The sequence below is a fragment of the Flavobacterium sp. HJJ genome (genome assembly GCF_015351475.1).
GTDB lineage: Bacteria > Bacteroidota > Bacteroidia > Flavobacteriales > Flavobacteriaceae > Flavobacterium > Flavobacterium marginilacus.
Map to the genome: position 1 here is coordinate 57,672 of NZ_JADKPR010000021.1, position 42,091 is coordinate 99,762.

Here is a 42,091-nt window from a genome sequence, read left to right on the forward strand (position 1 = left end):
AGTAATTCGGCAAAAAACGAAATTATATTCCCTATTGTTTCGGATGGTAAAGTAACGCAAAACTATGGCCCTACTACGGTAATGGTTAATGCTCAGGTGGGATCATTGGAACAAAACGGTGCTAGTTTTGGTGTTGCAGGATGGGCTGGAGGATTGAGAGTTACTAAACAATTCTCAGAAACTATGTTAAATGGAAACTATGCCAAAGATGACAGAAATACCATTATCAGCAAAGACAGAACCATAGAAATGACAGACATGAACAACTATGGAACCGGATATATTACTGCAAAATGGTCTAATAAAACATCATTAGGAGTAAATGGCTCTGCAACTGAAATGGTTGATACTGATTTCCCAATGTTTAGATTAGCCGATGTGTATTTAATGTATGCCGAAGCCGTTCTTAGAGGAGCAGCCGGCGGTTCATTGACTACAGCAAGAGACTATTTCAATCTATTGCGTGCCAGAGCTCACAATACAAAAAAAATATTGACCAGCGATCTTAATTTGGACTTGATTCTAAATGAGAGAATGGTTGAACTATATTGTGAAGCCCACAGAAGACAAGATTTAATCCGTTTTGGAAAATTCACCGGAGGAAGCTACAACTGGTCTTGGAAAGGAAACGTGATGAGCGGTATTGCCATCAGTAATATCTACAATGTATTTCCAATTCCTAAAGCGAGTATAGCGGCAAATCCAAATCTTATACAAAACACTGGTTACTAAAAAAGATAAAAAAATCAAAAATATAGATACAATGAAAAAACTAATCTTACTGTTTATAGCACTTACAAGTTTAAATGCTTGTTCTGATGATAATTCACCCATTTTTACTGCAAAACCAGATGCTGATGGTATAGCATTTACCAATACTTTTGCTGCCAATTATTTAATATCACAGGCTACAAAAGACAACGTAGCCGATCGATTTATGTGGGAATCTGCAGACTTTGGTGTACCTACGAATATTACATATGAACTGCAGGGTGCTACTAAAGCTGATTTTACAGGCTTTAAAGTTGTGGGTACTACCAGCGAAAAGAATTTAGCAGTTACTGTTGCTAAATTATTGGATTTTGCCAAAGATTTAGGACTTGATGATAATCCGGCAACAACTAATGCAGATGGTACTCCAAACAATACCGGACAGGTATACTTCAGATTAAGAGCAACAGCAGGTACAGCTGGAGCTAATGAAACATTATCCGAAATAAAAGTTATTACTATTAAATGGATTGAAACTGTGGCTGCAGGAAACAGCTGCCCTTCACTTTATGCTGTTGGGGAAGCTTTAGCAGATATTGGCTGGAATTTTAAACCGGCCGGAGAAATGAAATGTACTAACAATGTTGTACAGATAAAAGCAAAATTAACGAATGGAAACTTTAGATTTTTCCAAGAATCAGGAAACTGGTCATCAGCTTTGGGGTATTCCTATTATAAAGGTGAAGGTTATACTATCGATGCAAGTTTAGAAAATTCTTTAGACAATGACAGCAACTTTAAATTCGTTGGAACTCCTGGAATTTACACTATCACGATAGATAATACTAAAAAGACAATTGTATTAACAGCTTCCAGCTCGCTTTGGGCAGTAGGAGGAGCAGTACCGGGCGGATGGAACTTTGACGCAGCTAAAACCATCCAATTTACTGAAGCTACTCCAGATATTTGGTCAGCATCTATTACATTATCAAATGATGTTTTCCGATTCTTCCACGTGTTTGGCACTTGGGATACCAAAAATAATTTTGCTTCTTACTCAGATGCGGGTTACAAAATCAACGCAAATTTAGTAAGCGACGGAAGTGGAGATGCTAATTTTAAATTTGTTGGAACACCTGGTACCTATAAATTAACAATTAACGCTGCTGCTAAAACAATTACCCTAGAGTAAACTTAATAATATTATGAAATGAGCATAACAGCAGGCTGTTTAAAAACACCAATTGCGGTTATGCTCATTACATAAAAACAGTAAACAACACATGAAAAGAATCATAACCTTATTATCACTTTCTGCTATATTAAGTATTCAATTTGCTTGCTCAAGCAGCGATTCTCCAGAAACTCCCGTTGTAGATCCACCAGCTGTAACTGACGATTTTATTAGAGCAGCTGATATTTCTTCCCTTCCTCAAATTGAAGCTGCAGGAACTGTTTTTACCAATAATGGAAAAGCTGAAAATATGCTTACAACTTTAAAAAATGCAGGCTGTAATACTATCCGAATCCGTTTATGGAAAAATCCAGCTGGAGGTTATTCAGGATTAACCGAAGTAAAAGCTTTGGCAGCTCGTGTGAAACAAGCAGGTTTAAAAGTTTGGATTACGGTTCATTACTCAGATTCCTGGGCGGATCCGGGAACACAAACTATTCCGGCAGAATGGAAAAACTTGTCTTTTGCAGATTTGAAAACAGCAGTAGCTAACTACACATCGACAATAATCACAGAAATTAATCCTGATATTATTCAAATTGGGAATGAAATTAACATTGGATTATTATGGCCACAAGGACATTTGATTAATAATGAAGCCCAATGTATTGATTTGTTAAAAACCGCTAGTGCAGCTGTTCGCAGTAAAGCACCAAAAACTAAAATCATGATTCATTATGCAGGAGTAAAAGCTTCTGACACGGATTGGTTTTTTAATAAAGTAAAATCCGTTGACTATGATTATATAGGACTTTCTTATTATCCTGTTTGGCATGGTACAGATTTGGCAGTTGTAAAAAGTACTATTAATAATCTAGGAACTAAGTTCAATAAAAAAGTACTTATAGCCGAAACAGCTTATCCTTTTACATTAGAATATAATGACTGGACAAATAATATTGTGGGCCTGGCCAATCAATTAGTTCCTGGTTATCCAGCAACTCCTGAGGGGCAAAAAAGTTTTATATTAGCCATTAAAGATATTGTAAAAACTTCTAATTCTGGTATAGGATTCGCTTACTGGGGAGGAGAATGGGTTTCGTTCAAAGGAAACCAAGCAACCGATGGTTCAACATTTGAAAATCAGGCATTATATGATTTTACAAATAAAGCATTACCTGTTTTTCAGGTTTTCAGCTTAAATTAAAAGAGTATGAAGAAGTTTATGGCTTCAGTAATAATTCTGGCTGATTACCACAAATGGAAGTCACAGAAAATCAATTTTATGATGCCGATGGGAGTAAAAAATTTACCTGCTCTTTTTCCATCATACTATTAAATAATTAGACAGACTGATAATGAATAAATTGATAAATATTCTAATTGTATTTTTAACAATTACACAAATTTCCTTTTCTCAGGTACGTACCGTAAGAGAATTGGACAACAATTGGAAATTTCAAAAAGGAGATTTCGAAAATGCTTTTCAAAACAATTTTAATGATTCAAAATGGCAGACAGTAACGGTCCCGCATGATTGGGCAATTTACGGTCCTTTTGATAAAGAAATAGACAAACAGAGCGTTGCAATTGTTCAAAACGGAGAAAAAACAGCTTCTGAAAAAACAGGAAGAACCGGTGCTTTACCTCATGTAGGATCTGCTTGGTATCGAAATAAATTTACAATCTCAGCTGCAGAAAAAAGTAAAAAAGTGATTTTGCTTTTCGAAGGTGCCATGAGTGAACCGCAGATTTACCTAAACGGAAAAAAAGTAGGCGAATGGGCGTATGGTTACAGCTATTTTTATTTTGACATAACTGATTTTATCACGGCTGGCGAGAATATTTTGGCAGTAAAGCTAACCAATAAAGAATTTGCTTCACGCTGGTATCCAGGAGCAGGTCTGTACAGAAAAGTAAGCCTTATTATAAAAAACAAGGAAAGCATCGACCAGTGGGGAACTTCTGTCACGACACCGTTTATCAGTAAAGAAGAAGCCAAAGTAAATATAAAAACTAAGGCTTCTGGGGATAATGGCTATCTGGTTACCACTATTTTTGATGCCAATGGTCAAAAAGTAAGTTCAGATAAAGCTGTGACTCCTTTTGGAACTGAATTTGACCAAAACATCAAGGTCGAAAATCCGAAGCTATGGAGTCCGGAAACACCTTATCTATACAAAGCCGTTTCGCAATGGTTTGTAGACGGTGAATTGAAAGATGAAGTTACAACCCGTTTCGGAATCCGTGACATAAAATATGAGCCTAATAAAGGATTTAGCCTAAACGGCGAGATCAGAAAGTTTAAAGGCGTTTGTCTGCACCATGATTTAGGACCTTTAGGAACAGCAGTAAACGTGGCTGCTCTGCGCCGCCAGTTAACGATACTGAAAGATATGGGCTGTAATGCAATCCGCAGTTCTCATAATATGCCTTCATTGGAACAATTAGAATTATGTGATGAAATGGGCTTTATGTTTTTAGCTGAAAGTTTTGACGAATGGGCAAAGCCAAAAGTTGAGAATGGCTACAACCGCTTTTTTGAACATTATGCTGAAAAAGATATTGTCAATTTAGTTCATGCTACAAGAAATCATCCATCTATTGTAATGTGGAGTTCTGGAAATGAAGTTCCCGATCAATGGGGAGACGAAGGAGTAAAACGTGCCAAATGGCTGCAGGACATTTTCCACCGTGAAGATCCTACAAGACCCGTGACTGTTGGTATGGATCAGGTAAAAGCAACTATGGAATCAGGTTTTGGAGCGTTGCTGGATATACCAGGACTAAATTACCGCGTTCATTTATATGAAGAAGCATTTAAAAAATTTCCGCAGGGATTTATTTTAGGTTCTGAAACAGCATCTACTGTTAGTTCAAGAGGAATTTATAAATTTCCTGTAGTGCAGGCCAAAGACAAACAATATCCAGATTTTCAATGTTCGTCTTATGATTTAGAAGCCTGCAGCTGGTCCAATGTTCCTGATGAAGATTTTGTTTTGCAGGACGACAAACCTTGGGTTATTGGTGAATTTGTCTGGACAGGTTTTGATTATTTGGGAGAACCAACTCCTTATGATGAAAAATGGCCTTCCCGCAGTTCCTATTTTGGAATCAACGATTTAGCAGGATTACCAAAGGACAGATTTTATTTGTACAAAAGCCGCTGGAACAAAAGCGAGAAAACCTTACACATTTTACCGCATTGGAACTGGGAAGGACGCGAAGGCCAGATAACACCTGTATTTGTATACACCAATTATGACAGTGCAGAGCTTTTTGTAAACGGAAAAAGTATGGGTATTCAAAAAAAGAACAATACAACTCCGCAAAACAGATACCGTTTAATGTGGATGGATGTTAAGTACGAACCTGGAACTGTAAAAGTTGTTGCTTTTGATAAAGATGGAAAAGCAGCCGCAGAAGAAGAAATTCATACTGCCGGAAAAGCCTACAAAATAGTACTTGATCCTGACAGAAAAACAATCAAAGCTGACGGAAAGGATTTATCGTATGTTACCGTTTCAATAGTGGACGAAAAAGGAATTCCATGTCCAACAGCAACGAATCAATTGCAATTTAAGGTAAAAGGAAAAGGAACTTACAGAGCCGCATGCAATGGAGATGCAACTTCGTTAGAATTATTTCATCTGCCTACAATGAAAACCTTTAGCGGAAAGGCGGTAGTACTTGTCCAGTCGCTGAAAGAAGCTGGAAACATAGAACTTACAGTTAGCAACAAAGGTTTAAAAACCGCTACAGTAACTCTTAATTCTTCGAACTAAAAATAGCATTAAATTCAAAATCCCTCTTTCCAGAAACTGAAAAGAGGGATTTTTGTTTTGTCTTAATCTGTATTTCTTACTTCAATTCAAAACCGCTTTCTAATCCTTTGTCAGAGCTTCCTCCAACCATGATTTTGAAAGTTCCCGGTTCAACTAAATAGTTCCCGTCATTGTCATAAAACCCAAGTGCTGCATCTGTTAAAGTGAAAGATACTGTTTTGGTCTCCCCTTTTTTCAAACTAACCAATTCAAAACCTTTCAGTTCTTTTATCGGGCGGATAATGCTTGCATAATCATCATGAATATACAGCTGCACAACTTCTTTTCCGTCATAATTTCCTGAATTAGTAACCTCAACAGAAACCTGAACAGGCTCTCCTTTTGCGAAAGCAGTCTTATTTAATTTCAGATTTTTATAATCGAATGTTGTATAACTCAAACCAAAACCAAACGGAAATTGAGGTGTTTTTTCGACATCGGTATAATGTGACCAAAACACATTTTTGTCTGTATTTGCTGGTCTTCCTGTACTGTATTTATTATAGTAAATTGGAACCTGTCCCACGTTTCTTGGGAACGACATTGGCAGTTTGCCGCTTGGATTATAATCTCCGTATAGAACCTGAGCAACAGCATTTCCTGTCTGAGTTCCCAGATGCCAAGCCTCAACAATAGCAGGAACATGTTCTGCAGCCCACGGAATACTCAACGGACGCCCATTATTTAAAACCAAAACAATATTTGGATTTACTTTATAAATTTCTTCGAGCAGTTCCTGCTGTAAACCAGGCAGATTAAGATCGGTTCTGCTGCGTCCTTCTCCACTCTGGAAACCATGCTCTCCCAAAACCATTACAACTACATCTGCTTCTTTAGCTGCTTTTTTAGCTGCATCAAAACCGCTTTTATCCGTAGTATTGAAAACAACCTCATCTAAAAAGGAAGTTTTCCCAACAGTTAAATCTGCTCCTTTTTCAAAAGTCAGTTTATTGTCTTTATACTGCTGCATTCCTTCTAAAACTGATACTGCAGTATTATCATCCGATGCAATTCTCCAGCTTCCCAAAGGACTGTTTTTATCATTTGCCAAAGCACCAATCAAAGCAATTTTCTGTCCTGATTTTTTCAAAGGCAGCAAATTTTTATCATTCTTAAGCAACACAATAGACTTTTTGGCCATATCCAAAACGCCTTCAACATGAGCCTTGTTTCCAATGGATTCTTTTTCGCGTTTTTCGTCACAATATCTGTACGGATCATCAAATAATCCCAATTCAAATTTCACACGTAAAATTCTGCGGACAGCATCATCAACCAATGCTTCCTTAACTTTTCCTTCCTTAACCAAACCGACAAGTTTTGCTACATATAAATACGATTCCATATCCATATCCGATCCTGCAACAACTCCTTTCAAAGTGGCATCTTCCTCATCTTTGGCATAACCATGCGCAATCATCTCACGGATAGAAGCATAATCTGAAATTACAAAACCATCAAACTTCCACTTTCCTTTCAGAATATCTCTTTGCAAAAACACATTTCCTGTAGCCGGAATTCCATTCAGTGTATTAAAGGAATTCATAAACGTACGGACACCTGCATCAACAGTCGCCTTAAACGGCGGCAAAACCGAATTGTACAATTTAGAATTACTGATATCCACAATATTATATTCCAATCCTGCCTCAACATAACCGTAGGCAGCAAAATGTTTCGCACAAGCGGCAATTGTATTTACTTTTGCCAAATCGGCGATTGTTTCACCTTGAAAACCTTTTACTCTCGCAGCTGCAATTTTACTTCCCAAATACGGATCCTCGCCTGCCCCTTCCATCACACGCCCCCATCGGGCATCATTGGCAACATCTACATTAGGGCCAAAAGTCCAGTTAATTCCAGATGCCGAAGCCTCATCTGCCGCAATAACCGCCGATTTTTTAATCGCTTCCAAATCCCAGCTCGCCGACTCTGCCAGCGGAATAGGACTCAACGTTTTATACCCGTGAATCACATCAAAACCAATGATCAGCGGAATCCCCAATCGGGTTTCTTCGACAGCAATTTTCTGAACAGCACGAACATTTTTTACTCCGCGAACCGTCAGCATCGATCCAACTAATCCTTTGCGCAGATGCTCATATTTCAGCTCGGCAGTCCCGCCTTTTGGTGCTGGTCCTGTTACTTCCCAAAATCCATTATACTGATTCATCTGCCCCGCTTTCTCTTCCAGTGTCATTTGCTTCAGCAGCAGATCAACACGTTCTTCAACAGGTTTAGTTTTATCCAAATGAGGTAATTTTTGTGCATTCATAGTTCCAATTGTAATCAGGGTAAAAATCCCTGCAGTAATTTTTTTTTTCATTTTAAGAGTTAAGGATTATTTTTTGCAACATCATATTTAAAAAAGACCAGCTGTTCTGCCTTAATTATCTGGGCGTGACCACGCAGCTTCACGGATTTCAAGACATTTTTTTCTTACCCAATTAAAATGAGGATTAAAAAAATATCATAAAAAAACAGGGAGCAATTTACTTTTCTAATTCTCTTTTGACTAAAACAGATGTTGCAAAAACTAAAACAAATGGGGCTTTTATACGTCCATAATTTGAAATTATTCCGTTATAAAAGACGAAGCAGGCAAATTGGCCTTATTAAAAAGTGCTGCCTGATCGGTATTTTTCCAAGCATAACGAGCTTTCACCGGTTTTTTTACCTGATCAGAATGCAGTACTACAGCATTATTTTTTATAACTGCATTTGCCTTATAAAACACATTATCAGCTCCTGCAACTTCAAACATATCGGCTTTTTTATCTTTAAAATATAATCCATCGGTATAATCAAAAGTGACCGTCACTTTATTTTTATCAATTGTGATTCCTTTATAAAGCGGTCCGTTTACTAATGCTGTGTTCGTTTTATAAGTATTCGCCAAAGCCAGATTCGCCAAACGGATTCCAACTGATTTTTTATCTTTTGGATGGATATCATCAGTAGGTGAAATATCACTGGTTACAGCCATTCCTGTATTTGGAACTTCCTGTAAAACTTTTCGCTGTGAATTGCGGACAATCGTTCCGCTGAAATGATTTTCTCCATATTTATAAGGCGCAATCTGAACATAGTAAAATGGGAAATCATAATTCCATAGTTTTCTCCAAGACGTGATTAAAGCAGAAAGCGTTTTATCATAAACCTCAGATCCCACATTGCTTTCTCCCTGATACCACAATGCTCCAGCGATTTTAAATTTTGTCAATGGATAAATCATTGCATTAAAAGCACGTCCGGGCTGGTTTGGACCATAACTTTCTTCTTTGCGTGTCTTAGCAGATTCTAATAAAACAGCATCATTCTGAATAACCTCTTCCGGCATCCAGATTTCTGCTGGCGTTCCTCCCCAGTTCGATGAAATTAAACCAATTGGTACGTTCTTCAATTCTTCCTGCAGTCGTTTTCCAAAAAAATAGGCTACCGCGCTAAAATATTTCATAGTCTCAGGTGAGCATTCAGTCCAGTTTCCTGATATATTATTCTGTGGAGAGGTGGCAGTTAATTTTGGAACCAAAAAAAATCGGATATTTGGATTTGCAGCATTTTTTACAGCTTCATCGCCATTCTCGATTCCCCAGCTGGCATTCATTTCCATATTAGATTGTCCGGAACAAATCCAGACTTCACCAATCAGAATGTTTTTCAGAACGATTTCGTTATATCCTTTTATCGTAATAGTATAAGGTCCTCCTTCTTTTGGAGTCGGAATTAGAATCTCCCATTTTGCCTGATTGCTGGCTTTTATTTTATAGCTTTCATTGTTCCAGCTTGGCGTAATCACAACTTCTTCCTGCGGATTAGCAAATCCCCAAAACAGCACTTCGCTATTGCGCTGCAAAACCATATTATCCGAAAAAATATTCGGAAGCGTAACATTTGCGGAAGCGGTATTTGAAAGTATCAGGAAAAGGACAAAGACAATAAGCTTATTTTTCATTTAGCAGTTTTTTAAAATAAGGAATCAATTGGTCAGCCATTACTTTATCATCAGTAATATCTGGATGATAGCCACAGCCTTTTGGAGACATTGGCTGAAATTCGAATAATGTAATTGGCTTGTGTGCTTTATCATTTTCAAAAGCCTGAATTACTTTTTTCAGACATTTTACCAAAGTCACATTTTTATCACCCGAAACCATCGGACTTGTCAACAATACAATTCGGGTATTAGGAGCATGTTTGTAAACCGTTTTAATAAATTCGATATAATTGGAAACATATTTTTCTTCATTAAACGGCAGTCTTGCTTTTTTTCCGTCTCCATCAGAAAGGTCATTAGTCCCTAAACAAATACTAACCAAATCAGGCTGAAAAGCAAAATTATAGGGCTTCGAACTGTCTTTATTCAGGTATAAATTTTCGTAAACATCTGGGATATTTGGTTCATTCTCATGCTCGTCATTCCAGTTGCGGTACATCCCGTAACCCGAAACAGAACTCAATACAAAATCGATATTCAAAGCTCTGGAAAGCACCGGACCATAAGCCCAATACGCATTGTGCTGATCGTACCAGTCACCGCTCCCGCAGGGAATTGCCGAAGCATCGTTTCCAAAACCGCATGTAATGGAATCTCCAATCAGTTCAATTTTTTTCTTCTTTTTGGATGCTGTGCTTTTTACTAATTTAGCTGTTGTCCCTGCAAATAAAACCCCTCCGTTCGCTGCTTCGGTAGCTTTGTAAATCGAAAGATGGTGCGTTTTTTTACCATTAGAAACTTTAACAGGATAGCTTTTTATTTCCCCTTTCTCAATTCGAACTCTCCCGATATAGTTTCCGTCAAGTTCTATCGAAACATAGTTTTGATGATCCACCATGCTCTGCAGAGAAACTGAACAGGAATCTCCGATAAAATCAAAAGAAACAGCAGCTGCAGCACCTATCAGCACCGCTTTATTGTCTGCTAATTTTTCGATTCTTCCGCTATACTCAAAATATAACTGATTTTCAGCGTTTTTTTGCGCAATAGAAATTGACGAACCGCAGACCAATAAAAATAAAAGGTATATTTTTTTATAATTCATAATCTTTTAGGACTTTCTTTGTAATATAGGCAACAAATATAAAGCGATTGCTATTCAAGAACAGATACTATTTTTTCAAATTATAATCAAAAATCTACATGCCGCTTATTTGTAAACAAAAAAACCACCCTGATTAGGTGGTTTCACATACATAATTGTTTTTTAGATTAACTTTTTACCCCAGCTGATGCTGTAACAACAGTTCCTTTTATAGTCAAAACTTTAGGTGCCGTTTCAACATTAGTTGTTACTGATACCGTTTTGGTAAATGTCCCTGGATTAACAGCATTATACGTAGCTGTAACTGTTCCTGATTTTCCTGGAGCAACCGGCGTTTTAATATAATCTGTTGCTGTACAGCCGCAGGAACCTTGAACATTTGTAATTATAACAGCTGTTTTTCCTGTGTTTTTAAATTCAAAAACAATAGGTTTTGGTGTGTTCTGTGGAATTGTCCCCACATCAATAGTCTCGCTTTTCCATACAATTGAAGAAGCTGTGATTGTTTTTGAAATTAATACTTTTACCGGAGCGACAGCCGAAAAAGACATTAAGCTTAACGTTAATGCCAGCATTGAAATTTTGATCATTTTCATATTTTTATAATTTTATTGGTTACTGTTTTGAATAGCCCAAAAATAAATTAGAAAAACAGGCTGCTTTGTTAAGCGGTTTCAAATGTTTGTTAATGACTTGTTAATGCAGAAAACACAGCCGAATTTTGATTAATATTACATCATGAAACTGACTAAACTCAATGGCAGCATCCTGATTGGCTTAATTGCAATTATAGGAATCCTGATAGCCCAGCTGCTTTGGACAAGGGAAGCCTTTAATAGTGAAGATAAAAAGTTCAGTCAGAAAGCACATATTGCCTTACTGGAAGCTGCCAAAAAATTGTACCGCGGGACTAATCTGGAGCTTCCCGGCAAAAACCCTGTGCAAAAAATTTCTAACGATTATTATATTGTAAATGTTGATAACGATTTTGAACCGGAGATTTTAGAATTTTATCTCATTTCCGAATTCAGAAAAATGAATATCACCACGGATTTTGAATATGCGATGTACAACTGTCAAAGCGAGGAAATGGTGTATGGAAACTACATTTCACTATCTGAAAAAAAGCAGACCAAACATTCTGTACATTTCCCCAAACATAAAAATTTTGTTTATTATTTTGCTGTCCGATTTCCCAACCAAACCGGTTATCTCTTCAGTTCACTGCGTTTCTGGTTTGTACTTTCGATTGCATTAATCATTATTTTATTGGTCTATGTGTATTCTATTTTTACGCTTTTACAGCAAAAAAAATACTCTGATCTGCAGCGTGATTTCATTAATAATATGACACACGAATTCAAAACTCCATTATCTTCCATACTGATTGCATCTAATTATCTCTACAAACAGGATCCAATCAGGCAGGATGAAAAACTGGAAAAATACACTCATATTATTATTGATCAAAGCAACAAACTAAATCAGCATATTGAGAAGATTCTAAGCATTGCAAAATCTGATAACAGTCCATTAATTTTAAACAAAAAAACTCTGGATGCTCTGCCAATTTTAGAATCAGTAATTGAAAACATACAACTGAAACATCCCGAATCTCAAATAAAAATTAAAACCGATTTAGAAGCTGCCAGCATCGAAGCTGATGAATTTCATTTTACCAATCTGGCTTACAATCTGCTGGATAACGCCATAAAATACAGCGATAACAAACCCGAAATCACTATCGCTATTTCAAAATCAGGAAAGAATTTACAGGTCAATTTTATAGATAACGGCATTGGAATTTCGTCCAAAAACATTGTCTTTGTCTTTGATAAATTCTACAGAATTCCAAGCCAAAAAAGTAATGAAGTAACTGGTTTTGGATTAGGTTTGTATTATTCAAAAAAAGTTTGTGATTTACACAATTGGAAAATTTCAGTAAAATGCAATCCCGAAAAAGGCTGTACCTTTTCACTATTAATTCCCAAAACTAAATGAGTACTTATCGAATATTATACACCGAAGACGATGCGACCTTGGCATTCCTGACCAAAGATAATCTGGAACAAAACCATTATGAAGTGACACATTGTGAGGATGGAAAATCTGGTTTGGAAGCTTTTAAAAAAGATTCTTTCGATATCTGCATTTTGGATATAATGATGCCAAAAATGGACGGTTTTGAATTGGCTGCCGAAATCAGAAAACTCAATACTGAAGTTCCTATTATTTTCCTTTCGGCAAAAACCTTAAAAGAAGACCGCATAAAAGGTCTCCGTTTGGGTGCTGATGATTATCTCGTGAAGCCTTTCAGCATTGAAGAATTACTGCTTAAAATTGAAATATTCCTAAGACGTTCCAGTAAGAATACTGCAATTGAAAAATCAATATATGAAATTGGAAAATACCAATTTGACACTAAAAATTTCACCCTTTTCAATGAAACAGAAAAAATATCTCTCACCCAGCGCGAAGCGGATCTCTTAAAACTATTCCTTGACAATAAAAATGTGGTTTTAAAGCGGGAACAGATTCTAACTTCTCTTTGGGGTGACGATGATTATTTTATGGGACGCAGTCTCGATGTTTTTATTTCCCGCCTGCGCAAAATTTTGGTTAACGAAAAAGGAATTGCGATTGAGAATTTACATGGGATTGGGTTTCGGTTTTTTGTGGGATAGCTATTCTCGTTGAAAAAAATCATCTTTTTCTTTAAATCTCACCCGGCATAACTAAAACCTAACAATGGCTTAATAACACTGTTATAGTCAATGAATATCATTTTCTGTATTGAATATCGTTCCATTTTTTCAAATAGCCATATTGAAAATTTATTTTTGCTTTTAAAGTTTGATATTTGTAAGTCGCTGCATGTTTGTATAAAGTATTGAGGTTTACCACTGAAATAGTCGAATTCTCCTATGAATTGATAACATTTGCAAAAATCGCTTATAGCATTTTTAAATTGGTCTAAAAAAATACTGTTTCGGGCAATTTTATGATTTACCAATATTATTGAATCTTCACCTCCTAAATAAATTGAATTTCCAGAAATAAAGAGTTCACCAGCACTTCCATTTATAATTTCCCAACTAGATTTTTTTTTCTTTAAAAATAAACAAAGTTTTTGTCCTTTTACCGCTTTCTCTATTCTAGTATCACAAATCCACTCTTCGAACATTTCTACAGATATCAAATTATATTTTTTCCCTTTTAAAGTTTCCTTGATCTTAAATGTGTATGAATTATTTTGTACCGCATAAATTTCTCCAATAACGATTATTTCTGCACTTCCTGCCACTACTTCTAAGGGGAAATCCATCTTTTTTGCATCAACGTTTAATGATGATAAAATAATAAATAGAACTAAAATTGTTTGTGTTATATTTAATTTCATTAGCTGTAAATCTTTTATTTATCTAATCTTATAAGATTTCATTTATACTAAAATATAAAATATTGGCTCTAAAACAAACTTTAATCAATATTAAAAACTAAAATAGCTTTTCAATTTTGAAATCTATTTTTTTAAAATTTTACAAAGGAATATTCCCATGCTTTCTATCAGGAGTCACACTTACTTTATTTTCCAGCATGGCAAAAGCTTTTATCAGTTTGCGTCTTGTATCTTGTGGCAAAATCACCTCATCCACAAAACCGCGCTGCGCTGCCGTGTACGGATTCGCAAACAAATCGGCATATTCGGCTTCTTTTTCTAGGAGTTTGGCTTCGTGATCTTCGGCATCCTGAATTTCTTTCTTAAAAATAATTTCCGAAGCGCCTTTGGCTCCCATTACAGCAATTTCGGCAGTTGGCCAGGCAAAATTCATGTCGGCACCAATGTGTTTAGAGTTCATCACATCATAAGCACCTCCGTAGGCCTTTCGGGTAATCACGGTAACTCTCGGCACAGTTGCTTCGCTTAAAGCGTAAAGCAGTTTTGCTCCGTGAACAATAATTCCGTTCCACTCTTGATCGGTTCCCGGCAAAAAGCCCGGTACATCGACCAATACAAGCAGCGGAATATTAAACGCATCGCAAAAACGGGTAAAACGCGCTGCTTTTTTCGAACTTTTCACATCCAGACAGCCTGCCAAAAACATCGGCTGATTGGCTACGATTCCAATGCTTCGGCCTCCCAACCGGGCAAACCCGACAATGATATTTTCGGCATAATTTTTATGAATTTCAAAAAATGAATCTTCGTCAATAATCCCTGTAATCACACAGTGCATGTCGTAAGGTTTATTCGGGTTGTCCGGAATAATACTCGTTAATTGTTCACGTATTTCATCTTTGAGTTCATACGGCAGACTGCGGGGTTTTTCTTTGTTATTTTGAGGCAGATAACTCAGCAGTCTTTTGATATCTTCCAGACAAACCACGCCATTCACAGCTGTGCGGTGTGCCACTCCCGACTTGGTAGAATGCGTACTCGCACCTCCCAATTCCTCCGAAGTCACGGATTCGTTGGTCACGGTTTTCACCACATTCGGTCCGGTAACAAACATATAACTGGTTTCTTCGACCATAATCGTAAAATCGGTAATCGCAGGAGAATAAACCGCTCCTCCTGCGCAGGGTCCCATAATGGCAGATATCTGCGGAATCACGCCGCTCGCCTGTACGTTTCTGTAAAAAATATCGGCATAGCCGCCCAGCGAACGAACGCCTTCCTGTATACGCGCGCCTCCCGAATCGTTCAGCCCAATCATTGGAGCACCTACTTTTACGGCCATATCCATAATTTTGCAGATTTTCTCGGCATGGGTTTCGGATAATGAACCTCCAAAAACCGTAAAGTCCTGTGCGAAAACATACACCAATCTTCCGTTAATGGTTCCGTATCCTGTTATAACTCCGTCGCCGTAGTACATTTCGTTTTCCATGCCAAAATCGGTGGTGCGGTGTGTCACCAGCATCCCGATTTCTTCAAAAGAACCTTCATCCATCAAATAATCGATGCGTTCCCTTGCGGTTAGTTTTTTACTGCTGTGCTGTTTTTCAATACGCTTTTTTCCTCCGCCCAAATGAGCCTGAGCAATTTTATCGCTGAGTATTTTTATTTTGTCCTGCATATCTTTTTTCAACCGTAAGTTTTTATTAATTCTTTTCTTTTTGGCTAAAGCCAAATGTTTTTTTCACCATTAAGATATTAAGAAAATTAAGTCTTGCTTTCTTAATGAGACTTATTATCTTAATGGTTCAAATCAATTTTCAATTTGGCAATCGTATTATTTTTTGGTCTTCAAAATACTGTTTCAAGGCAACCAAAGCTGCAATTTCGGCTTCCTGTGCCATTTGATTTTTCAGCAAATCGGCATTGTAATATTCCTTGACAAAATGAGTATCAAATTTTCCTGAACGGAAAGCTTCGTGCTCAAAAACAAATTTCCCGAAAGGCAAAGTTGTCTGCACGCCTTCTACTTTGTAATTTTCAATAGCTTTAATCATCAGCTGTAGTGCTTCTTCCCGCGTATGTCCGTAAGTGATTAATTTGGCGAGCATCGGATCATAATAAATCGGAATATCCATACCCTGCTCAAAACCATTATCTACACGGATCCCTTCGCCAACAGGCAATTGATACACATCAAGATGACCAACACTCGGCAGGAAATCATTCAGCGGATCTTCGGCATAAACACGCAGTTCAAGAGCATGCCCCTTTATTTGTAAATCGTCTTGCTTAATTGGCAATGCTTCTCCCCTTGCGACTCTGATCTGCAGTTCGACCAAATCGGTGCCTGTAATCAGTTCCGTAACGGGATGCTCCACCTGCAGACGGGTATTCATTTCGAGGAAATAGAAATTATTATTTTCATCCAATAAAAATTCAACAGTTCCAGCTCCTATGTAATCACAGGACTTAGCCACCAAAACAGCTGCTTCTCCCATTTTCCTGCGCAGTTCGGGAGTCAAAACTGAAGACGGTGCTTCTTCCACCACTTTTTGATGGCGTCGCTGAATACTGCACTCTCTTTCAAAAAAATATAAAATAGTACCATGACTGTCTGCCATCACCTGAATTTCAATATGCCTTGGAGAGGCCACATATTTTTCAATAAAAACGGAGCCGTCGCCAAACGCTGCAACAGCTTCACTTATGGCCCGGTTCATTTGAGACTCAAAATCGGCTTCGGTTTCTACCACACGCATTCCTTTTCCGCCACCGCCAGCCGAAGCTTTAATCAAGATAGGAAAACCAATTGCTGTGGCTGCCTGCTTTGCTTTTTCGATATCAGTAATTGCTTCGTCTATGCCCGGAACCATTGGAATATTATATTCTTTAACAGCATCTTTTGCTGCCAGTTTACTTCCCATAATTTTTATTGCATGTGATTTTGGACCAATAAAAATTAAGTTGCTTTTTTCGGCTTCTTCTGCAAAATCAGCATTTTCACTTAGAAAACCATATCCGGGATGAATGGCATCAGCGTTCAGAGACTTGGCAGCTTCTATAATTTTGTGTCCCAGCAAATACGATTGGCTTGAAGGCGCTTCACCAATACAAACCGCTTCATCAGCAAATTTTACATGCGGAGAATTCCTGTCGGCAGCCGAATAAACTGCTGCTGTTTTAATACCCATTTTCTGTGCGGTTTTCATCACCCTGATAGCGATTTCACCTCTATTAGCAACTAGTATTTTTTTCATATTTTTTTATAGATAAAAGAGAAAAGACCGCTGTGCTGCTAGAATCAAGATAAAACTCTTATGCCATTTTCTTGCCTCTTGCTTCTCATTTTACTCAAAGTCAATTAATAACTGCCCTTTTTCCACAGCATCTCCAGTCTTTACGAAAATAGATTTAATCACACCGTCACGGGGCGAAAGAAAACTGTTCTCCATTTTCATGGCACTTAGAATAATTAGATTGTCATTTTCTTTTACGGACTGTCCGACAACAGCATTGATTTCCAAAATCAGTCCCGGCATGGGAGCTTTAATCGCATTAACCTGCTTCGCCGATCCAGCCTCAAACCCCATTTCTTTAATCAAAATATCCAGCGGATTTGAAATTACAACAGTATAATTGGTATTATTTACCTTCACTGTAAAGCGTTTGTGATTAAAATCCGATGAGACGATTTCAGCTTTATAAGGCGAATTTTGATGCAGGATATGAAATTTATTTACCCCTGCAGGTATTGAATCGAGCTGAGAAACGCTTTCTTTTTCAAAATCAAAATGGAAAGCATCATTAACGGTTACTTTGTAATTTGAACTCATTCCTATTTATTTTAGTTTAGTAAAAATAGGAAAGAAATCGTTTGAGTTTACAAAAAAACAAATTCACTAAAAAAGTTATAACCTAATATATCAATTAGTTAAAAGGATTATTTGGATTCACAATCTCATTAAATTAGGTTTGAATTCATTCTAAGCAAAGACCCAGAGGCGCAAAGTTCAGAACGGATTTCTTTGCGTGAGCCATATTAAAAAAGATATTGATGAATTTTATACATTATTTAGAACATGCTCATGCATTCAGATTTTGAGTAATCTAATGTATAAAACGGAGGCCGATAATAATAATAAATCAGTCCAGATAAAAAATGTAACCAAAAGTTAACCCGACCTGCCAGTCGTTATATTTGTTTTCGGTAAAAATTTGTTTATTAGGATTTAATCCGTCCACCCAGTCGGAACCAAAATACTGAAGGCGAAATTCAACAAGTAAATCCGATAGGGGAGTTAATTTGTAACGAGAACCTACACCTGACACAATTGACCAAGTACTGCTGCTTTCGGTAGAAAAACCATAAGAATGTCCATCCGAAGGAATTAAATATTTTGGGAAGGTTGCTGCCACAGTTCCCAATTCTCCCATCGATGAAGAAGATTTTACATTGTAGAAATTACATTGAAGCCCTAAACTAAGATAAGGAGAAAAAGAGCCTACTGTATATTCAAAATCGTGGATTCTTCTAAATGGAAAATATTCTAGCTGCGCACCCAGATTTAAAATAGATGATTTCCCTTCCATTGCTCTTAACTGCCGTTTACCAATGCTATTACCATTTTCTGTCCATTTCCCAAAATGATTCAATTCGGTCTGATTAAAAGATAATTCGGAACGTACTTTAAAATGTTCTTTAAAATAAGCACTGCTCATTGAGTTGGATGAAAAATTCAGATAATGTATAAAACCAATTGCAAAACCAGTATTCCGATAAGTAGAAGGATCATCATTTCTTTGTCCGTAATCCGATTTCATAACACTAGGCCCAAAAAAACCGCCTATTTCATGAGCAACTGAAGACTGAGCATAAGATAAATTGAAAAGCCCAAGAAAAGCAATAAAAATACAAGTAATCTTTTTGGACATTCTATGATTAATTTTATGATTTGGGGGACAGTTTTAATCTTTAGCTATAAGTTTTATTTATTTTTACAAAAAACAAATAAATTTCAATTTGCAAAGAGAACAACTTACGAACGCAATAAAAATTAAAATCGTTGAATGCACGTTTTTATAGTTTAAATGCGTTTTTTTTGACTGTGCAGATGTATAATATTACAATACACTGACTTACAGCAACATAAAATTATCCTTTTTTTATCGCTTTCAGAAAACTATAACGTTTTCGTTTTGCCTATTCCAAAGAAGAAAATCGAACTTAAAAACCAAAACCATTGGACTGCAGTATAATAACACAGAAAATAACAAAAGGAATGATTTCATTCAACAAAGAAATTCAAAACAAAATATAGCCTTAATCGAAATCAATATCTTTAAAAATGGCTCAATAATCAAGCACTAATATAAAGAATAAAATTAAGAGCCTGTTTAAGTTTTATTTATTGGCTCTCTTATGATGATTTTTGGTTACAACTTCGTTAAATTTTCATACAATAGCTCTGCTATTTTATAAAAATTTGCCTTGTTTCACTCAAAAATCCTCTAATAATAAATCTCAAAAATAAAATTTAAACAGGCTCTAAGAGAAATTACAAAACTAATAATCCAAACTCCCGTAAAACATTCACTGGTTTGGAGTACCAAAATAGTTCGAAATCTTCCAATTGGATTTCAAAATCGTTTTTTACTTCCTGAAAAGAATAGGTTTTAGCATTCGAAACCGATAGTTTCTGAAGCATTTCGGCAAGCCATTCCCCTTCAGCTTTGCTGGTCTGAATAGTGAAGCTTTGTTTTTTGTCATGAAAAGTCAAAGCCAGCATTTCCCAGCTGTTTCCTTTTTTGGATTTGGTAAATGTTTCAGCAGACGGTTTTCCTCCCAGCCATACGATTTTGGCGGTAGGCTTTATATTAAAATCAGCTTCTTCCTGCAGTGCATCAAAAATAAAGTCGGAGCCAATTTTTGTTTTCGGAATTTTGAAATCGAACCAGTCCTGCAGTTCATAGTCAAAACAGATTCCGTGCATGTAATTAAACAGCGATTTCTTAAGTCCGAAACTGAATTTATCGTGATCGATTCCTGTAGAATCTATAAATTGTATATCGTTGTTGGCAAAAGTTCCAATGTCTTCTGTTTCTTTTACTGCTCCAAACTGCTCTGGAAACATTCCCACCGGACTGTGAGCTGTCATGGCAAACTGATGCCAAAATCCCGACTGCAGCACTCCTGCTTCAAACAACTGGCGCACCATTTCGAGGCTGTCCACCGTTTCCTGAACTGTCTGTGTAGGGTAGCCATACATCAGATAAGCGTGTACCATTATACCGGCTTCGGTAAAATTTCGGGTAACTTTCGCAACCTGCTCCACCGTTACGCCTTTGTCAATTAGTTTTAATAATCGGTCCGAAGCTACTTCGAGTCCGCCTGAAACTGCAATACAGCCCGAAGCTTTTAGCAGCAGACATAAATCGGCCGTAAAACTTTTTTCAAAACGAATATTTGTCCACCAGGTAACCGATAATTTCCGGCGAAGGATTTCAAGAGCCAAAGCACGCATCAAAGCAGGCGGTGCTGCTTCGTCTACAAAATGAAAACCGGTTTCACCTGTCTGTGCAATCATTTCCTCCATTCGGTCACACAATAAACTTGCCGCAACAGGTTCGTACACTTTTATATAATCCAGAGAAATGTCGCAGAAAGTACATTTTCCCCAATAACAGCCATGCGCCATTGTGAGTTTATTCCAGCGTCCGTCACTCCACATTCGATGCATCGGATTAACAATTTCAATAACCGAAATGTATTTGTCCAAAAGCAGATCCGAATAATCGGGAGTTCCCACCTGCGATTGTTTATAATCGTGCTGACTGGAATTATTTTTATAAACTACTTTCCCGTCTTCCAGCAGAAAAGTTCTTTTAACCTCCCTTAACCCCTCCAAAAGAGGGGGATTCGATACCAAATTGCATAACAACTCGATTGGAGTTTCGCCATCATCCAAAGTGATATAATCAAAAAACTCAAAAACTCTTGCGTCAGATAATGAACGCAGTTCGGTATTTGGGAAACCGCCGCCCATCGAAATTTTAATATCTGGATGATGCTTTTTCACCCATTGCGCAGAGCGGAAAGCCGAATATAAATTCCCAGGAAAAGGAACCGAAATTAAAAACAAATTCGGCTGAATATTTTCTATTTTTTCTTTTAAAATTGAAAGCAGAATAGTGTCAATATATGTTGGCTCCTTTTGCAAAGCTTGATACAATTCATCAAAAGAATTAGCGCTTCGGCCTAAACGTTCCGCATATCGGCTGAAGCCAAAATTATCATCAATACATTCTACAATAAAATCGGAAATATCTTCGAGATACAATGTTGCCAAATGTTTAGCCTTGTCCTGTGTCCCCATTGTTCCAAAAGCCCAATCCAATTCTTCCAACTGAGCAAAACGAGATGCTTCGGGCAAGAAATCCTCCTGACAAATTTGAAGTGCCAAAGTTGGATTTTTTCCCTGCAAAAAAGCAATAACCGAATCAATCGTTTTGATGTATTCGTCCTGTAAAGCTAGTATTCGTTTGCAGTTGTCGGTTGTTGGCTGTTGGCTGTTAGCAAACAAATTTTGCAATCCTTCTTTTGAAAATAATTTTAAAATCACATCAATACCCAAATCCGCCTGAACGGATTCAATATTTTTGGTATTCAAAAAACCTTTTATATACGCAGTTGCAGGATACGGAGTATTCAGCTGTGTAAAAGGCGGTGTGATTAGAAAAAGTTTTGGTTTCAAGAGAAAAAATTTTCAGCAAAAATAAGGGATATTTGGAGACTTTTCAGGAAAAGATTTTAGGAGTGTTTTTTATGCTTTAGAAACGGAATTTTAGTTTTTTTTATAAACATTTAATTACATTTGTCTACCTATAAATTTTTTAAATAAACTTTTAATATAATACCTGAAATATTATAATGAAAAAAGCATTTATTCTTATTTTCTATCTTTTATCATTCTCTATTTATTCCCAATACACTTTAATACCCGATATCAATTTTGAAAAAACGTTGATTTCTCAAGGCATTGATAATGGGATTCCTGATGGAAAAGTTTTGACTGCCAGCATCGATAAAATAAAAATTTTGAATATTTCTAAGCCGAATGATTACTACAACAAAATAAAAGATTTGACAGGGATTCAGGATTTTTTAGAATTGCAAGATCTAGACTGTAGTAACAACGAATTAACAAGTTTAAATATGTCTAAAAATTTAGCATTAACAACTTTAAATTGCAGTAATAATTTATTATCAGGTTTAGATATTTCTAAAAATGTGAACTTGTCTGATTTTGAATGTAGCAATAATAAATTTACAACTTTAGATGTCTCTAATAATCTTAATTTAGTTCTTTTTTTTTGTGATTTTAATTATAATTTAAAAACTTTAGACGTGTCCAATAATTTAAAATTAAAGATTTTATATGCTGGATATAATCAATTCACTAATCTTGATGTTACTAAAAATATCAATTTAGAATTTTTATCTTGTGCTTTTAGCAAATTAATTAATTTAGACCTTTCTAAAAACATTAATTTAATTGGATTAAATTGTATTTACAACTCTTTAACTACTTTAGATGTTTCCAAAAATATAAAATTGGTTTTTTTAGATTGTACAAATAATTTGTTAATCAGTTTAAATCTTAAAAATGGAAACAATTCAAATTTACGTTACAATAGTATAGATCTGTATAAGCCTAATTCATCATTTAAATCCAATCCTAATCTTTTATGTATATCAGTAGATGATACAGCATATTCTAATGCCAATTGGTCTAATTTAAAAGATGCGAGTGCCAGCTACACTACTACAGAAAATCTAGCACCTGTAATCTCATCTCCTCATTTTTTTTGCACTGCAAACAATCAAACTTTGTCAGATCTAACTATTACTAGTGGTACAAATTTAACTTGGTACAATGCTTCATCAGGAGGCAATACTTTACCCAGCACTACTGCATTAGTTGATGGTGAAATTTATTATGCCTCACAAAATTCGGGTGGTTGCGAAAGTACCAGAACTCCTGTAAAAGTTTTTATAGGGGACTCACAGCCACCAATCCCTACTTTATTAAATCTTCCTGATATCACAGGTGATTGTCACACCTTAATAACCACAATCCCAACAGCTACAGATGCATGTGCAGGGATGATTACAGCAACAACTGCAAGCTCAATTTCTTATAATATGCCAGGCACCTATACTGTGATTTGGAATTATAGCGATGGGAATGGTAATAGTATTTCTCAAAATCAAAAAGTAATTATTTCTGCCCAACCATTACCTATTATTACATCTCCACAAACTTTTTGTACAGACCAAAACAAAATTTTAAACGACATTATCATTTCAACAGGTATTTCAATAAAATGGTATGATTCTATTACAAAGGGGAATTCTTTACAGGGGAATTCTTTACTAACAAACGGATCAACTTATTATGCTTCACAAACTATTAATGGCTGCGAAAGTGAAAGAACATCGGTTACGGTTACTATCCACAGCACACTGGCTCCAACAGGAGATGCAAAACAATCTTTTTGTACCAGCCAGAACCCTACTTTGAGCAATCTTGTAATAGTTGGTACAGCCATAAGATGGTATGACAGCTCAATTCTTGGAAATCTTTTGACTGATTCCTCTCCTTTATCCAATGGAAAAACCTACTATGCTTCACAAACTGTAAATAATTGCGAAAGCCCTAGATTTGGAGTAACAGTTTCAATTATTAACACACCTTCTGCACCAGCAGGGAATGCAAATCAGGCATTTTGCAAAAAAGAGAATGCGAATCTTAGTGATATCCAAACATCAGGTCAAAATATAAAATGGTACGACAGCAATACTTCGACAACTGTTTTGCCAAATACAGCTTTATTAGAAAACAATAAAACCTATTTTGCCTCGCAGACAATTGGATGCGAAAGTGACAGAACTCCAATTTTAATTCAGTTAAATGATACTCCTGCGCCTACAGGAAACAGCAGTCAGCAGTTTTGTATTGATAATAATGCAACAATTGCCAATCTGAATATTATTGGAACAGCTGTTAAATGGTATGATGCTGTAGCGAATGGAAATCTTTTATCGTCAACTATACTCCTGCAGAATGGCACCTATTATACCACGCAGACACTTAACAATTGCGAAAGCGGCAGATTTCCAATTATCGTAAAAATACAAGACACTCAAAGTCCTACTGCTGATTCTCCACAGACATTCTGTATCCAAAAAAATACAAAAATCAGCAACATTAATATTATTGGAGAAAATATAAAATGGTACGAAAGCAGCACTTCTTTGGTAAGTTTGACAACATCAACCCTGCTTGCAGACGGAATTACATATTATGCTTCACAAACCTCAGACAATTGTGAAAGCGACAGAATACCTATTACCGTCGACATACTCAAAGCTAACGCTGGAGATTGCATCAGTTTAGCTGAAGGACTTCCCTATCCAAAGTTTTTTACACCAAATAATGATGGATATAATGATAGCTGGACAATTGATTTTGCTTACTTAGCTCCAAACGCAGGAATCAGAATTTTTGATCGTTATGGAAAATTCATCAAAGAATTAAACCAAAATGGAGCTTGGGATGGTACCTATCTTGGCCAAACTCTTCCCGCAACCGATTATTGGTTTACGGTTACACAAAAAAACGGCAAAGAATTTAGAGGTCATTTTAGTTTGAAGAGATAAAAATCACAAATGTTTTCGGTTAAGCATTATTGTCAAAACACAATATACAGCAGGGTAAAAGGCGGTGTGATTAGAAAAAGTTTTGGTTTCAAGAGAAAAAATTTTCAGCAAAAATAAGGGATATTTGGAGACTTTTCAGGAAAAGATTTTAAATACAAAATATCTACTATTTTTTTTAAAAAAAGATTTGAATTTAAATAATCTATTACTTTTAACAGATATTTAACTACTTTTACTGCTGTCAAAGATTACATATGAAACATAAATTACTCTTTCTTTTTTTCTTTTTTTCTTTTTTATGCAACGCACAGGAAATTTGCAATAATGGCATTGATGATGATAGTGATGGAAAAATAGATCTAAATGATGAAGATTGTATTTGTAATAACTCAATAACAACCTCACTTCTACCTAATCATTCTTTTGAAGAAAAAACAAAATGCCCTCAAGGTTATGATGACATTCCTACAACCAATAATTGGATAAAAGGAACAATCCCATCTCCAGATTATTTAAACAAGGACTGCTATCTTTTTAATACTATTTACAGCAAAAAGCTTCAGGATTTCCCGGATGGTAAAGGAATCATAAGAGCAGTATACAAAAACAATAAAAAAGAATATATCGCTACTAAATTATCAACTCCACTACTAACTGGAATAAGCTATCAGTTGACACTGAATATTGCTGCGTTAATGAGTATCGAAACATCTAACTTAAGTAAAAATTTCGATTTTAATTTTTTACAGCCAACTTATATAACACTTTATGGTTGTAATAACAAAAATAATTTACCATTATATACTACTTCAGATCCAAATTCATTTGATTCATCTTGGATCGAAATTGGAAAAGTTTTATATCAACCTCAAGGTGTTTGGGGAGAAATAACAATTAGTTTTACCACAAATATTGATATTAATGCAATAATGTTAGGCCCCGAGAAAGTCTTGCCCCCGTCATTTAATACCGATTATGAGCCTTCTTTCTTGTATGACAATTTAAGATTAAATACTGCTGAAAATTTTGGCGCTACAATTGTTCAAAGTGGCAATTTCTGCAATAATGATTTAACATTGACTGCAAACCTTACTAAGGTTATGAATTTAGCAACAACTTTTCAATGGTATAGAAATGGGATTGCGATAAATGGAGCAACTAATAAATCTTATGCAATTTCTTCAGTTAAAACAAATCTGGGAGAATATACTGTAAAAGTTACAGATGAAAATAATTGTTTCATAAGTTCAAAATTAACTATAAACAATTCAATTCTTAATCCTTCTGTAACAGTAGTTCAGCCTACTTGCCAAGATCCAAATGGTTATATTAAAGTTAACGACCCCGGAATGGAATATAGTTTTAATAAAGGCTTGGCTTTCCTTTCAGATGACAATTATATTACAAAAGATTTGGTATGGCAATCAGATGCTAACTTTAGCACAAAGGAGTATGGCAAATATTATATTCAGACCAGAACCAGTTCCGGTTGTATATCTACACCTACTATTGTAACAATTGATGCTCCAATATTACTAGACCGACCAACATTTTCAGTTATTCAACCAACATGCAATTCTGATGGAACCATTACTATAACAACTCCGGGATATCAATTTAGTTTTGATAATGGTTTAACTTGGGGAAACAGTGCTACCAAAACAAATTTGCCTTTTGGAAACTATTTAGTTAAAATAAAAAACAACATGGGATGTGAATCCTATTCACAAAGTGTATTACTTTTTCCGTATTATATTGATTCTCCAACCTATACTTTAACCCAACCTGACTGTAACCAGGGAGGCAGTATTACTATTACTAGCCCCGCATCTGAATATAGTTTTGATAATGGTAAAACATGGACAGCAAATCCAACAGCTACTAATTTACCTTCGGGTTATTATAATCTTAGAATTAAAAATGAATTTGGATGTGAGTCGAAACCTTATTTCAATCAAATTTATTTTAATCCATTTTCTAAACCAGACCTTGATTTTAAAGTTAACCAACCAAATAGTTGTAATAATTCCTGTGGTAATACTGGTAGTATTATTTTTTTAAATTCTTCCTATAAATATAGTATTGACAACGGACAGACATGGCAGGAAACACCAGCTTTTAATAATTTACAACCTGGTAATTATGTATTAAAAACAAAAAACGAACTAGGTTGTGAATCACAAGTCTATCAAGTTAAAATAAATTTTTATTTACCTCAACCAACTTATACTACAATAGAACCTACATGTACTACAAACGGTAGCATTACCATAAATACCGCTGCATCCTTTTATAGCTTTGATAATGGAAAAACATGGACAACAAATCCAAAGGCAACTAATTTACCACCCGGTTATTACAATATTATAACTAAAAATGAATTTGGATGTGAGTCCGATATTGTATATGCCAATTTACCTGCTTTTTATCTTGATGCGCCTACATTCAAAATAACAAATCCCAATTGTGAAACGGAATCAAAATGGAGTATTTCAATCACAACCCCTGCTGCATCTTATAGTTTTGATGGTGGAGTAACATGGAGTACAGATTCTTATAAATCGAATTTAGATTTTGGAAATTACTTCTTGAAAATAAAAAATTCATTAGGCTGTGAATCAAATTATGCAGTTGCTAATATAGGTAATGCTTATTATTTAAAAGCTCCCGAATATTCAATCGTGCAACCTGCTTGTGCTACTCCAGGACGTGTTACGATAACCACTCCTGCTGCATTTTATAGTTTTGATGATGGAGCAACATGGAGTACAAATCCAAATCTTACTCAATATCCTCATGGTGGCGCATATGGTTCTCTTAGGATTAAAAATAAATCGGGTTGCATAAGTGAAAATAACTGGTTTGGTCTTAACCCCAATTACCTTGATACTCCCACTTATTCAATCGTACAACCAACAACATGTGATAGTAATGCTACTGGAAGTATTACCATTACGACATCGGCTGCTTATTATAGTTTTGACGGTGGTTTAAATTGGAACACCAACCCAACAGCTTCAAATCTTCCTGTAGGATTTAAATATCAATTAAAAATAAAAAATACAGAAGGATGTGAGTCAGGAAATCTTGTAATTGAATTAACTCCTGTTAAAATAAAAGAAGCTGAACATAAAGTTACTTATCCATCTTGTGGTAAAGGAGGAACTATTACAATTACTACACCCGCTCCATTTTATAGTTTCGATGGCGGTGAAACTTGGGGTACAAATCCAACGGCTGCAAATTTACCCGTTGGTTATTACTATCCTAAAATCAAAAATGAATCTGGTTGTATCTCAGAAACACTTTATTCCGTTAATTTCAAAGAAGACTATTTAATTGGATACGACTTTACTGTTACACAACCCACTTGCCAATCTAAAAACAAAGGCAGTATTACAATAAATACTCCTTTTGATCAATATAGCTTTGATGGCGGCAGTACTTGGAGCCACTCCAATACTGCCACAAATTTATCTCCTGGAAATTATTCACTTAAAGTAAAAAATAATTTAGGATGTGAATCCTGGGATAGAATTGCAGCAATTTATCCTTTTTACTTACCTCGCCCTAATTACACCACAACATCTCCTGCCTGCGAAACAACAGGGAATATTACCATAACTACTCCAGCAACATCATATAGTTTTGACTATGGGAAAACATGGGATTCAAATCCAATAAAATCGAATTTACCTGAAGGAAGTTATAGTATTATAATTAAAAATGAATCAGGGTGCGAGTCATCTCCTGAATCACTATACCTTTACAATGTAAATCCTCCTGCTCAAACACCTACTATTTCTATTCAACAGCCAAGTAGTTGTACCACTTCCAAAGGAAAAATATCTGTAACTACTAGTGCTAATCAATATAGTTTTGATGATGGACTTACTTGGTCTTCCAATTCTATTGCTACAAATTTAACTACAGGAGACTATTTTATCAGAATTAAAAACAGCCCTAATGGTTGTCCTTCATCATGCGTTAAAGCGACTATTAATACCCCTCTTGATGCAATAGCAATACCAAATTATACCATTTCTCAACCAATAAGTTGTACAAATCCTTTCGGAACAATTAATATTACAACAGTTGCTTATGCTTATAGTTTTGATAATGGATTAAGTTGGACAACAATACCAAATTCCGGAAATTTACCAGCTGGACAATACAAAATTAGGATTAAAAATTCGGCAGATTGTGAATCAGAAGCAGTAACAATTCAAATAAATGCACCAACAGATTACCCTAATAACCCTAAATTCACAGCTCCTCAGCCCGATTGTAACAATCTTAAAGGAACTATTACAATAACAGACAGTGCATCAGAATATAGTTTTGATAACGGTATCAGCTGGACTACAAATGCAGTGCAGCCAAACCTTGATCCCAAAACCTATTTTATTAAAGTAAAAAATAATGATGGATGTGTTTCAAATGCGACCACAGTTACCCTAATTCCTTTTACAAATTTCACTCCAAAACCAACTGCGGCAACTCCGCAGACTTTCTGCATTCAACAGAATGCGGCACTAAATTCAATTAGTGCCACAGGTCAAAATATAAAATGGTATGATGCATTAACTGCTGGAACACTTTTGTCAAATACCGCTGTACTTCAAAACGGCAAAATTTATTATGCTTCGCAGACTATCAATAGCTGTGAAAGTGAAAGAACTCCAGTAACCATTAACATTCAAAACACATTGGTTCCAGCGGGAAATACTAATCAGACTTTCTGCTCTAGCCAAAACCCAACAATTGCAAATATCCAAGTTACCGGAACTGCAATAAAATGGTATGACGCTGTAAACAACGGCTCTTTATTAGCCCAAACAGCCAGTCTGCAAAATAGCAAAACCTATTATGCTTCACAAACAATTAATTCCTGTGAAGGACCAAGACTCGGCGTTACGGTTTCTATCGTTAATACGCCTGCTGCTCCAGCTGGAAATGCAAGCCAGGCATTTTGCAAAAGCGAAAAAGCAACACTAAGTACTATCCAAATATCCGGACAAAATATAAAATGGTATGACAACAATACTTCGGCTGCTGTTATGCCAAATACAGCTTTATTAGAAAACAATATAACCTATTTTGCCTCGCAGACGATTGGGTGCGAAAGTGACAGAACTCCAATTTTAATTCAGGTAAATGATACTCCTGCGCCCACAGGAAACAGCAGTCAGCAGTTTTGTATTGATGATAATGCCGCAATTGCCAATCTGAATATCATTGGAACAGCTGTTAAATGGTATGATGCTGTAGCGAATGGAAATCTTTTATCGTCAACTATGCTCCTGCAGAATAGCACCTATTATACCACGCAGACACTTAACAATTGCGAAAGCAGCAGATTTCCAATTATCGTAAAAATACAAGACACTCAAAGTCCTACTGCTGATTCCCCACAGACATTCTGTATCCAGAAAAATGCAAAAATCAGTGACATTGACATTATGGGACAAAACATAAAATGGTATGACAGCAGCACTTCTTCAGTAAGTTTGACAGGATCAACCCTGCTTGCAGACGGAATTACATATTATGCTTCACAAACCGCAGACAATTGTGAAAGTGACAGAATACCTATTGTCATTAACATACTTGCGGCAACAACAGGAGACTGCATCAATTATGTTGAAGTGCTTCCCTATCCAAAATTCTTTACTCCAAACAGCGATGGATTTAATGATACTTGGACAATTGATTTTGCTTATCTGGCTCCAAATACCGGAATTAGAATATTTGACCGCTATGGAAAATTAATAACTGTATTATCCGAAAATAGTTCCTGGGATGGAAATTATTCTAATCAGCCCTTACCATCAACGGATTACTGGTTTACAGTTACACGAAAAAATGGTAAAGAATTTAGAGCTCATTTTAGTTTGAAGAGATAAAAAAAGCCCAAAAGGGCTTTTTTTGTTAACTATAAATTCTATTTTACTTCACCCGAACCAAAATCCATTTTGAAATTTCCTCCAACGCAATTGGGGAGAATGTCTGCTCAATAACAGCATATTCTTCCGGAGCGCCGGTTTTACATTCCTGAAACAGATGATTCAGATTGGGAAGCGTTTTAACAGCAGTATTTTTATTACCTCCTTTTGCGAGTGCTTTTTGAATAGCCTCCAGATTCACATCTGCTGGAACCTGCATATCTTTTTCTCCATTAATTGCCAAAACTGGACATCTCACTTTTTCCAAAGCAACTGCAGGATCAAGTTTTAGGAAACCTATCATCCAGGGACTAGTAATTTGGGCTGTTAATGTTTTAATCTGATTATCGACCATTTTATCACCAACTTTCAACGTCAGATAACTGCTTACTTTACTCTTTAGACTAGGATCACCAGCTGGTGAATCAATAATAATTTTATAAACACCCTTAAAAACTTCTTGTCCTTTTTGAATTTCGCCATCAGAAACTGCCATTAGGCGTTCTATTTTTTCCTTTTGCAAAAGCATCAATTTATCACCGCGGATTCCTGTTCCTGCCAATAGTACAATAAAATTAACATCTTTAGAATTACCTGCGACGATTGGAGCAATTATCCCCCCCTCGCTGTGGCCGATTAATCCAATTTTACTCTTATCAATTTCTTTTCGGGTTTTCAGATAATCTATTCCAGCCTGAACATCCTTGGCAAAATCGAATGTTGTTGCTGTTTTATAATCGCCAGTAGATTTTGCAGTACCGCGGTCATCAAATCGTAAAACCGCAATCCCTTTTTGGGTCAAATAATCGGCTAAAACCAAGAATGGTTTGTGGCCTAAGATTTCTTCATCTCTGTTTTGTGCTCCGCTTCCAGTAATTAAAATTACAACAGGAAACTTACCTTCTTTGCTGGGCAAACTTAATGTTCCTGCCAAAACATTTTTATCTGTTTTATTTTCAAATGTAACGTCTTCGGTATAATATGGATACGGTTTTTGTGGTTCCTGCGGTCTTTTTAGGGTTTCTTTTTCTAGTTTTTCTTTAGACAGATTCAACGGAAAAGACTGACCGCTTTGTGTAAAAGTACCAACAATTACATTATACTGATTTAACTCCCCTTCAAATACAATTCGGGCACCAGGGATCTCTAATTTTAAAGTTTTTTTTTCAAAAGTGGTTGCCGTGACAGGAATTCCTTTTGATCCCTGATCTGGACTGTCCATAGTGGTGGTATAACCATTTTCGCTTTTACTTATATTAAAAACAAGTGCTAACTGCCCTCCTGGAACTTTTAAAAAACCATTCCATTGGCCTGTGATTTCCTGTCCAGACATTATAAAAGAGGACAAAACTGTCATTATAAAAAATACTGTTCTTTTCATTTTATTTGATTGTAATGAATTAAAATTTAAAAAACTGAAATCTATTGTTACATTTTTTTTTTTTTGGGATAATGATAAAAAGCCAAATTTCTCCTTTTAGCCTCGATTACTTCGTCAGTCCACTTCCCTCTTGTGCAGTGGAAATCTCCCGATTTACAAGAACAAGTTTTTTAGCTGTAGTTTTTTCTAAATCGCGAATTGGACAATACTACTTACTGAAAACGCCTAATTTTTCTGCTCCAAATTACCAACAGAAGCGATTATTTACTTTTCTCTATCTGCTTAAACTTTATATAAGAATACACCATTGGAACTATTGCCAAAACTGCAATAATGGAAATAAAGACTATATTGAAATAATTATTTTCTAAAATCAATCCTCCCAATACGACTGCAAATCCCCCAATAACCCAAAGTTTACCCGCAAAATTATGGGTAAGCTTCCAGACTTCATTGCTTTCTAAAGTCCATGGTGTCCGTATTCCTATAAAATAATTAGGCTGAATTACCTTGAAATAATTACCCAGTACCAAAAATAAGACTCCTGTTAAGACCGGTATTAAATTAGGACTTGAAAAAGACTGGTTCTTCGTAATATAAATAATAGACAAGGCCAATAAAGACATGCACAGAACAAGAAAAAATTTCAGCTGATGAAACTTGCCCCCCATTAAAACAATGCGTTTTTTGGGATCAATTTTTGGCGCTGCAAGCAGTAAAACATACGTTAAAACGGGGAGCATAAACAGCAGTCCAATCAGCGAAAATTTATCTCCCCAATGATCAATTTCGCCCTTGTAATTCCAATGTGTCGGGACTTTTTCGGGTAATGAGTTCCAAATAAAAGCTAAATAAACAAAAGGCAGTAAAACAATTCCAATGATAGGCAGTTCTTTTCTTAAAGTTAAGTTCATTATTTTATTTTTTAAAGGTTAGTATCCACTGCAGTACATCTTCCATAATGGTCGTATTGAGGGAATAGAAAATAAATTGTCCTGATTTTTCGGCAGTAATCAAATCGGCACGTTTTAAAATATCCAAATGATGAGAAATACTCGGCTTCGACATATTGAACTTATCAGCAATTTCACCTGCAGATAAATCCTTTGTTTTCAAAAGATCCAGTATTTCTCTTCGAGTGGCATCATTCAATGCTTTAAATATGTCGTTCATAATTTAAAGTATTTATATATTTAGACAAATGTCTAAACATATTCTTGAACAGCCAAATTTTATTTATAAAATCTATAAAAACAAAAAAGAGCTGCAAAACATTTTCGCAGCTCTTTAATATACTTTATCCTTAGTTAACCTAAAATTTGTGTTCCTTTTTACTAATTGCCAACAAAGCGAACAAAGAAATACAAGCCGCAAACGTCAAATAAAACCCAACATAAGTCAAACTATAAGTTGATGCCAGCCAGATAGCAATCATAGGTGCAAAAGCCGCTCCAATAATTCCGGCCATATTGAAAGTTAATGACGCTCCTGAATAACGAACAGTTGTAGGAAATAATTCCGATAAAAAAGTTCCCAAAGGTCCGTAAGTGAATCCCATCAAAGCCATTCCTGCGCATAGAAAGAAAGTTACCATTACTGTGTTTCCTGAATTTAAAAAATAGGAAAAGAAAAATCCAAAAACGGCAATGGAAGTTGTAGCAATAATAAGCATTTTGCGCCTCCCGATTTTATCAGCAACTACAGCCGAAACTGGAATAAACAGAGCAAAAAACAACACCGAAAACAGCTGGATCAATAAGAAATCTCTTTTCTCAAAACCCAGATCAGATGTTGCCCAGCTCAATGTAAATACTGTCATTAAATAAAACACCAAGAAAGTGGTAATAGATGCTAATGTTCCGAAAAGCAGTTGGTTTTTATAGGATTTAACCAATGCAAGAAAAGGAATTTTAACTTCTTCGTGTTCTTTTTTTGAATTTTCGAAAGAAGGAGTCTCAGTAATTTTGGTTCGGATATAAAAACCTACTACCACCAAAAGTGAGCTGGCAATAAAAGGAATTCTCCAGCCATAATCCATAAAATCCTGACTGCTCATCAAGTCGGTTAACAACAGAAAAGTCCCTCCCGAAAGCAGCAGACCGATTGGCGCCCCCAATTGCGGAAACATTCCGTACCAAGCGCGTTTATTTGGCGGTGCATTTTCAATTGCCAATAAAACAGCTCCTCCCCACTCGCCTCCAAGTCCTACACCCTGACCAAATCGGCACAGCATTAATAATAAAGGAGCAGCAACGCCAATACTGGCATAACCTGGCAAAAATCCAATAGTTACTGTCGATATCCCCATCGTCAGCAAAGCTGCTACCAAGGTAAATTTACGCCCGATTTTGTCTCCATAATGTCCAAAAAAAGCGGACCCCAGCGGACGGGAAATAAATGCTATGGAAAAAGTTGCCAAAGACTGCAAAGTTGCCATAGTAGCATCTGCACTTGGAAAAAATAATTGCGGAAAAACCAATACAGCTGCATTGGCATAAATATAAAAGTCAAAAAATTCGATTGTGGTGCCTATCAGGCTTCCAAAAAGAACATGTTTTAACGAGTTCTTTTTATTCTGGTCATGTTTCATCCGATTTTGATATAGTTTTTTTTTTAGAAAATAGGATGTAAAAATGAATCTTATTTTTGAATGTGGCAAATATTTGTTTTTAATATTTAAACCTTAATTTTATTTAAACAATGAAAAAAACGGGACTCCATTTTGCCAAATACATAAATCGACACTCAAAAAGAACAAAAACTTGGTAATTTGTTAAATAAAACGTAAAATTACACAAAATTAACTATATCTTAATAATCCAATAGCCTCAAATTAATTTTGAAAACACAGCGTAAACATATTTACACTTTAGATGATTTCACTTTGTGGAATAATTTGAAAGCTGGTGATGAAAAAGCTTTTTCAACACTTTTTGAAAAATACTATTCAGATTTAGTACGTTATGGCAATTCTTTGTGTTCTTATGATGATAGAGTACAAGATTGCGTTCAGGATGTTTTTACAGATATTTGGGTGTATCGGGAATCGCTTTCATCAGACGTTATTATCAAAGCTTATTTATTATCAAGTGTCCGCAAAAGAATAGCACGGCTGTACCAGCGCGATCCTTTTTTCACGAAAAAGAACAATATAGAAACTACTGAATTTCTATTTGATTTCTCAATCGAACAGCAATTAATCGATGACGAAATTACAGCCGAAAAGGTATTACAGCTCAATACCCTTATTAACAACCTGCCTTCAAGACAAAAAGAAGCTTTGTATCTGCGTTACCATCAGCAGTTATCGGTAGAGCAGATTGCCGAAATAATGTCAGTGAATTACCAGTCTGCGAGCAACATTCTATTTAGAGGAATACAAAAATTGCGCAATGACTGGAAAGAGAATATTTCAATCATTTTACTTCTGGCTACTTCATCTATCTAGACTTTTAAGATATTTTTTTAAATATTTAAAAAAAAATCATAATTAGGTGAGTATATAATAAAAGACTTGTCCTTATTGCTTTTGTAACCCCTATTATTAAGATGCAAAAGCGAAACAAATATACACGGGCAGAAGACTTTTTAGGTGATGATTCCTTTCGTCAATGGATTCTGCAGAATAAAAACAATTCCAACTGGGAGAATTGGACACTTGAAAGCCCTGAAAGAGCAAAATTAGTAGAAGAAGCCCGCTTATGGGTTCTTGCTACCAAAGTTGAAAAACCGCAGATGTTAGCCGCAACTGTGGAATCGGCTTTAGAAAATACCTGGAAAAAAATCGCACTCAAAGAAGCTGCTCTTAAAAGAACACAAAATCCAAAAACTAAAATCTGGAATAACAATTGGTTTAGATCTGCAGCAGCCGTTTTGGTAATAGGACTGGCTTTTTCATGGGCATATACCAATTATTTTGATTTAACAAATAACAATCCTATCTATAAAGAACTCCTTATAGAAAATAAAGAAGGATTAGTTGAAGAAACAAATAACTCCAAAAATCCTCAGATCATAACGCTTTCTGATGGAAGCTCTGTTTTATTACAGCCCAAAAGCAAATTGAGTTATCCGAAAACTTTTAGCGGAAATGAACGAAAAGTGTATTTATCAGGTGAAGCATTTTTTGAAATAAGTAAAAATAAAAGAAAACCATTTTTTGTTTTTGCGAATGAAACTGTTACCAAAGTCGTAGGAACGAGTTTTAGAATCTGCGCATTTGAAAACCAGCCAAATGTTGAAGTGGTAGTCCGCACTGGAAAAGTAAAAGTTCACTCGAATATTCTGACTGCCAAAACCTCATCTGAAGAGGTGGTTTTATTACCGAATGAAGCTGTACGCTTCGTAAGAGAAACTGCCAAATTTGATAAAATAACAGATGTTACCAAAGATATTGTCCTGAAACAGTCTGCAAAAACCATAGAACAATTGAGTTTTGATTTTACAGACACACCTGTCAGCCACATTTTCAAGACAATCGAGCAGGCCTACGAGATAGAAATCGATTTTCCAAAAGAAAAACTAAAAAACTGTCATTTGACTACTTCATTGATCGACCAGCCTTTGCCAGAAAAATTAAAGATTATCTGTAAAAGCATTGGAAATAATACCAGTTACGAAATGAATGGAAACAAAATTATCATAACGTCCGAAGGATGCAATTAAAAATCAAGCCTATGTAGAAAAAATATTTTAAAAAAAAGCGCCAAATATGCTGTAACACATTTGACGCTGAGTTAGTATCAAAAAGCTTTCTGTAAAAAGCATTTTTGGTAAGTTTTTCAGAACACCCGTTTAAAAAGTATTAATCAAAACAAGACCAAAATTATGAAAAAACCTGTTGTCAAACAACGATTACTCTATCGAATCATGAAAATAACACTCTTTCAGATTGTACTGGCTTTTGTCTTTTCTACTGTTGTAATGGCGAACAGCGTCAAAGGACAGAAAAAACTAGATACAAAAGTCACCGCTTCGATTACGAACGTGAGTTTATCCAAAGCATTATCTAAACTTGAAAAATTAGCTTCTGTAAAATTTTCATATAATTCAAGGATAACTCAGCTTAACCAGAAAGTGAACATTAATGCTGAAGATGAAATACTCTCCAGTGTCTTAAACGAAATACTTTTACCTTTAAATATCAGTTACTCAGAAATAAGCAATCAGATTGTTCTGCAGACTATACCTGCTAAAGAACCTGCAGATTTTAATCTTTTGAGTTCATTAAACTCAAATTTAATTGCTGCTACTATTGTAAAAGGAAAAGTAATAGACTCCAATGGCAATCCGTTACCTGGTGCATCAGTATTGGTAAAAGGAACTAAAGCGGCGACATTAACCGACTTTGACGGAGGATTCTCGATAGAAATACCAGCTGGAAGTACCAAAATTATAATCAGTTACATTGGTATGCAGACCAAAGAAATTGATATTACTAACGATTTTATCACTGTGGTTTTATCTGAAATAGGACAGACTCTTAACGAAGTTGTCATCACTACCGGATATGAGAAAACCTCAAAAAGAACTTTTACAGGAGCTGTCAGCAAAATTACTGACAAAGAACTAAAAGTAGACGGAGTAGTTGATGTAAGCCGAATGATTGAAGGTAAAGCTGCCGGGGTAACTGTACAAAACGTTACTGGAACTTTTGGTACTGCACCAAAAATTACGGTCCGAGGATCTTCATCCATTTTCGGAGATACAAAACCGCTGTGGGTTATAGACGGTGTGGTGCAGGAAGATATTATCAATCTTTCATTTGCTGATCTGGCTTCAGGAAACTCAGAGACTTTATTAAGTTCATCAATTGCAGGTTTAAACGCAAACGATATTCAGAGTATCGAAATTCTTAAAGATGCATCTGCAACTTCAATTTACGGATCAAGATCTCTTAACGGTGTTGTTGTAGTTACTACCAAACAAGGAAAAAAAGATTCCCCATTAAAAATAACGTATTCATTAGAACAATCAATTAGAACAGTTCCTAGTTATAATCAATATGATATTTTAAATTCTCAGGAATCGATGAGTATTTTTAAAGAAATGGAATCAAAAGGATTTTTGGATTTACCATCAACAGTAAATGGCAGATATGGAGGCGCTTATAACATTTTAGGAAAAGCAATAAATACGTATGTTCCAGAAACTGGCGGTTATTTAGTAAATAATGATCCTGTTAGCCGTAATCAATTTTTAAAAAAATATGAATTAGCCAATACTGATTGGTTCGAAGTTCTTTTTAGACCGTCAATTACACAAAATCACTCTTTGAGTTTTGCCGGAGGCGGTAAAAACAACACTTTCTATGCTTCATTGGGTTATTACAATGATCCGGGATGGACTATTGCCGATCAGGTAAACCAATTATCATCAAACATCAAAGGGACATTTTTTGTAAATGATAAATTAAACATAACCTTATCTACTCTGGCTTCTGTCCGTAATCAAAAGGCTCCTGGAAGTTATGAAAGTGAAAAAGACGAAGTTTTTGGAAAAGTTACCAGAGATTTTGACATCAATCCTTTTAATTACGTTTTAAATACCAGCAGAACATTAAGACCTTATGACGATAATGGTAATTTAGAATACTATCGAAACAATTGGGCTTCAATGAATATCCTAAATGAGTTGAAAAACAATTATATGGAAATTGATGTTAAAGACATTCGTTTTCAATTGGATTTAGATTATAAAATTAACTCAAAACTTAACTATAATCTAACAGGATCAGGCCGTTATGCGAATACAAGCCGTCAGCATAAAATATTGGAAAATTCAAATGTTGTAGGTGCTTACAAAGCTGGAACTCCTGATGGCGAAGATGGTGTCAACACATTGGTTAGAGATGAGAATATCTTTTCAAAATCAATAATTCGCAACTATTTGATGGTATATTTATTTTAAAAAATTGGTTAGATATTTAAATTTTCTCCTAATAGACAAAGAATTGCAATTATAACCAAAATGATAAATACTGAATTCGGATTTGCAAAGTTAATCGTCCATCCTAATTGCTTAATTCTTTTAGGAGGAAAAATTCGTCTATCTTCTGGATTTAATAGAAGATGCCCAAAATTTCCAGTTATTTGAATCTTTATGCCATTGATTTTTAGTTTCTTCACTAGGTTTATTATTGTTTTTCATAACGTAAAGGTTTGAGCTTTCGTTTTATATATTGATATGTTATATTTTCACTGTCTAAATAAAGAATTAATGAAGCGGCCATTGAAAAAAAGAAAGTAATCAGACCATGCGTGATTGCTATACTAAAATGAAATAAAATACCAAATATTAAAAAACTTTTTTTTATTTTTTTATCAGTTACTAATACACAAGCAAATAATAATAATTCTAAAATTATTACCGACCAAGTTATTATTGGAGCAAAATAACTTAGTGTTATAAAGTTATAGAATTTTTGCATATAAATTGGTGCTCCAAAAACATTGTTTGTAAACCAGTAATAAGCGCAGGTACCGTCTTTCCATTCAGTACTATTTAATTTACCAACCGCAGAATGTAAATATATAACGGCAACTTGTAGAATTATCAAAAAGAAATAACAACTAAAAAAGACATTAATCGCTTTCCTTATATTAGTTTCATTTTTTGTTTGAGATTTCCATTGATTTAAACGATTATCAAATAAACATATTGGAATTAGTAAAAGACTTAAGTTCGAAGCTATCTGATCTCCCCCATCAACACCCAAAAAAGAATTACATATACTTAAATGTATCCAAGCTTGAAAAAAGCAAGTCAGCTGTGGAAGATATCCAATTATGACAGACACTAGAATTAAGATAGAAAAAAATTTTGCTAATATGGGACTAAACAGTGAAAAGATACTAAATTTTTTAAAAAAAACAATTGTAGCAAAAGTTGCTTCATCTGGCACCATGAGACTGAAATCGGTAATGTATTTTACATCATTAAAAATTATTGTCAGCAATGCACTTATGGCTAATAAAAGTCTTACAAGCGCAAGTCTTTCATTAAATATTCCTTTTTGTTCTAATAATGTAATATATTGATTCATTTTTGACAAATTTCTATTGGAAACACATTATATAATGATGGATAATCTGATTTTCTGCGGAGTATACTCCAAGGAAGCAATGTTTGAGTTACAAAAAAATATTTTCCTTTAAAATTAGGCGCATTTTCTTTCTTAAGAAAGATTTTATTAAAAATAAATTTTTGCTTCATCATTGCATGAGAGATATTATTGATATCAGATGTCTTGATAACAATTCCATTTATCGAATCTTTTTCTATTTGTTGAAACATATTGTTTATTTCAATATTTAATACCCTATTTTTTCTTGATATTCCAAAATAATATTCCTTTGAAAAACTTCTCAAGTTTTTTAATTTTGGGTATTTAGAATTACAATCAAATACGTAAAATAATGGGCCTTTTGATGATGCTGTAAAAAAGGCCCAACCTTGAGGAAATACTGAAACAAATTTAGATGTATCAGAATGACTATTGTGAATAGCATTGTTTCCAGCATATACTGAAATAAATTTAAAGAAAATTATAAGAACTAAAAAAATTGAACTATAAAATGATAAAATGGATAACTTAGAGGCTTTATTCATTATATTTTCTTTGGTCTAGATGATTTAAATCCCTTTTAATTCAAACGTTATATCTGATTGATAATCCTCAACTAAATATCTTTTTTCTGGTCTAATCTGCTCAGTAGAATCGTCAGGAAATGGTTCAGAAGGATCTGTAGGTAAAGGATCAACTGGCGCTTCTTCTAAAACAATCACAATAATCAATACTGCAGCTGCGGCAAGCCATACGGCTGCCCATTTGTAGACATACTTTGGCACTACATATCTTGATGATTGTTTTTCTGATTGCATTCCTTTTATTGCTTTAATCATATCTTCTTTTGATGAATTTTCATCAATGTGGTATTTTGATTTTAAAGAAGCAGTAAATTTTTTTGCTACTTCAGAAATCTCTCCTTTAGAAACATTCGCTAATTCAAAAGCAGTATTCGATATTTTACTAGATGCTTTTGAAATAGTAGACTTAACTACATAGTAATCACCAGATCCTATATTTTTCCTAAAAGTAGATAAATAATTGGGGTCAGATGATTTTAATTTGGCTATAATTTCATTTTGAAAATTGACAATTCCTTGTATTTGTGATTTTTCTGTTACAAATGTTCTAAAATTCAAATCTTTGAAGTCCTCCATTTTATCCGCGACGGGACCTTCCAAAAACATTACTCCTTTAAAAACTTCCTCATCACTAAATGATGTTTTCAAATCATCTTTTTTAATCACTGAATTTTTGTCACTATAAATTTCATCTTTACTACAGCTAAATAGTAAAAATGAAACACTAATTAAAGTACAAATGTGATACTTGACACAGTAATTTCTAATTTTTTTCATAATATAAATATTTAAAAGTTTATAATTCTTACAAAGAAAGACTTATTTATTTTAATTAACAAATATTTTAATTTGTTTTAATAATTTATTATAAATAAAAACCTACTATTAATAACTCAAAAGATTTTAATAAAAAAGATCGCATTTTGATACATTAAGTCAAAGATGATAATCGCAGAGCCTTACAAATACCTCTTCATGCATCAAACAGCGGTATCGAATTAAATCCTAGATAATCTTTAAAAGCAAAATATCATGAAAATAATAAAATATAGTAAAATAGCAGTTTTGTTTTTAACACTGGCATCACTTGCTTCTTGTTCTAATGATGATCAGGTAGGTGAAAGCCAGCTTGATTATAACCAGCCGATAAAAACAGCACTTGACAATTGGATAGGTGTAAATTATCTGACTCCATACAATATAAATGTCCAATATAAATGGAATCAAAATACGGTAGACAAC

30 protein-coding genes and 1 pseudogene (1 of these 31 running past the window's edge) are annotated in these 42,091 nt (G+C 35.1%); 13 read left to right on the plus strand and 18 right to left on the minus strand.

Going from position 1 to position 42,091, the window contains the following annotated elements:
- The 5 genes from IRZ80_RS15915 to IRZ80_RS15930 form a co-directional block, all read left to right on the plus strand.
- On the plus strand, positions 1-732 hold the end of the coding sequence (locus IRZ80_RS15915) for a RagB/SusD family nutrient uptake outer membrane protein (RefSeq protein ID WP_194642564.1). The gene continues 867 nt to the left of window position 1, outside the view; 732 of the gene's 1,599 nt are visible here — the last part of the coding sequence; its start codon lies off the left edge, out of view; it ends in the stop codon at positions 730-732.
- A 31-nt stretch (positions 733-763) separates the two neighbouring features.
- On the plus strand, positions 764-1,903 hold the full coding sequence (locus tag IRZ80_RS15920; protein ID WP_194642565.1) for a SusE domain-containing protein: 1,140 nt from the start codon (positions 764-766) through the stop codon (positions 1,901-1,903).
- Between the two features lie 91 nt (positions 1,904-1,994).
- The gene (locus tag IRZ80_RS15925) at positions 1,995-3,092 is read left to right on the plus strand and encodes an arabinogalactan endo-beta-1,4-galactanase (protein ID WP_194642566.1); all 1,098 of its coding nucleotides are present in this window, start codon (positions 1,995-1,997) and stop codon (positions 3,090-3,092) included.
- A 6-nt stretch (positions 3,093-3,098) separates the two neighbouring features.
- Positions 3,099-3,224, plus strand: coding sequence for a hypothetical protein (locus tag IRZ80_RS21160; RefSeq protein WP_255549694.1), 126 nt, complete (start codon positions 3,099-3,101; stop codon positions 3,222-3,224).
- A gap of 19 nt (positions 3,225-3,243) precedes the next feature.
- Positions 3,244-5,670 (plus strand): DUF4982 domain-containing protein, encoded by a 2,427-nt coding sequence (locus IRZ80_RS15930; RefSeq protein ID WP_194642567.1) that lies wholly within the window; start codon positions 3,244-3,246, stop codon positions 5,668-5,670.
- A 76-nt stretch (positions 5,671-5,746) separates the two neighbouring features.
- Here the strand turns inward: IRZ80_RS15930 and bglX are convergent, their stop codons facing one another.
- The 4 genes from bglX to IRZ80_RS15950 form a co-directional block, all read right to left on the minus strand.
- Positions 5,747-8,035 carry a beta-glucosidase BglX gene (bglX, locus tag IRZ80_RS15935; protein ID WP_194642568.1) on the minus strand — a complete coding sequence of 763 codons (2,289 nt, stop codon included), beginning with the start codon at positions 8,033-8,035 and terminating at the stop codon, positions 5,747-5,749.
- 249 nt (positions 8,036-8,284) lie between these two features.
- Positions 8,285-9,664 (minus strand): sialate O-acetylesterase, encoded by a 1,380-nt coding sequence (locus IRZ80_RS15940; RefSeq protein ID WP_194642569.1) that lies wholly within the window; start codon positions 9,662-9,664, stop codon positions 8,285-8,287.
- Positions 9,654-10,751 carry an SGNH/GDSL hydrolase family protein gene (locus tag IRZ80_RS15945; protein WP_194642570.1) on the minus strand — a complete coding sequence of 366 codons (1,098 nt, stop codon included), beginning with the start codon at positions 10,749-10,751 and terminating at the stop codon, positions 9,654-9,656. Before IRZ80_RS15945 ends, IRZ80_RS15940 begins: the two co-directional genes overlap by 11 nt.
- Before the next feature lie 167 nt (positions 10,752-10,918).
- The gene (locus tag IRZ80_RS15950; RefSeq protein ID WP_194642571.1) at positions 10,919-11,347 is read right to left on the minus strand and encodes a DUF1573 domain-containing protein; all 429 of its coding nucleotides are present in this window, start codon (positions 11,345-11,347) and stop codon (positions 10,919-10,921) included.
- 142 nt (positions 11,348-11,489) lie between these two features.
- Here IRZ80_RS15950 and IRZ80_RS15955 point away from each other — a divergent pair, with 142 nt between their 5' ends.
- A complete protein-coding gene (locus IRZ80_RS15955) occupies positions 11,490-12,752 on the plus strand; it encodes a sensor histidine kinase (protein ID WP_194642572.1) in 1,263 nt (420 codons plus the stop codon).
- Positions 12,749-13,435 (plus strand): response regulator transcription factor, encoded by a 687-nt coding sequence (locus IRZ80_RS15960; RefSeq protein ID WP_194642573.1) that lies wholly within the window; start codon positions 12,749-12,751, stop codon positions 13,433-13,435. The genes IRZ80_RS15955 and IRZ80_RS15960 overlap by 4 nt, the downstream gene beginning before the upstream one ends.
- A 38-nt stretch (positions 13,436-13,473) precedes the next feature.
- Here the strand turns inward: IRZ80_RS15960 and IRZ80_RS15965 are convergent, their stop codons facing one another.
- The 6 genes from IRZ80_RS15965 to IRZ80_RS15990 form a co-directional block, all read right to left on the minus strand.
- On the minus strand, positions 13,474-14,151 hold the full coding sequence (locus tag IRZ80_RS15965; RefSeq protein WP_194642574.1) for a hypothetical protein: 678 nt from the start codon (positions 14,149-14,151) through the stop codon (positions 13,474-13,476).
- 139 nt (positions 14,152-14,290) lie between these two features.
- Complete coding sequence (locus IRZ80_RS15970; RefSeq protein WP_194642593.1) at positions 14,291-15,832, minus strand: acyl-CoA carboxylase subunit beta; 1,542 nt, start codon at positions 15,830-15,832, stop codon at positions 14,291-14,293.
- Between the two features lie 139 nt (positions 15,833-15,971).
- Entirely contained in the window at positions 15,972-17,411 is a 1,440-nt protein-coding gene (accC, locus tag IRZ80_RS15975) for an acetyl-CoA carboxylase biotin carboxylase subunit (RefSeq protein ID WP_194642575.1), read from the minus strand.
- Positions 17,412-17,501: 90 nt separating this feature from the next.
- Complete coding sequence (locus IRZ80_RS15980) at positions 17,502-17,987, minus strand: acetyl-CoA carboxylase biotin carboxyl carrier protein subunit (protein WP_194642576.1); 486 nt, start codon at positions 17,985-17,987, stop codon at positions 17,502-17,504.
- Between the two features lie 310 nt (positions 17,988-18,297).
- Positions 18,298-19,086, minus strand: coding sequence for a THC0290_0291 family protein (locus tag IRZ80_RS15985; protein WP_194642577.1), 789 nt, complete (start codon positions 19,084-19,086; stop codon positions 18,298-18,300).
- Positions 19,087-19,709: 623 nt separating this feature from the next.
- Positions 19,710-21,905: a B12-binding domain-containing radical SAM protein gene (locus tag IRZ80_RS15990; protein WP_194642578.1), complete on the minus strand. Its 2,196-nt coding sequence runs from the start codon at positions 21,903-21,905 to the stop codon at positions 19,710-19,712.
- A gap of 176 nt (positions 21,906-22,081) precedes the next feature.
- On the opposite strand from IRZ80_RS15990, the gene IRZ80_RS15995 reads away from it, so the two are divergent.
- Together IRZ80_RS15995 and IRZ80_RS16000 are read left to right on the plus strand one after the other, a co-directional pair.
- Complete coding sequence (locus IRZ80_RS15995; protein WP_194642579.1) at positions 22,082-24,874, plus strand: T9SS type B sorting domain-containing protein; 2,793 nt, start codon at positions 22,082-22,084, stop codon at positions 24,872-24,874.
- A 254-nt stretch (positions 24,875-25,128) separates the two neighbouring features.
- On the plus strand, positions 25,129-30,780 hold the full coding sequence (locus IRZ80_RS16000) for a T9SS type B sorting domain-containing protein (protein ID WP_194642580.1): 5,652 nt from the start codon (positions 25,129-25,131) through the stop codon (positions 30,778-30,780).
- A gap of 43 nt (positions 30,781-30,823) precedes the next feature.
- Here IRZ80_RS16000 and IRZ80_RS16005 read toward each other — a convergent pair whose 3' ends face one another.
- The 4 genes from IRZ80_RS16005 to IRZ80_RS16020 form a co-directional block, all read right to left on the minus strand.
- The gene (locus IRZ80_RS16005) at positions 30,824-32,200 is read right to left on the minus strand and encodes an alpha/beta hydrolase family protein (protein ID WP_194642581.1); all 1,377 of its coding nucleotides are present in this window, start codon (positions 32,198-32,200) and stop codon (positions 30,824-30,826) included.
- 260 nt (positions 32,201-32,460) lie between these two features.
- On the minus strand, positions 32,461-33,114 hold the full coding sequence (locus IRZ80_RS16010; RefSeq protein WP_194642582.1) for an SdpI family protein: 654 nt from the start codon (positions 33,112-33,114) through the stop codon (positions 32,461-32,463).
- A 4-nt stretch (positions 33,115-33,118) separates the two neighbouring features.
- On the minus strand, positions 33,119-33,373 hold the full coding sequence (locus tag IRZ80_RS16015) for an autorepressor SdpR family transcription factor (protein WP_194642583.1): 255 nt from the start codon (positions 33,371-33,373) through the stop codon (positions 33,119-33,121).
- Between the two features lie 139 nt (positions 33,374-33,512).
- Positions 33,513-34,790, minus strand: coding sequence for an MFS transporter (locus IRZ80_RS16020; protein ID WP_194642584.1), 1,278 nt, complete (start codon positions 34,788-34,790; stop codon positions 33,513-33,515).
- 249 nt (positions 34,791-35,039) lie between these two features.
- On the opposite strand from IRZ80_RS16020, the gene IRZ80_RS16025 reads away from it, so the two are divergent.
- The 3 genes and pseudogenes from IRZ80_RS16025 to IRZ80_RS16035 all read left to right on the plus strand — a co-directional run.
- Positions 35,040-35,648 carry an RNA polymerase sigma factor gene (locus IRZ80_RS16025; RefSeq protein WP_194642585.1) on the plus strand — a complete coding sequence of 203 codons (609 nt, stop codon included), beginning with the start codon at positions 35,040-35,042 and terminating at the stop codon, positions 35,646-35,648.
- 101 nt (positions 35,649-35,749) lie between these two features.
- Complete coding sequence (locus tag IRZ80_RS16030) at positions 35,750-36,865, plus strand: FecR family protein (protein ID WP_194642586.1); 1,116 nt, start codon at positions 35,750-35,752, stop codon at positions 36,863-36,865.
- Between the two features lie 162 nt (positions 36,866-37,027).
- Positions 37,028-39,064, plus strand: a pseudogene (locus IRZ80_RS16035) (carboxypeptidase-like regulatory domain-containing protein); the annotation flags it as partial.
- Positions 39,065-39,117: 53 nt separating this feature from the next.
- On the opposite strand, the gene IRZ80_RS21235 reads toward IRZ80_RS16035, so the two are convergent.
- Genes IRZ80_RS21235 through IRZ80_RS16050 form a run of 4 tightly spaced genes read right to left on the minus strand, consistent with a single transcriptional unit; the run spans position 39,118 to position 41,626 of the window.
- On the minus strand, positions 39,118-39,327 hold the full coding sequence (locus IRZ80_RS21235; RefSeq protein ID WP_317174780.1) for a DUF5808 domain-containing protein: 210 nt from the start codon (positions 39,325-39,327) through the stop codon (positions 39,118-39,120).
- Positions 39,328-39,335: 8 nt separating this feature from the next.
- A complete protein-coding gene (locus tag IRZ80_RS16040) occupies positions 39,336-40,244 on the minus strand; it encodes a hypothetical protein (protein WP_194642588.1) in 909 nt (302 codons plus the stop codon).
- Positions 40,241-40,810 (minus strand): SdpA family antimicrobial peptide system protein, encoded by a 570-nt coding sequence (locus IRZ80_RS16045; protein WP_194642589.1) that lies wholly within the window; start codon positions 40,808-40,810, stop codon positions 40,241-40,243. The genes IRZ80_RS16040 and IRZ80_RS16045 overlap by 4 nt, the downstream gene beginning before the upstream one ends.
- A 24-nt stretch (positions 40,811-40,834) precedes the next feature.
- Positions 40,835-41,626 carry a hypothetical protein gene (locus tag IRZ80_RS16050; protein ID WP_194642590.1) on the minus strand — a complete coding sequence of 264 codons (792 nt, stop codon included), beginning with the start codon at positions 41,624-41,626 and terminating at the stop codon, positions 40,835-40,837.
- Between the two features lie 255 nt (positions 41,627-41,881).
- Here IRZ80_RS16050 and IRZ80_RS16055 point away from each other — a divergent pair.
- On the plus strand, positions 41,882-42,091 hold a 210-nt coding region (locus IRZ80_RS16055), incomplete at its 3' end, for a putative zinc-binding metallopeptidase (protein ID WP_228520930.1).

Bases quoted from the DNA above. Each gene is read 5' to 3' on its own strand.
- IRZ80_RS15985 (WP_194642577.1), bottom strand. From the start codon at position 19,086: ATGTCCAAAAAGATTACTTGTATTTTTATTGCTTTTCTTGGGCTTTTC.
- IRZ80_RS21160 (WP_255549694.1), top strand. From the start codon at position 3,099: ATGAAGAAGTTTATGGCTTCAGTAATAATTCTGGCTGATTACCACAAA.
- IRZ80_RS15970 (WP_194642593.1), bottom strand. From the start codon at position 15,832: ATGCAGGACAAAATAAAAATACTCAGCGATAAAATTGCTCAGGCTCAT.
- IRZ80_RS16050 (WP_194642590.1), bottom strand. From the start codon at position 41,626: ATGAAAAAAATTAGAAATTACTGTGTCAAGTATCACATTTGTACTTTA.
- IRZ80_RS16020 (WP_194642584.1), bottom strand. From the start codon at position 34,790: ATGAAACATGACCAGAATAAAAAGAACTCGTTAAAACATGTTCTTTTT.
- IRZ80_RS16030 (WP_194642586.1), top strand. From the start codon at position 35,750: ATGCAAAAGCGAAACAAATATACACGGGCAGAAGACTTTTTAGGTGAT.
- IRZ80_RS15995 (WP_194642579.1), top strand. From the start codon at position 22,082: ATGAAAAAAGCATTTATTCTTATTTTCTATCTTTTATCATTCTCTATT.
- IRZ80_RS15940 (WP_194642569.1), bottom strand. From the start codon at position 9,664: ATGAAAAATAAGCTTATTGTCTTTGTCCTTTTCCTGATACTTTCAAAT.
- IRZ80_RS15920 (WP_194642565.1), top strand. From the start codon at position 764: ATGAAAAAACTAATCTTACTGTTTATAGCACTTACAAGTTTAAATGCT.
- IRZ80_RS16010 (WP_194642582.1), bottom strand. From the start codon at position 33,114: ATGAACTTAACTTTAAGAAAAGAACTGCCTATCATTGGAATTGTTTTA.
- IRZ80_RS15945 (WP_194642570.1), bottom strand. From the start codon at position 10,751: ATGAATTATAAAAAAATATACCTTTTATTTTTATTGGTCTGCGGTTCG.
- IRZ80_RS15980 (WP_194642576.1), bottom strand. From the start codon at position 17,987: ATGAGTTCAAATTACAAAGTAACCGTTAATGATGCTTTCCATTTTGAT.
- IRZ80_RS16000 (WP_194642580.1), top strand. From the start codon at position 25,129: ATGAAACATAAATTACTCTTTCTTTTTTTCTTTTTTTCTTTTTTATGC.
- IRZ80_RS15925 (WP_194642566.1), top strand. From the start codon at position 1,995: ATGAAAAGAATCATAACCTTATTATCACTTTCTGCTATATTAAGTATT.
- IRZ80_RS15960 (WP_194642573.1), top strand. From the start codon at position 12,749: ATGAGTACTTATCGAATATTATACACCGAAGACGATGCGACCTTGGCA.
- IRZ80_RS15930 (WP_194642567.1), top strand. From the start codon at position 3,244: ATGAATAAATTGATAAATATTCTAATTGTATTTTTAACAATTACACAA.
- IRZ80_RS16015 (WP_194642583.1), bottom strand. From the start codon at position 33,373: ATGAACGACATATTTAAAGCATTGAATGATGCCACTCGAAGAGAAATA.
- IRZ80_RS15955 (WP_194642572.1), top strand. From the start codon at position 11,490: ATGAAACTGACTAAACTCAATGGCAGCATCCTGATTGGCTTAATTGCA.
- IRZ80_RS16040 (WP_194642588.1), bottom strand. From the start codon at position 40,244: ATGAATCAATATATTACATTATTAGAACAAAAAGGAATATTTAATGAA.
- bglX (WP_194642568.1), bottom strand. From the start codon at position 8,035: ATGAAAAAAAAAATTACTGCAGGGATTTTTACCCTGATTACAATTGGA.
- IRZ80_RS15950 (WP_194642571.1), bottom strand. From the start codon at position 11,347: ATGAAAATGATCAAAATTTCAATGCTGGCATTAACGTTAAGCTTAATG.
- accC (WP_194642575.1), bottom strand. From the start codon at position 17,411: ATGAAAAAAATACTAGTTGCTAATAGAGGTGAAATCGCTATCAGGGTG.
- IRZ80_RS16045 (WP_194642589.1), bottom strand. From the start codon at position 40,810: ATGAATAAAGCCTCTAAGTTATCCATTTTATCATTTTATAGTTCAATT.
- IRZ80_RS15965 (WP_194642574.1), bottom strand. From the start codon at position 14,151: ATGAAATTAAATATAACACAAACAATTTTAGTTCTATTTATTATTTTA.
- IRZ80_RS16005 (WP_194642581.1), bottom strand. From the start codon at position 32,200: ATGAAAAGAACAGTATTTTTTATAATGACAGTTTTGTCCTCTTTTATA.